At 72.5% G+C, this 57,671-nt stretch carries 35 protein-coding genes and 3 pseudogenes (1 of these 38 running past the window's edge); 16 read left to right on the top strand and 22 right to left on the bottom strand.

Annotated elements, in window-relative coordinates; genetic code table 11:
* From ACIRRH_RS39170 to ACIRRH_RS39130, 9 genes are all read right to left on the bottom strand, one after another.
* Window positions 1-830 carry the 5' portion of a pyridoxal phosphate-dependent aminotransferase gene (locus ACIRRH_RS39170; protein ID WP_403077375.1) on the bottom strand. It extends 277 nt beyond the left edge of the window, so the window shows 830 of its 1,107 coding nt (coding positions 1-830); its start codon is at window positions 828-830; its stop codon lies beyond the left edge, outside the window.
* Between the two features lie 45 nt (window positions 831-875).
* Complete coding sequence (locus tag ACIRRH_RS39165) at window positions 876-2,087, bottom strand: cytochrome P450 (RefSeq protein ID WP_403077372.1); 1,212 nt, start codon at window positions 2,085-2,087, stop codon at window positions 876-878.
* Window positions 2,084-2,299 carry an MbtH family protein gene (locus ACIRRH_RS39160; protein ID WP_403077369.1) on the bottom strand — a complete coding sequence of 72 codons (216 nt, stop codon included), beginning with the start codon at window positions 2,297-2,299 and terminating at the stop codon, window positions 2,084-2,086. The genes ACIRRH_RS39165 and ACIRRH_RS39160 overlap by 4 nt, the downstream gene beginning before the upstream one ends.
* Window positions 2,300-2,328: 29 nt before the next feature.
* On the bottom strand, window positions 2,329-9,717 hold the full coding sequence (locus ACIRRH_RS39155; protein WP_403077368.1) for an alpha/beta fold hydrolase: 7,389 nt from the start codon (window positions 9,715-9,717) through the stop codon (window positions 2,329-2,331).
* Between the two features lie 117 nt (window positions 9,718-9,834).
* On the bottom strand, window positions 9,835-14,016 hold the full coding sequence (locus ACIRRH_RS39150) for a type I polyketide synthase (protein ID WP_403077366.1): 4,182 nt from the start codon (window positions 14,014-14,016) through the stop codon (window positions 9,835-9,837).
* Window positions 14,009-20,461, bottom strand: a complete 6,453-nt coding sequence (locus ACIRRH_RS39145; protein WP_403077363.1) for an amino acid adenylation domain-containing protein — start codon at window positions 20,459-20,461, stop codon at window positions 14,009-14,011. Before ACIRRH_RS39145 ends, ACIRRH_RS39150 begins: the two co-directional genes overlap by 8 nt.
* Before the next feature lie 26 nt (window positions 20,462-20,487).
* Entirely contained in the window at window positions 20,488-21,633 is a 1,146-nt protein-coding gene (gene solA, locus ACIRRH_RS39140) for an N-methyl-L-tryptophan oxidase (RefSeq protein WP_403077360.1), read from the bottom strand.
* On the bottom strand, window positions 21,630-22,691 hold the full coding sequence (locus tag ACIRRH_RS39135) for an LLM class flavin-dependent oxidoreductase (RefSeq protein ID WP_403077357.1): 1,062 nt from the start codon (window positions 22,689-22,691) through the stop codon (window positions 21,630-21,632). Before ACIRRH_RS39135 ends, solA begins: the two co-directional genes overlap by 4 nt.
* Before the next feature lie 72 nt (window positions 22,692-22,763).
* On the bottom strand, window positions 22,764-23,003 hold the full coding sequence (locus ACIRRH_RS39130) for a phosphopantetheine-binding protein (RefSeq protein WP_403077355.1): 240 nt from the start codon (window positions 23,001-23,003) through the stop codon (window positions 22,764-22,766).
* 218 nt (window positions 23,004-23,221) lie between these two features.
* Here ACIRRH_RS39130 and ACIRRH_RS39125 point away from each other — a divergent pair, with 218 nt between their 5' ends.
* From ACIRRH_RS39125 to ACIRRH_RS39105, 5 genes are all read left to right on the top strand, one after another.
* Window positions 23,222-24,856 carry a (2,3-dihydroxybenzoyl)adenylate synthase gene (locus ACIRRH_RS39125; protein WP_403077353.1) on the top strand — a complete coding sequence of 545 codons (1,635 nt, stop codon included), beginning with the start codon at window positions 23,222-23,224 and terminating at the stop codon, window positions 24,854-24,856.
* A gap of 160 nt (window positions 24,857-25,016) precedes the next feature.
* Window positions 25,017-26,273 (top strand): DegT/DnrJ/EryC1/StrS family aminotransferase, encoded by a 1,257-nt coding sequence (locus ACIRRH_RS39120; protein WP_403077351.1) that lies wholly within the window; start codon window positions 25,017-25,019, stop codon window positions 26,271-26,273.
* Window positions 26,274-26,309: 36 nt separating this feature from the next.
* Window positions 26,310-26,528, top strand: a complete 219-nt coding sequence (locus ACIRRH_RS39115; RefSeq protein ID WP_403077348.1) for a 4-oxalocrotonate tautomerase family protein — start codon at window positions 26,310-26,312, stop codon at window positions 26,526-26,528.
* Window positions 26,525-27,220: a DUF5819 family protein gene (locus ACIRRH_RS39110; RefSeq protein WP_403077345.1), complete on the top strand. Its 696-nt coding sequence runs from the start codon at window positions 26,525-26,527 to the stop codon at window positions 27,218-27,220. The genes ACIRRH_RS39115 and ACIRRH_RS39110 overlap by 4 nt, the downstream gene beginning before the upstream one ends.
* A complete protein-coding gene (locus tag ACIRRH_RS39105; protein ID WP_403077343.1) occupies window positions 27,208-28,212 on the top strand; it encodes a hypothetical protein in 1,005 nt (334 codons plus the stop codon). The genes ACIRRH_RS39110 and ACIRRH_RS39105 overlap by 13 nt, the downstream gene beginning before the upstream one ends.
* Window positions 28,213-28,287: 75 nt before the next feature.
* On the opposite strand, the gene ACIRRH_RS39100 is transcribed toward ACIRRH_RS39105, so the two are convergent.
* The 9 genes from ACIRRH_RS39100 to nadA form a co-directional block, all read right to left on the bottom strand.
* Window positions 28,288-29,028: an SDR family NAD(P)-dependent oxidoreductase gene (locus ACIRRH_RS39100; protein WP_403077341.1), complete on the bottom strand. Its 741-nt coding sequence runs from the start codon at window positions 29,026-29,028 to the stop codon at window positions 28,288-28,290.
* A gap of 73 nt (window positions 29,029-29,101) precedes the next feature.
* The gene (locus tag ACIRRH_RS39095) at window positions 29,102-30,139 is read right to left on the bottom strand and encodes an HAD-IIIC family phosphatase (protein WP_403077338.1); all 1,038 of its coding nucleotides are present in this window, start codon (window positions 30,137-30,139) and stop codon (window positions 29,102-29,104) included.
* Window positions 30,136-31,272: an acyl-CoA dehydrogenase family protein gene (locus tag ACIRRH_RS39090; protein ID WP_403077336.1), complete on the bottom strand. Its 1,137-nt coding sequence runs from the start codon at window positions 31,270-31,272 to the stop codon at window positions 30,136-30,138. Before ACIRRH_RS39090 ends, ACIRRH_RS39095 begins: the two co-directional genes overlap by 4 nt.
* A gap of 20 nt (window positions 31,273-31,292) precedes the next feature.
* A complete protein-coding gene (locus ACIRRH_RS39085) occupies window positions 31,293-31,544 on the bottom strand; it encodes a phosphopantetheine-binding protein (protein WP_403077334.1) in 252 nt (83 codons plus the stop codon).
* Between the two features lie 47 nt (window positions 31,545-31,591).
* Window positions 31,592-32,530 carry a 3-hydroxyacyl-CoA dehydrogenase family protein gene (locus ACIRRH_RS39080; RefSeq protein ID WP_403077332.1) on the bottom strand — a complete coding sequence of 313 codons (939 nt, stop codon included), beginning with the start codon at window positions 32,528-32,530 and terminating at the stop codon, window positions 31,592-31,594.
* On the bottom strand, window positions 32,527-38,169 hold the full coding sequence (locus tag ACIRRH_RS39075; protein WP_403077330.1) for an SDR family NAD(P)-dependent oxidoreductase: 5,643 nt from the start codon (window positions 38,167-38,169) through the stop codon (window positions 32,527-32,529). The genes ACIRRH_RS39080 and ACIRRH_RS39075 overlap by 4 nt, the downstream gene beginning before the upstream one ends.
* Window positions 38,166-39,092: a carboxylating nicotinate-nucleotide diphosphorylase gene (nadC, locus tag ACIRRH_RS39070; RefSeq protein WP_403077327.1), complete on the bottom strand. Its 927-nt coding sequence runs from the start codon at window positions 39,090-39,092 to the stop codon at window positions 38,166-38,168. The genes ACIRRH_RS39075 and nadC overlap by 4 nt, the downstream gene beginning before the upstream one ends.
* Complete coding sequence (locus tag ACIRRH_RS39065) at window positions 39,089-40,711, bottom strand: L-aspartate oxidase (RefSeq protein WP_403077324.1); 1,623 nt, start codon at window positions 40,709-40,711, stop codon at window positions 39,089-39,091. Before ACIRRH_RS39065 ends, nadC begins: the two co-directional genes overlap by 4 nt.
* Window positions 40,708-41,754, bottom strand: a complete 1,047-nt coding sequence (gene nadA / locus ACIRRH_RS39060; protein WP_403077321.1) for a quinolinate synthase NadA — start codon at window positions 41,752-41,754, stop codon at window positions 40,708-40,710. The genes ACIRRH_RS39065 and nadA overlap by 4 nt, the downstream gene beginning before the upstream one ends.
* Before the next feature lie 261 nt (window positions 41,755-42,015).
* Between nadA and ACIRRH_RS39055 the strand changes: the two genes are divergently transcribed.
* A complete protein-coding gene (locus tag ACIRRH_RS39055) occupies window positions 42,016-42,291 on the top strand; it encodes an acyl carrier protein (protein ID WP_403077319.1) in 276 nt (91 codons plus the stop codon).
* Window positions 42,288-44,000 (top strand): (2,3-dihydroxybenzoyl)adenylate synthase, encoded by a 1,713-nt coding sequence (locus tag ACIRRH_RS39050; protein WP_403077317.1) that lies wholly within the window; start codon window positions 42,288-42,290, stop codon window positions 43,998-44,000. The genes ACIRRH_RS39055 and ACIRRH_RS39050 overlap by 4 nt, the downstream gene beginning before the upstream one ends.
* A gap of 164 nt (window positions 44,001-44,164) precedes the next feature.
* Here ACIRRH_RS39050 and ACIRRH_RS39045 read toward each other — a convergent pair.
* Window positions 44,165-44,584: pseudogene (locus tag ACIRRH_RS39045) on the bottom strand (4'-phosphopantetheinyl transferase family protein); the annotation flags it as partial.
* Window positions 44,585-44,794: 210 nt separating this feature from the next.
* Between ACIRRH_RS39045 and ACIRRH_RS39040 the strand changes: the two are divergent.
* Genes ACIRRH_RS39040 through ACIRRH_RS39030 form a run of 3 tightly spaced genes read left to right on the top strand, consistent with a single transcriptional unit; the run spans window position 44,795 to window position 46,928 of the window.
* Window positions 44,795-45,328 (top strand): TIGR00730 family Rossman fold protein, encoded by a 534-nt coding sequence (locus ACIRRH_RS39040; RefSeq protein ID WP_403077314.1) that lies wholly within the window; start codon window positions 44,795-44,797, stop codon window positions 45,326-45,328.
* A gap of 59 nt (window positions 45,329-45,387) precedes the next feature.
* Window positions 45,388-46,152: a thioesterase II family protein gene (locus ACIRRH_RS39035; RefSeq protein WP_403077312.1), complete on the top strand. Its 765-nt coding sequence runs from the start codon at window positions 45,388-45,390 to the stop codon at window positions 46,150-46,152.
* Window positions 46,153-46,172: 20 nt separating this feature from the next.
* The gene (locus tag ACIRRH_RS39030) at window positions 46,173-46,928 is read left to right on the top strand and encodes a FadR/GntR family transcriptional regulator (RefSeq protein WP_403077310.1); all 756 of its coding nucleotides are present in this window, start codon (window positions 46,173-46,175) and stop codon (window positions 46,926-46,928) included.
* On the opposite strand, the gene ACIRRH_RS39025 is transcribed toward ACIRRH_RS39030, so the two are convergent.
* The 3 genes and pseudogenes from ACIRRH_RS39025 to ACIRRH_RS39015 all read right to left on the bottom strand — a co-directional run bounded on the left by ACIRRH_RS39025 (window position 46,862) and on the right by ACIRRH_RS39015 (window position 50,559).
* Entirely contained in the window at window positions 46,862-47,650 is a 789-nt protein-coding gene (locus ACIRRH_RS39025; RefSeq protein WP_403077307.1) for a BTAD domain-containing putative transcriptional regulator, read from the bottom strand. The two genes, ACIRRH_RS39030 and ACIRRH_RS39025, sit on opposite strands and share 67 nt — an antisense overlap.
* Window positions 47,651-48,302: 652 nt before the next feature.
* Entirely contained in the window at window positions 48,303-49,247 is a 945-nt protein-coding gene (locus ACIRRH_RS39020; RefSeq protein ID WP_403077305.1) for a Fic family protein, read from the bottom strand.
* A 148-nt stretch (window positions 49,248-49,395) separates the two neighbouring features.
* Window positions 49,396-50,559: pseudogene (locus ACIRRH_RS39015) on the bottom strand (IS3 family transposase).
* Between the two features lie 41 nt (window positions 50,560-50,600).
* Between ACIRRH_RS39015 and ACIRRH_RS39010 the strand changes: the two are divergent.
* The 6 genes and pseudogenes from ACIRRH_RS39010 to ACIRRH_RS38985 all read left to right on the top strand — a co-directional run.
* Complete coding sequence (locus tag ACIRRH_RS39010) at window positions 50,601-50,933, top strand: hypothetical protein (protein ID WP_403077396.1); 333 nt, start codon at window positions 50,601-50,603, stop codon at window positions 50,931-50,933.
* Window positions 50,927-51,343, top strand: a complete 417-nt coding sequence (locus ACIRRH_RS39005; protein WP_403077302.1) for a hypothetical protein — start codon at window positions 50,927-50,929, stop codon at window positions 51,341-51,343. The genes ACIRRH_RS39010 and ACIRRH_RS39005 overlap by 7 nt, the downstream gene beginning before the upstream one ends.
* Window positions 51,340-52,080 carry a hypothetical protein gene (locus ACIRRH_RS39000; RefSeq protein WP_403077300.1) on the top strand — a complete coding sequence of 247 codons (741 nt, stop codon included), beginning with the start codon at window positions 51,340-51,342 and terminating at the stop codon, window positions 52,078-52,080. The genes ACIRRH_RS39005 and ACIRRH_RS39000 overlap by 4 nt, the downstream gene beginning before the upstream one ends.
* Window positions 52,077-55,610 carry a WD40 repeat domain-containing protein gene (locus tag ACIRRH_RS38995; RefSeq protein WP_403077297.1) on the top strand — a complete coding sequence of 1,178 codons (3,534 nt, stop codon included), beginning with the start codon at window positions 52,077-52,079 and terminating at the stop codon, window positions 55,608-55,610. The genes ACIRRH_RS39000 and ACIRRH_RS38995 overlap by 4 nt, the downstream gene beginning before the upstream one ends.
* A 34-nt stretch (window positions 55,611-55,644) precedes the next feature.
* A complete protein-coding gene (locus ACIRRH_RS38990) occupies window positions 55,645-56,700 on the top strand; it encodes a hypothetical protein (RefSeq protein ID WP_403077295.1) in 1,056 nt (351 codons plus the stop codon).
* A 195-nt stretch (window positions 56,701-56,895) separates the two neighbouring features.
* Window positions 56,896-57,575: pseudogene (locus tag ACIRRH_RS38985) on the top strand (IS5 family transposase); the annotation flags it as partial.
* Window positions 57,576-57,671: the final 96 nt, after the last annotated feature.

The raw sequence follows: 57,671 nt of genomic DNA, 5'->3' as shown, positions 1-57,671 counted from the left end.
ACGCGCTCGTGCATCGCGGACTCGGCGCGCAGCGAGGCGACCGCCGCGTCCTGGGCGAGCTGGCTCACCCCGAAGGGGACGGCGGCCTTGCGCAGCGCCGCGGCCACCGGCTCGTGCGCGACGGCGTAGCCGACCCGCATGCCCGCCAGTCCGTGCGCCTTGGAGAAGGTGCGGAGCACGCAGACGTTGGGGCGGTCGCGGTAGAGCTCGACGCCGTCCGGGAGGTCCGGGTCGTCGGCGAACTCGACGTACGCCTCGTCCAGGACCACCAGGACGTCGGCCGGCACCGCATCCAGGAACGCCTCCAGTTCGGCGCGGCCCACGCCGGTGCCGGTCGGGTTGTTGGGATTGCAGACGATGACCAGCCTGGTCAGCTCGGTCACGGCCCGGGCCATGGCCTGGAGGTCGTGCCGTTCGTCGCGGGTCAGCGGCACCTGGACGGGTACCGCGCCGACGAGCCGGGTCATCACCGGATACGCCTCGAAGGAGCGCCAGGCGAAGAGGACTTCGTCGCCCGGGCCAGCCGTGATCTGCAGCAGTTGCTGGGTGACGCCGACCGAGCCGGTGCCCACCGCGATGTGCGCGGCCGGGACGTCCAGCCGGGCGGCGAGTTCGGCGATGAGCTCGCGGCACCCCATGTCGGGGTAGCGGTTGGCGTCCCCGGCGGTAACCGCGAGCTGCTCCAGGACGCCGGGCAGCGGCGGGTAGGGGCTCTCGTTGGCAGCCAGTCGGTGGACCGGCGCCGTCCCGGCGGGGACCCGGGCCGGAGTGTAGCCGGGGACGGCGTCCAACGCCGGGCGCAGTCGGGGGCGGGTGGTGCTCGGCATCATGCCTCTTCCGTGGTCGGGGACGTCAGCGGGTGCGCGGGCGTGCGGTCAGGCTCCCGCTGGCGGGGTGAGGGCGACGGGCAGCCTGCTGACGCCAGTGAGGAAGTTGGACCGCGAGTACTCGACCTCGCCGGCCAGGCTGACCGAACCCACCTGGTCCCGGAGCTCCTCGAAGAGGATCTGCATCTCGATCCGGGCCAGCGCGCCGCCCAGGCAGAAGTGCGGCCCGAAGCCGTACGCCATGTGCTTGTTGGGGGTGCGCGCCAGGTCGAAGGCGTACGGGTCGTCGAACACCTCCTCGTCCCGGTTGGCCGCGCCGATCCACAGGGTGACGATGTCGCCCGCGGCGATCCGGGCTCCGCGGGCGGTAGTGTCGGCCGTCGCGACCCGCGCGATGTGCAGCGCGGGCGAGGTCCAGCGGACGATCTCCTCCACGGCGCTGTCGATGACCTCGGGCCGCTCCTTGAGCAGCTGCCACTGGTCCGGGTGCTCGATCAGCGCGAGCAGGCCACCAGCGCCGGAGAAACGGGTGGTCTCGTCGCCGCCGATGATCAGGTTGTAGCAGTTAAGGAAGACCTCGACCTCGCTCAGCGGCCGCCCGTCGATCGCCCCGGCCGCGAGCATGCTCACGGCGTCGTCCTGCGGGTTGGCCCGACGCTCGGGCACCAGCTTCGCGTAGTAGTTCATGATGTCGCTCTGCGCCCTGGCCGCCTCCATCGGCGTGCTCCGCGCGTCGAGCGCCGTCGAGGTGAGCTCCAGCATCCGGGCGCGGTCCTCGATCGGGACGGCGAGCAGTTCGCAGATCGCCTCCAGCGGGATGCGCGCCGCGATGTCTGCGACGAAGTCGCAGCCGCCGCGTTCGACGGCCTCGGCGACCAGCCGCCGCGCCACCACCCGGACGCTGTCGGCGATACGCCGCATCGAGCGGGCCGAGAACCCGCCCTGGAGGATGCGGCGCAGGTCGCGGTGGCGCGGCGGGTCGGTGACGGCCAGCATCTGCCCGCCGGCGGGGTCGCCGCCGGCGAGCAGGGTGCCCAGGATGTTGCCGCGGGCCGAGCTGAAGGTGGTGGTGTCCTTGAACACCTCCATGATGTCCGCGTAGCGGGACAGCACCCAGAACCCGGGGACGCCGGGCGAGGGTTCGTGCCAGCCGACCGGGCACTCGTTCTGCAGCCGCCGCCACAGCCGCGGCTGGTTCTCCACCGCGTAGACGCCGGGGTCCAGCAGGTCGACGCCGACGGACGTCCTCGCGTCGTTCACCGGGCGCCGTCCTCGCCGGCCGCCAGGCTCGTCGGGCGCAGGTCGGTCCAGTTCGCGGTGATGAAGTCGAGGCACTCCTGCCGGGTGCCCGCGCCCCGCAGGGTGTTCCAGCCCTGCGGGACGTCCAGCGCCTCGGGCCAGAGGCAGTGCTGGCCCTCGTCGTTGGCCAATACGCGGTAGATGCCGCCCGGGTCGTCGAACGGATTGGTCATGGTCGTCTCCTGTGGTGCTGCCGGGCTGGTCATCCGTTCGCCATCCGCTCCCCGACGGCCGCGCCGATCTCGGCCAGCGGCTTGGGGTGGATGATGCTGTTGTGGCCGTAGGGCATCGGGCGGTTGTCGATCCGGCCGGTGCTGAACCTCCGCCAGCTGCGGGTCACGGCCTGCGCGTCGCGGTCGTCGCCGTCCGCGTGGAAGAGCAGCAAGTCGCCGTCGTACGGCTGGAGTTGGCGGGCGCGCAGCTTGATGTTGTTGGTCGCGATGGCGACGAGCGAGGTGATGCTCTCCTCGGTGAGGCTGCCGAGCGGGCTGCCCTCGCTGCGCAGGATCCGCAGCGCCTGGGTGCGGGTGAGCTCCTCGTCGACGGGGCCCTCGTACCCGGCGTCGGCGAGCAGGGCGCCGAGCATCTCCTTCTCGACGTTCAGGTCGTCACCGAACTCCGGGTCGAGCTCCGGGTCGGCCGGCCAGGCGTCGATCATCGCCAGCACGCCGACCCGGTGGCCCTCGGCGGTCAGCCTGGTCGCCATGGCGTGGGCGATCACCCCGCCGAACGACCAGCCGAGGAAGTGGTACGGGCCGGTCGGCTGGATCTCGCGCACCTGCGCCAGGTAGTCGTCGACCATCTCGTCCAGCGTCGCGGGCAGCGGCTCCTCGCCATCCAGCCCTCGGGCCTGGATGCCGTAGACCGGGTGCCGGTCCGGCAGGCCGCCGAGCAGGCCGGCGTAGCACCAGCTGATGCCGCCGCCGGGGTGCAGGCAGAACAGCGGCTCGGCGTCGCCCTCGCGGCGCAGCGGCAGTACCACGGCCAGTGGGTCCTGGGCCGTCATCGGGTCGAGCTGCCGGGCCAGGCCGGCGATCGTCGGGTTCTCGAAGAGCGAGGCGATGGTCAGGTCCACGCCCAGTTCGGCGCGGAGCCGGCTGAGCAGCATGGCCGCGCGCAGCGAGTGCCCACCGATGTCGAAGAAGTTGTCGTGGACGCCGACCTCCGCCAGGCCCAGCAGGTCGCACCAGATCGCGGCGATGGCCTGCTCGGCCGCGCTGTGCGGGCGGTCGTCGGCCGCGGCGGCCGCGGCACCGGCGCCGCCCGCCTCGGCCAGACGCCGGCGGTCAACCTCTCCGCCCTCGGTGACGGGCAGCTCGGCCACCGTGGCGAACTCGCAGTCCGTACGGGTCCCGTAGCGGTCCGGCAGGCCGGGCAGGCCCCGGCCTGCCTCGGCGGACCCGGCGGTGCGGTAGCCGACCAGCCGGTGCAGCGGCGCGGCGGCAGTCAGCAGCCGGCCGGCCACCCACGGGGCGGTGTGGTCCAGGCCGATCAGCAGCTGCGGGATACCGTGCCGCAGGGCGACGTCGAGGGAGGCTACGGCCTGCTCGGGGGCGAGCACGCGGTAGCCGCGGGCCTCGGTCAGGGCCTTCAGGGCGTAGCCGCGGCTGAGGCCCAGCTCGTCCCACATGGTCCAGCCCAGGCTCTGGGCCCGGATGCCGTGCTCGGTGGACTGGTGGACCGCCAGCGCGTCCAAGAAGGCGTTGGCCGCGGCGTAACCGGCGACGTTGGCGCCGCCGAAGAAGCCGTTGACCGAGGAGTAGGACAGGAAGCGGGCCCCCGGCCGGTCCTTGACGAGGTGGTGCAGGACGGCGGCGCCGAGCACCTTGGCCCGGGTGACCTCGGCCCAGTCCGCCTCGCCCGCCTCGGTCACCGGCGCCTCGTGGAAGTGGCCGGCGAGATGGAGCACGGTGGCCGCCCGCGCCGCGAAGCGCTGTTCGGACTCCTGAACGGCGGCGCGCACGGCGGCCTCGTCGGTGACGTCGGCGGCCGCGTAGTGGACCTCGCCCAGGGCACGCAGCCGACGCAGCACGGCGATCCGCTCGGCGGCCGGCCCGCCGGCGGCGAGCGCCTCGCCCCAGGCCTCCTCGGCCGGCAGCGCGGTGCGGCCCAGCAGCAGCAGTCGCACTCCGTGGACGGACAGCAGGTGGGCCGCGGTCTCGGCGGCGAGGCCGCCCAAACCGCCGCTGACCACGACGAGTTCGCCGCGGCCGAAGCCGGTGGGCGCGGGAAGGGCGGCCCGCAGCCGCTCGATCCGGCGCACCCAGCGCTCCCCGCCGCGCAGCGCCTGCTCGGGCTCGGAGCCGGCGGCGTCGAGCAGCTCCAGGATGCGGGGCGCCAGCTCCGCGGGCTGCTGCGGCTCGACGTCCAGGTGGGTGGCGCGCAGCCAGTCGTACTCCTGGCCGACGGACTTCACCACGCCGGTCGCGGCGCCCCGCTCGGGCACCACTCGGTCGCCCTCGCGGACCCACTGACTGTGGCTGGCGACCACGGTCAAGGCCACCGGCCCGCCCTCGGGGTTGGCCTTGACCACGGCGCCGACCAGCTCCGCGAGAGCCAACGGCCCCTCGCGGTAGAGGGCGGCGAGCTCCGCCGGGTCCTTCGGCAGCTCCTGGTACGGGGCGCAGCCGGCGAGGTGGACGACGCGGTCGACGGCGCCGTGCGTCTCGGAGGCGAAGGCGGTGTTGGCGGTGAGGACGGTGCAGCGCTCACCGCGGTCGCGCAGCAGGCCGGCCAGGGCCTCTGCAAGCCCGTGGCCGTCGGCGACCAGCAGGGTGTGGCCGGCGACCGGCCCGACCGGCCGGGGCCCGGCCACGGCCCGCCGCCACAGCGGCCGGTGGAACCAGTTGGGCAGCGCCGTCTCGTCGTCCGCTCCGGCTCCGGTGCCCCGCAGCTCGGCCGCGAACTCGCCGGCCTCGAACTGCCTGCGCAGCAGGGTGCGCTGGATCTTGCCGATCTCGGTCTTGGGGATGCGCTCCCGGGTGACCGGCACGAGGTAGGAGGCGTTGGCACCGGCCTCGCGCACCAACTTGGCGCGGATCCGGGAGATCGCCTCGGCCTCGGCCACGCCCTCCTTGAGGCAGAAGAACAGGGCCAGTTCGTCGGTGGCGCTGTCGGCGGTGCGCACCGCGCAGGCCGCGGTGAAGGACCGTTCGACCTCGTCGAGCTCCTCGACGCACTCCTCCAGCTCGTGGCTGTGGAAGTTGTGGCCGTTGATGATGATGGCGTCCTTGGCGCGCCCGGTGATCGTCAGCTTGCCGTCGCGCAGCACGGCGAGGTCGCCGGTCTCGAACCAGCCGTCCGCGGTGAACGACTCGGCGTTCTGCTCGGGGTTCAGGTGGTAGCCGGAGGTGACCGCCGGACCCTGGACCTGGAGCCGGCCGGGCACCCCTTCGCGGACGACGGCGTCGTCAGCGTCGACGATCCGCATGGTGAACCCCGGGAAGGGCGCGCCGACGCAGACGAACTGGTCGTCGTCGTCGGAGCTCGCCAGGTCGAAGCGGTCGTCGACCTCGCCCGAGGAGGTCTCCGACATGCCCCAGGCCGGACGCATGGCGGCGGCGGGCAGCCCGAGCGGGGCCAGCGCCTCCAGGAAGCGCCGGGTGGCCCGGGGGACGATCGCCTCGCCGCCGTTGATGATCAGGCGCAGGGCGCTGAGGTCCCAGTCCTGCCCGGCAAGCAGGTCGGCCCGCTCGGCGATCAGGCCGAAGGCGAAGTTCGGCGCCCAAGTGGTGGTCACCCGGTGCTCGGCCATCTTGGCCGTCCAGCGCAGCGGATCGGCGAGCACCCACTGGGTGGGGGCCTGGATCTGCCGGCAGCCGACGAAGACGTCGCGGATGTGGGACATCACGATGCCGCCTACGTGGTCCAGCGGCATCCAGTTGAACGAGACGTCCCGCTCGGTCAGTTCGTAGACGTGCTGGGCGGCCGCTGTACGGGTCAGGACGTTGCGGTGGCGCAGCTCGACGGCCTTGGGGCGGCCGGTGCTGCCGGAGGTCAGCAGCAGCAGGACCAAGTCCTCACCCTGGGAATCGTGCCAGTCGGTGGCCTGCGGGGCGTCGCGCAGGTCGTCGAGCACGGCGATCCGGGGCTCCGACCAGCCGAGCCGCTCCCCCAGCCCGCGCACCGGGCTGGCAAGCGTACGGTCGGTGAGCAGCAGCGGCCCCGAGAGCAGCGTCCAGGCGCCGGCGAGCTTGTTGGTGGCGGCGGTGTCCTCCGCGTAGGTGGGCGACACGGCGAGCGGCACGGTGACGAACCCGCCCAGCACGCAGGCCCACAGGCTGGTCACGAAGTCGCGGTTGTCAACGAGTTGGAGGATCACCTTGTCGCCAGGGCGCGCGCCCAGCGCGCGGAGCCCGCCCAGCACCCGGGAGGCCTCGTCGCGGAGCTCGGCGTAGGACTGGTGGTCCTCCGCCCCCTCGGGCGAGACGTAGACGATGTCACCGGAGGCCGGGTCAGCGGCAACCCGGCGGAGCACCTCGGCCAGGTTCACGGCGCCCGGGTCCAGCGCGGGCCCGCCACTGCTGATCGCCAGCACGTCCGAGGGCCCGGCCGCCCCGGCACCGCCGGTCGCGGTGCCCTCGGCGCCCTCGGCGTGCTCGGGTGCGGTGTCGCGGGCGAGGGCCCGCGGATCGACGAAGTCGTCGGCGGCCAGGGCCGGATCGCGCTCCGCGACCACCACCACTGCGGGGACGCCCCGCTCGGCCAGCGCCTGCTCCCATGCGCCAGCCAACTCCTCGTCCAGGACTGGCAGTTCGCCCAGCGTGGCGGTGTCCACCCGACCGCCGGGGGTGCGCGGCAGGGCAGTGACGAACACCACCGCCGCCAGGACGGCTCCGGCGGGCAGCGCGGCACGCGCGGCCTGCCCGACGCGCTGCGCGGTCAGCTGACCACGGCGGACGACATGGGCGACCAGCTCGGTGTGCCCGGCGGTGGTGCGACGCTCGACGACCGCGGCCTCGGCGGCCGTCGGCTCGGCCAGGATCGCCGCCGTCACCTCGGCCAGGTCGACGGGCACGCCGGAGACCACGGCGGTGCCGGGGCGGCGGCCGAGGAGCTCCAGCTTCCCCTCGGCGATGATCCGGCCGGTGTCCTCGCCGACGGCCCAGGCCACCGGGCCGTTCCCGGCGGCGGGGCGGGCCAGACCGGGACCGCCGCCGTGCACCGCCGCGGGGACGCCGACCGGGACGGGGGCGCCGTGCGCGTCCAGCACCCGGACCGGGCGCAGCGGCGTGAACAGCACGGCCGCGTCCGCCGGGGCCGCCTCGGCGACACCGGCCGGGCCCGCCTGCGGGGTGGCGTACACCCAACGCGCCGCGGGCCCGAAGCGGTCGTGGCAGCGCCGGGCCAGCACGGGCGACGGCACCGAGGCCAGGCACAGCAGCGCCCGCGGGGAGACACCCGGCTCGTCCGCGGCGAGCAGGGCGGACAGTTCGGAGTCCGCGGCGATCACCACGGTGGCGTCCTCGGGGAGGTCGGCGCCGTCGGCGGCCAGCAGGCTCGCCCCGTGACAGACCGGCAGCAGCGCCTCCCACACCGCGCGCTCCTGGCCCCAGGCCGCGTGCCGGGCGACGGCGTCATCGGCGGTCAGCGCGGTCAGCGCGGACAGCCTGGCCAGCCGGTCGGCGAGGCCCGCGTGGTCGAGGACGAGCGGGCCGCCCGGCACGTCCAGCAGCAGGGCGGGGGCGGAGCCGGCGGGCTGCGCGGGCGCCTGCGTCGCGTCCGGGTCGGCGGGGTCCGAATCGGCGGCGTCCAGGTCCACCACGGCGAGCCCGTCGGCCCAGTCGCCGGCCGCGCCCCGGGTGAGCAGCAGGGCGAGCCCGGTGCGGCGGGCCGAGCGGCGCAGCAGCGCCGGGTCGTCGGAGGGGTTCAGCGGCACGCACACGCCGCCCGCCTCCAGGACGGCCAGGGTGCCCACCAGTTGGTCGACCGGCCCGGCGAGGTGCAGGCCGACCCGAGCGTCCGGGATGAGCCCGGCGCCGCGCAGCCGGGCGGCGAGCGTGCTCACCCGCGCGCCGAGTTCCGCGTAGGACAGGGTGGCGCCGGGGGCCCGTACGGCCGTGGCCCCGGGGCGGGCCGCCACCTGGGCGGCGAAGAGCCGCGGCACGGTGGCGTCGGCGTCGAACCCCGCGGCCGTGCCTGTGTCCGGCCCGGCCACCGCGTCCAAAATCCGGCGGTCGTCCGCGGTGAGCAGGGACAGCTCGCCGATGGTCCGGGACGGGTCCGCCAGCGCGCCCTCGAACACCTTGGTGAGGTGCGCCGCCATGCGCTCCATGGTGACCCGGTCGAACAGGTCGGTGCTGTAGACGAAGGAGCCGCGCAGCCGGTGCGGGTCGTCCCAGCAGTGCACCTCCAGGTCGAAGCGGGCGGTGCCCTCCTCGACGGCGATCCGCTCCGCGCGGACGCCGTCCAGCTCGAACCCGCCGAGCTCGTAGTTCTGGAGCGCGAAGGTGACCTGGAACAGCGGGTTGGCACCGATGCCGCGCTGCGGTGCGACGTCCTCCACGATCTTCTCGAACGGAATGTCGTCGTGCGCGTAGGCGCCCTGGCTCATCTCCCGCACGCGACCCAGGAGGCGGGTGAAGGACGGGTCGCCCGAGAGGTCCGCGCGCATCGGCAGGGTGTTGACGAACGAGCCGATGAGCGGCTGGGTCTGGGCGTCGTCGCGCCCGGCCATCGGGGTGCCGAGGATGAAGTCGTCCTGCCCGGTGTAGCGATGCAGCATCGCGGAGACGCCGGCGAACAGCGCCATGTACAGGGTGACGCCCTCCGCCCGGCACATCTCCTTCAGCCGCGCGGTGAGCTCTTCGTCGAAGGTGAAGTCGAAGCGGGCGCCGGCGAACGAGCGGGTCTCCGGGCGCGGCCGGTCGGTGGCCAACCGCAGCTCGGGCAGATCACCGCCCAGCCGCGCGCGCCAGTAGTCCAGGCCGTCCTCCAGCGCCGGCCCGCGCAGCTGCTCGGCCTGCCATTCCGCGTAGTCGCCGTACTGGATGGCCAGTTCGGGCAGCTGCGGGGCTTCGCCGGCCCGGCGGGCCCGGTAGGCCTCGCCGAGCTCCCGGAGAAAGATGCCCAGCGACCAGCCGTCCACCACGATGTGGTGCATCGACAGGACGAGCAGGTGGTCGGCGGGCGCGGTGCGCACCAGGGCGGCGCGCAGCAGCGGGCCGTTCTCCAGGTCGAAGGGGGCCTGGATCAGCCCTGTCAGCTGCTCGCGGACCGCGGGCAGCTCGTGCGGGGCCGTCCCGTCGGCTGCGGTGCCGGCGGCCTCGTGCACGGGGAGGGCGACCTCCACGGCGTCGGCGACGACCTGGCGCAGCTCGCCGTCGTGCGCGCGGAAGGTGGTGCGCAGCGCCTCGTGCCGCTGGACGACGTCGTTCAGGGCCGAGCGGAGCACGGCGGTGTCCAGGTCACCGGTGAGCCGGTGCACCATCGACACGTTGTAGAAGGCGCTGCGCGGGTTCAGGCGGTAGAAGAACCACAGCCCCTGCTGGGCGTAGGTAGCCGGGAACTCCAGGACGTCGGCCGCCTCATCGGTGGCCGTCCGCACGTCGGTGGCGGGCTCCTGCGTCTCGCTCGTCGAAGCTGACGGCATCGGTGTACTCCTTGGCGACTGGCACCCGGCTCTGGGCCGGTGGTTCAGGACTCGGACGGGACTTCAGTGGTGGGGCAGGACTTCTGCGGTGGGGGCGTAGGCGGTGGACACGACCGGTCAGCCGGTGCGCCGGCCCCGGCGGGCGCTGGGGGCAATCCGGGGGGCGGGGGCCGCCTGCGCGTCGCCGCGCAGCGCGTCGGCCTCGGCCGCCATCGCCGCGACGGTGAGCTTCTCCATGAGCTTCTTCACCCGCAGTTCGACGCCCAGTTCGTCGCGCAGTCCCTTGACGAGTTGCAGCGCGAGCAGGGACTCGCCGCCGAGGTCGAAGAAGTTGTCGTCGGCCCCGATGCCGTCGACCCGCAGGACCTCCTCCCAGTGCCGGGCGACGACGCGTTCGGTGTCGGTCGACGGGGCGCGGTAGGCGACGCCGAAGGCGGGCCTCGGCTGCCGGACGGCACCGGTCTCTTCCGGAGGCGTCGGCGCGAGCTGGGCGGCGGGCTGAGCGGCCGTCCCCGCGGGGCGGCGGCCGACGATCAGCGCGTGCGGGATCAGTGACCGCTCCGCCCGCTCGTCGCTGAGCACGGACACCTCGTCGAAGCCCTCCGAGTCCAGCAGCTCGCGCCACCGGTAGGCGGGCAGGATCGGCGAGTGCCGGCGCAGGTCGTCAGCGAACGCCCACCACTGTGGGAGCAGCCCCACCGACAGCTCGGAGGCCCACGGCATCCGTACGGTCTCCAGCGCGCACAGCCGGCCGCCGGGGACCAGCAGCCGCTGGACGCGGCGGGTGCACTCCCGCAGGTCGGCGGGGATGTGCAGCACGTTGAAGGCCAGCACCACGTCGAAGGCGCCGCCAAGCGCGTCGGGTTCCGCGGCCTGCCCGATGTCCAGCACGCCGAAGGACATGAAGTCGATCCCGCGCCGCGCGGCCTCGCGCTCGGCCTCCAGGACGAAGGACCGGCCCAGGTCGGTGACGTGGTACCGCACTCCGGGGATGCCCCGCAGCGCCTCGGCCACCGTCCAGGTCAGCCGGCCCCACCCGGCGCCCGCCTCCAGGATCCGGAACGGGCGGCCGCCCGCCGCGCGCGCCAGCTCGGCGACGTGCTCGGCCAGCAGCGTGCGGTAGAGCGCGAAGTCACCCTGGTCCATGTGGGTTTCGAGCACGCCGGCGGTGCGATCGGTACGGCCGTCGGGGGTCAGCACCGCGGTGCCGTCGGTCTCACCGCGCAGCACGTCGGCGCAGCCGGCCAGGCAGGCGTCGAGCAGCTCCAGGTCCTTGGCGAGCGATGGGTGCCGCTCGGTGACGGACCGGGTGAGCCGCTCCTGCTCCGCGGCGTCGGCGCCGCTGCCGGTGAACCGCAGCAGCTCGCCCTCGCGGGCCAGCACCCCGGACTCCTGGAGCATGTGCAGCAGGGCATCGAGCAGCTTGCGGTACGGCCCTGCGGGCCGGAGCCGGCCGATGAGCTCCGCGGGGGTGTAGCTGCGGCCGGCCGTGGTGTCCACGCCCGCCGTCCGCAGGAACGCGGTGGCCCGCAGGGCGGCGATCCGGTCGAAGTCCGCGCGCAGCTGCGCCGGCACCGTGGTCACCTCGGTGGACCGCCACAACTCCCGTTCGGCCTCGGCGAGCTCGCGCACCGCGCCGCGACCGGCGCCGGCCGCAGAGGCAGCCGGGCGGACCTCGTCCAGCCAGTACCGCTTGCGCTCGAAGGGGTAGCCGGGCAGCGGTACCCGGCGACCGCCTTGCTCGTCCCCACCCTCCGGTGCCAGCCGGGCGCCGAGCTGCCAGAGCCGGCCGAGTGCGGTGAGCAGCACCTGCTGGTCGGACTGGTCGGCGCGCGGGTGGCGCATGGTCTCCACGGTGGGCACGGCGTCGCCGAACTGCAGCTGGGCGCAGCGGGTGAGGATCCGGCCCGGCCCGACCTCCACCAGCACGGGCTCCTGGCCCGCGCGCAGTTCGGCGAGCCCCTCGGCGAAGCGGACGGTCTGCCGGGTGTGCCGCAGCCAGTAGTCGGGGCTGGTCGCCTCCTCGTCGGTGATCCAGGTGCCAGTGACGTTGGAGACGAAGGGGATGACCGGCGGGTGGAGGGTGACCTTGGCGAGCTCGGCCGCGTAGTCGTCCAGGATCGAGTCCAGCAGCCAGGAGTGCACGGCGCTGGGGAAGTGGACCCGCTGGTACTCGACGCCGTCGGCGTCCCAGCGTGCCTCCAGCGCCCGGAGGTCCTCCTCCGGCGCCGAGACGGTGCACAGGTCGGGGGCGTTGACGGTGGCCAGGGAGATACGGTCGGTGAGGTAGCCGTCGAGGTCCCGCTCGCCGAGCCGGACGCTCACCGCGACCCCGCCGGCCCGCTCCAGCAGCCACTGCCGCTTGGCGACCAGCGGCAGCATGTCGTCGAGGGACATCACCCCGGCCAGGCAGGCCGCGGTGTACTCGCCGGCCGAGTGCCCGATCAGCGACTGCGGCGTGGCGCCCCGGGAGATCAGCAGGGTGGCGAGGGCGTACTCGGTCGCGACCAGCCCGGGCAGCAGGCTGGACCGGGGGCCCTCCTCGCCGCGGTGCAGGGCGCCGCGCACGTCGAAGCCGAGGACGGGCTCCAGGATGGCGGCGCAGCGGTCCAGCGCCTCCCGGAAGACTGGCTCGGTCTTGTACAGGCCGCGGCCCATGCCCTCGTACTGCGCGCCGCCGCCCGGGAAGAGGAAGGCGACGGGCCGCTCGGCCGGGCCGTCGACGGGCGGTGCGGCGTGCCCGGGGGCGCCGAGCAGGGCCACCGCCTCGTCCCGGTCGCGGCAGACGGCGAAGCGGCGGTGCGGGAAGGTCCGGCGGCCGGAGCGCAGGGTGTGCGCCACGTCGTCGAGGGCGAGCTCCGGGGTGCGGGCGAGGTGGTCGCCGAGCAGGGTGCCGAGGCGGTCGGCGGCCTGGGCGGACTTGGCAGACCAGGGCAGCAGGACCCAGCCCGGCTCGCCGGTCTCGCGCGCCGGGAGGGCGGGCGGCTGCTCCAGGACGGCGTGGACGTTCGTCCCGCCGATGCCGAAGGAGCTCACCCCGGCCCGACGCGGCGTCGGGCCGGCCGGCCACTCGGTGAGCCGGTCGTTGACGTGGAACGGAGAGGAGGCGAAGTCGATGAGCGGGTTGGCGGCGGTGTAGTGCAGCGTGGGCGGGATGGTGCCGTGCTCCACCACCAGGGCGGCCTTGATCAGGCCCACCACGCCAGCCGCGGCGTCGGTGTGCCCGATGTTGGTCTTGACCGATCCGAGGGCGCAGTACCCGGTGCGCGTCGTGGTCTCCGTGAACGCCTGGGTGAGCGCGGTGAATTCGATCGGGTCACCGACCGGGGTGCCAGTGCCGTGGGCCTCGACGTAGCCGATGGTGTCTGCGTCGACCTCGGCGGCCGCGTGGGCGGCGAGGACGACCTCGGCCTGGCCGAGCGGGCTGGGCGCGGTGAAGCCGGCCCGGCGGCCGCCGTCGTTGTTGACGGCGGTGCCCTTGATGACGGCCCGGATGCGGTCGCCGTCGGCCACCGCGTCGGTCAGCCGCTTGAGCACGACCACCGCAGTGGCGTCGCCGGGCACCATACCCTCGGCCCGCGCGTCGAAGGCCCGGATGTGGCCGTCCGGCGAGAACGGGCCGTCGAGGGTGTAGCGGTAGCCCCGCCGGGCGGCCGGGTTGATCGAGGAGCCGCCGGCCAGCGCCGCGTCGCAACGGTATGACAGCAGGTCCTGGCAGGCGAGGTGGACGGCGGCCAGCGAGGTGGAGCAGGCGGTCTGGACGGTCAGCGCGGGCCCGGTCAGGTTGAGCGCGTAGGCGACCCGGGTGGCAAAGACGCCGGGGTCGTTGCCCATGGACGCCGACCAGGACCGCAGCGGCTCGGTCGACTCGTCGAAGCGGGGGCGCACGTGGGAGAGGTAGTACCGGCTCTGGCTGGCCCCGCCGTAGACGCCGATCACCCCGTCGAAGCGGTCGGGGTCGTGGCCGGACTGCTCCAGCGCGTGGTGGCAGACCTCCAGGAAGAGCCGCTGCTGCGGATCCATCATCTCGGCCTCCTCGGCGCGCAGGCCGAAGAAGTCCGCGTCGAAGAGGTCGGCGTCGTCCACCGCCGCCGCGGCCTTGACGAGGTACGGGTCGCCGAGCGCGACCGGGTCGCCGCCCGCGGCGAGGTACTCCGCGTCGCCGACCGGGCGGACGGACTCCTCGCCGGCCACCAGGTTGGCCCAGAACTGCACCACGTCGCGGGCCCCCGGGAAGCGGCCCTCCATGGCGACGATGGCGATGTCGAGGTCCCGCACCGTCTGCGAGTCGTCAGCCATTGCGCTGCGTTCCCTTCCTGTCGGCGGCCCGGCGGGCCATGGCCTTGTGCTGGAGTCCGGCGCGCTGCCGGGCGCGGTCGGCGGTGCCGCGCCGGGCCGCCGGTTCGCCGCTGCCCGACGCGGTGGCCAGGTGCGCGGCGAGCGCGGCCACGGTGGGGTGGGCGAACAGGTCGACGACCGGGACGGGGCGCCCGAGCTCGTCGACGAGCCGCTTCTGCAGGGCGATCAGGGTCAGCGAGTGGCCGCCGACGTCGAAAAAGTTGTCCTGGGCGCCCACCCGTTCCAGGCCGAGCACCGCGCACCACACCTCGGCGATCCGGCGCTCCAGCCCCTCGCCGGGGGCGACGTAGGAGGCCACGCCGGTCGCCCAGGACACCGGGCGCGCGGTCAGCGCGATCCGGTCGATCTTCCCGGACTGGGTGAGCGGCAGCGCGTCCAGCGTGACGACGATGGACGGGACCATGTAGTCGGGCAGCAAAGCGGCCAGCCAGGTCCGCAGGTCCTGCGGTCCGGTGACGCCGGGCGTGAGCGTCACGTACGCCACCAGCCGCTGGTCGCCCGGCCGCTCGGTGCGGACCACCACCGCCGCCTGGGCGATGTCCTCGCGGGCACTCAACGCAGCCTCGATCTCGCCGAGTTCCACCCGGAAGCCGCGGATCTTGACCTGGTCGTCGGCCCGGCCGAGGAAGTCCAGCTGGCCGTCAGGGCGCCACCGGGCGAGGTCCCCGGTGCGGTACATTCGGGTGCCGGGCGGGCCGAACGGGTCGGCCACGAAGCGGGCCGCGGTGAGGTCGGGGCGGCCCAGGTAGCCGCGGGCCGTGCCGGGGCCCGCCACGTACAGCTCGCCGGGCACGCCCGGCAGGACCAGCCGCAGCCGGCGGTCCAGCACGTACAGCCGGGTGTTCATCGAGGGCGGGCTGATCGGCAGCTCTCCGGTGGCGTCCAGCGGGGGGCTGATCGCGCAGGAGACGGTGATCTCGGTGGGGCCGTAGGAGTTGACCATCCGCCGGCCGCGCGACCAGCGCGCGACCAGGTCGGCCGGGGTGGCCTCGCCGGCCACGACGATCGTGGTGGCCGCCGGCAGGCCGCCGTCCACGGGCAGCATCGCCAGCACCGACGGCGGCAGCGTGACGTGGGTGATGTCGTGGGCGGTGGCGAGCTCGGTGAGCTCGGGGCCGGGCAGCAGGCGCCAGGCGGGGGCGAGCACGAGGGTGCCGCCGGTGAACAGCGCCATCGCGACGTCCCAGAAGGCCGCGTCGAAGCTCGCGGTGGCGAACTGCAGCACCCGGTTGTCCGGTCCGACGGCGCACCGCTCGATCTGGTTCGCGAGCAGGCTGGGGATGCCGGTGTGGCAGACCACCACGCCCTTGGGCCGCCCGGTGGACCCGGAGGTGTAGATGACGTACGCGGGGTGCGCGGGCCGCAGCGGGGCGAGGCGTTCGCCGTCGGTCAGATCGCCGGCGGGCAGCTCCGCGACGCGGGCCGCCGTCCCCGGGTCGTCCAGCAGGACGGGGGTGACCGATCCGGGCAGCACGTGGGCGGACTCGGCGGTGGCCAGCACCCGGGCCGGCCGCGCGTCCTCCAGCATGTAGCGAATCCGGTCGGCGGGGTAGTCCGGGTCCACCGGGAGGTAGGCCGCCCCCGCCTTGAAGACGGCGAGCATGCCGACCACCATCTCCAGCGAGCGCGGCACCGCCAGCGCGACCACCTGCTCCGGGCCAACGCCCTGGGCGACGAGGTGGCGGGCGAGCCGGTTGGCCCGGGCGTTCAGCTCGGCGTAGGTCAGCCGGGCGCCCTCGAAGACGGCGGCGGTCTTGTCCGAAACCATCGCCGCCTGGGCCTCGAAGAGCTGGGCGGCGGTGGCGTCGGCAAGCTCGCGGCGCGGCCCCTGCCAGCCCGTCAGCAGGTCCTCGCGCTCCCGGGGAGTGAGGATCTCCAGCAGGCCGATGGGCACGTCCGGGGCGTCGGCCGCCGCCTCCAGCATCAGCACGAGGCGGGCCAGCAGCCGCTCGGTGGTCGCCCGGTCGAAGAGGTCGCTGCTGTACTGAAGCGAGCAGTCGACGCCGCCGGGCGCCCGGTCGGCCCCGGTCTCCTCGCCGAAGATGAAGGACAGGTCGAAGCGCGAGCTGTCGGTGTCGTAGCTCTCCACCCGGGCGGTGAGGCCGGGCATGCCGGTGACCTCCCGGGCCGGTTCGCGCAGCGCCAGCATCACCTGGAACAGCGGGTGCCGGGCCAGCGACCGGGGCGGGTTGACGACCTCCACCAGCCGGTCGAAGGGCAGGTCCTGGTGCCCGTAGGCGGCCAGGTCGGTGGAGCGGACCCGGTCGAGCAGCTGGTGGAAGGTCGGCGAGCCGGAGGTGTCGGTGCGCAGCACCAGGGTGTTCACGAAGCAGCCGACGAGGTCGTCCAGCGCCTCGTCGCCGCGGCCCGCGACGGGGGTGCCGAGCGGGATGTCCTCCCCCGCGCCCAAGCGGGTGAGCAGGGCGGCGAGACCGGCCTGGAGCACCATGAAGAGGGTGGCTCCGCGCTCCCGGCCCAGGCGCAGCAGCCGGGCATGGAGCGCGGCGTCCATCCGGCCGCCGACGGTGCCGCCGCCGTAGCCGGCCGCGAGCGGGCGGGGGCGGTCGGCGGGCAGCGCGAGCTCCTCCGGCAGGCCGGCCAACTGCTCGCTCCAGTAGGCGAGTTGCTGGGCCATCCGGCTGTCCGGGGCGCGTTCGTCGCCCAGCACCCGGCGCTGCCAGAGGCCGTAGTCGGCGTACTGCACCGGCAGCGGGGCCGGCCAGGCCGGCGCGTGGCCCTCGCAGCGGGCGGCGTAGGCGGTGGCGAGGTCCGCGGTGAACGGCGTGACGGACCAGCCGTCCGCGACGATGTGGTGCAGCACCACCAGGAGCGTGTACTCCTCCGCTCCCGTACGGAACAGGTGTGCCCGCAGCGGGAGTTCGGTCTCCAGCGCGAAGCCCTGGGCGAGCGCCACGCGGATCCGCTCGGGCTGCTCCTCGGGCCGGCAGTCGACCAGGGTGGTCGCGATCGCGCAGTCGCCGGCGGGCCGGATCAGCTGGTGCGGGACGCCCGCGGTCTGCGGGAAGAGCGTGCGCAGGCTCTCGTGCCGGGCGAGCAGGTCGCCCAGCGCGCGGTCGAGCGCCAGCCGGTCGAGCGGGCCGGAGAGCCGGATCGCCAGCGGCACGTTGTAGGTGGCGGACAGGCCCTCGACCTGGTTAAGGAACCACAGCCGGCTCTGGGCGAAAGACAGTGGCACCCGCTCCGGGCGAGGCTCGGGCCGCAGCGCGGGCACGGCCGAGTCCGCGTCGTCGAGCAGACCGGCGATCCCGGTGACCGTCGGGTTCTCGAACAGTGCGCCGATGGCGAGTTCGATGCCCAGCTCAGCCCGGATCCGGCTGATCAGCTTGGCGGCGAACAGCGAGTGGCCGCCCAGGTCGAAGAAGTTGTCGCCGGCGCCGACGGCGGGCAGGCCGAGGACCTCGGCAACCAGCGCGCCGACGGCTACCTCCCGCGTGCTGCCCCCGGCCGCCGGGGCGGGGGCGACGGGTGCGGGCAGGGCCCGCTGGTCGAGCTTGCCGTTCGCGGTCAGCGGCAGCGCGTCGAGCAGCTCGACGGCGGCGGGGACCATGTGGGCGGGCAGGATCTTCGCGGCGTGCCGACGCAGCCCGGCGGGGTCCGGTCGGGCGCCGACCGCCGGTACGGCGTACGCCACCAGGCGCCGGTCGCCCGGCCGGTCCTCGCGGACGACCACCGCGGCCTGGCCGACGTCCGGGTGGCGTTCCAATGCGGCCTCGATCTCTCCGAGTTCGATCCGGAAGCCGCGGATCTTCACCTGGCTGTCGGCGCGCCCGAGGTAGCCGAGGCTCCCGTCGTCGAGCACGCAGGCCAGGTCGCCGGTGCGGTACATCCGGCTGCCGGGGGCGCCGAAGGGGTCGGCCACGAAGCGTTCGGCGGTCAGGGCGGGCCGGCCGAGGTAGCCCCGGGCCAGGCCAGGGCCGGCCACGTAGAGCTCGCCGGTGGCACCTTCCGGCACCGGCCGCAGCTCGTGGTCCAGCACGTACACGTCGAGGTCGGGGATCGGCTGGCCGATCACGCTGCCCCGGGCGGCGCGCGCCGTCTCACGGTCGAGGGCAGCGTAGGTGACGTGCACGGTGGTCTCGGTGATGCCGTACATGTTGACCAGGCACGGCGCGTCGTCGCCGTGGCGTGCGTACCAGTCCTCCAGGCGGTGCGGCTCCAGCGCCTCGCCGCCGAAGACGACGTAGCGCAGCGCCAGCCGCCCGCCGAGGTCGGGGCGTTCGCGCTCGGCGGCGACCAGTTGGTGGAAGGCCGAGGGGGTCTGGTTGAGGACGGTCACCCGCTCCCGGACGAGCAGCCGCAGGAAGTCGGCCGGGGAGCGGCTGGTGTCGTAGGGCACCACGACGAGCCGGCCGCCGTACAGCAGCGGCCCCCAGATCTCCCACACCGAGAAGTCGAAGGCGTAGGAGTGGAAGAGCGTCCACACGTCGTCGACGCCGAAGCCGAACCAGTGGTCGGTCTGCTGGAAGAGCCGCAACACGTTGTGGTGGGTGAGGGCCACGCCCTTGGGCCGGCCGGTGGAGCCGGAGGTGTAGATGACGTAGGCCAGGCTCTGCGGGTCGGCGGCGGCCGGGCGCTCGGCGGCGGTCAGCTCGGTGCCGGGCAGCGCGTCCAGTTCGGCGGCGACCGCCGGGTCGTCCAGCAGCAGCGGGTCCGCGCCGCCGCGGAGGCGCTCGGCACCGTCGGTGTCGCAGAGCACCAGGGCGGGGGCGGCGTCCTCCAGCGTGTACTTCAGCCGGTCGGCGGGGTACTGGGGGTCCAGCGGCAGATAGCCGGCGCCGGTCTTGAGGACGGCGAGCAGCGCGGTCACCAGGTCCGCGCCGCGCGGCAGGGCCAGGGCGGCCAGCCGGCCGGGGCCGAGGCCCCGGCGCAGCAGGAGCCGCGCGAGGCGGTTGGCGCGTTCGTCGAGCTCCCGGTAGCTGAGCCGGGTGCCGTCGCTGGTCAGCGCGGTACGGTCGGGCGTGCGGCCCGCCTGGGCCTCGAAGGCCTGGTGCAGGGTGGCGCCGCGCGGTGCGGGGGCGATGGCGGGGCGGGCGGCGGGGCGCGGGGCGGTGGCGGGCACCGGGATCCGGGCGAGCGGGGTGCCCGGGTCGGCCTCGGCCAGGGCAGTCAGGAAGCCGGTGAACCGCCGGTGGTGGGCGGCCAGTTCGGCCTCGCCGTAGCGGTCGGGGTTGCCCTCGAAGGCGACGGTGAGGCCGCCGGTCGCCGGGTCGTCGGCGACGACGACGGAGAGGTCGTCGATCGGCCCGGGGGTGACGGTGGCGACGGCGGCCCGGGCGCCGGCGAAGTCCAGCTCCCGGTTGTAGTACTTGATGTTGACCAGCGGTCCGGTGAGCTGCCGTCCGACCATGCTGAGCTCGCGCAGGATGGCCTCACTGCGGTAGCGCTGGTGGCGGCGCAGTTCGCGCAGCCGCTCGGCGGCGTGCTCCCGCAGGGCAGCGGTGGTGGTGCCCCGGGGCACCGACAGCCGTAGCGGCAACACGTTGACGACGACGCCGGGGGTCTTGGCGGCGACGCCCCAGCGGCCGGCCACCGGGACGCCCAGCGTGATGTCCTCGGCCTGCGTCATGCGGTGCAGGTAGCCGGCGAGCGCGGCGACCACGAGCGCGGCCCGGTCGGCCGGGTCGTCGGCCGCGTCGCCGGCGCCCCGGCCGGTCTGCGGCGCGGCGAGGACCGGGGCGGGGCCGGCGATGCGGGGGTCGACGGCGGGGCCGTCAAAGGGCCGGCGGGCGAGGGTGACGGCGTCCGAGGCGCCGGCCATCCGCTCGGCCCAGTAGGCGCGGTCGGTCTCGAACTGCTCGGAGGCCTGGTAGTCGGCCTCGGCGCCGGCCAGGTCGTCAAGGGTGCCGAACCAGCGCGGGCGGGGCTCGGTGCCGGCCGCCTCGGCGGTGTAGAGCTCGGCGGTGCGCGCCGCCAGCAGCTGGAAGCCGTAGCCGTCCAGGAGGGTGTGGTGGCAGCGCAGGTACCAGCGGAACCGGTCCGGTCCGAGCACCAGCAGGGCGTGCCGGAAGAGCGGTCCGCGCAGCAGGTCGACGGCGGTGGCGGCGTCCGCGCGCATCCACCGGTCGGCCGCGGCCGCCGGATCCGCCTCGGCACTCAGGTCCACCACGTCGAGCAGTGGCCCGGCGGGCGGTGCCGGCAGTTGCCAGGGCTGCCCGTCGTACACGGCGAACCGCACGGTGAGGGTGTCGGTTTCGGCCACCGCGTGCCGCAGCGCCCGCTCCAGGCGGGCTGCGTCGGCGGGTGCGGCGACCTCGACGTACTGGGCGGTGTTGTAGGCCGCGTTGGCAGGGTCGACCTGCTGGGCGAACCACACACCGAGCTGGGCCCCGGTGAGCGGTCGGCGCGCCTCTTCCCGATCGCGCATGCTTGAGACTTTCTCCCGGCGAAGACTTACAGGAATCGGTTGGGATCGGTGAACTCCAGCGGGCAGCCGGTCGGCCGGCCGAGGACGATGTCGGCCAGCGCCTCCCCGATGCCTGTGGAGTGCTTGAACCCGTGGAAGTTGCAGCCGCCGCCGACGACCATTCGCCGGTCGCCGTGCGGGCGACCGAGGAGGAACTGCTTGTCGGGGGTGCGGCTGAACATGCCGACCTCGGTGCGCGAGGGCGCGGCGCCCATGCCGGGCACCGCCTCGGCGAGCAGGCCCGCGACGGCGGTCCAGTCCTCCGGGGTGACGCCGCGGTCGCAGTCGTCGGCGGCGGTGACCCGGAAGGCGCTTCCGCCGTCCTCCAGGCCGAGCTTGACGTCCGGTCCGCCGCGCGAGCCGTGGCCCCAGATGGCGCCGCGGCCGCCGAGCTCCCGCATGAAGGGCGGCAGCCGGTCGAGGGTGAACGGCGCGGGGTCGCCGACCGGCCGGAACCAGGTCTGCGGGACGCGTACGGTCTCCAGCGGCAGGCCGGGCACCAGGGTGTCCAGCCAGGGGCCGGCCGTCACCACGACCTGGCCGACCCGGAAGTCCCGCACCGGGGTGCGGATGAGGGCCCCGTCCGCGGTCAGCTCGATCGCGGTGACCCGGGTGTCGGTGAAGACCCGGGCGCCGGCCACGGCCGCCGCGCCGACGGCGGCGCGGATCGCCTCCTCGGGCCGGATCAGCCCGGCCTCCGGCTCGCGGACGCCGATGTCGCCGTCTTGGAACGCCGCGTGCTGGGGCAGCCGGCGACGCAGCTGATCGGCACTCAGGGTCTCGACGGGCAGGTCGTGCTCGCGGGCGGCGCGCAGCGAGCCGCCCGCGATCTGTCCGTCGGCGGGGCCCATCAGGACGGCGCCCACCCGGTCGAAGAGGGCACGGCCGGAGGCGTTCTCCAGCTGCTGCCACAGCTCCCGGGAGCGCTTGGCCAGCGGCACCAGGCCGGGGTGCTCCAGGCAGGTGACGCGGAACATCCGGGTGCCGCCGTACGACGCGCCGAAGGGGTGGCCCAGGCCGTACCGCTCGAAGCCGAGCACCCGCACGCCGCGCGAGGCCAGCTGCCATAGGGTCGAGGACCCCCAGGCGCCCAGCCCCACCACCGCGACGTCCGCGTCGGGCGCGCGAGTCATGCCGTGTGCTCCGGGCCGGTGAAGGCGGGCATCACGTGCTCGGCGAAGAGCCGCATGGCGCGCTCGGCGTCCTGGTACGGCATGTGGCCGGGGTTGAACTGGAGGCTGAGCGTCGGATCGGCGCCGAACCAGTCGACGAGCACGGCGATCTGCTCGCGCACCTCGTCCGGGGTGCCGGCCAGCACCTTGTTGTCGGCGTGCGACTGCCGGAAGTCGTACTTCCTGACCTTCTCGACGAACTTCTCGTAGCCCTGGTACGCGTCGCTGCGGGTGCGGCCCCAGCTCGCCACCGCCTCGGCCATGTGCTCGACGTAGTTGACCTCGAAGGTCTCGGCGAGGTCGAGCGCCTGCGCGCGGTCCTCGGCGACGTAGCAGGTGTACTTGATCTGGATGCGCGGGCTGCCCGGGTGGCCGGCCTCCCGCCAGGCCTCGCGGTAGCCGGCCAGCATCGACTGGAGCTGCTCACGGGAGGTCACCGACGGCACCACCTGGAGGTGGTAGCCGGCGCGTCCGGCAGCGGCGCACGAGTCCGGGCTCATCGCGGAGGCGATGAAGATCGGCGGGTGCGGCTTCTGGACGGGCTCCGGGAGCATCGTGACCGGGCCGAACTGCTGGAAGGTGCCCTCCCAGACCATGTCCTGCTCGGACCACAGCCGCCGGCAGACCTCGACGCCCTCAGTGAAACGCGCCCGGCTCTCGTCGATGTCGATGCCGAAGGCCTCGAACTCCTGCGGCAGGAAGGCGCGGCCGAAGCCGACGTCGAGCCGCCCGTGCGAGAGGTTGTCCAGCATCGCAAGCTTGCCGGCCAGCTTCAGCGGGTGGGTGAAGGCGGGGATGACCGCTCCGGTGCCGATCCGGATCCGGCTGGTGCGCGCGGCGGCCGCGGTGAGGAAGGTGACCGGGTCGGGCATGTAGCCGCCGTACGGGGAGAAGTAGTGCTCCACGCACTGGGCGTGCTCGAAGCCGAGCTCCTCGGCCAGGACCACCAGCCGCAGGGCCTCGTCGAAGTAGTCGCTCGCGCTCTTCTTCGCCGGGTCGACAACGGGAAAGAAATTCACGCCGAATTGCACCGTGACTCCAATGGCTTGCTGAGGGGTGACGGACACCGAAATGGGGTGCCGACCCGGGCACTATTGTGAAATGAGTTCCCACCAGGCCTTGAGGGTGGGCGCCGCGGTGAATTCGGCAATTTCGGTCCGGAGGCCGTTCCGCTGCCAGCCCGAAACGATGCCCATGACGCCGATCGAGTCGAGTCCGAGGTCCTGGAGATTCACGTCGTCCGCCACCGCGGAGGTGCTGACACCGAGCCGGTCGGCGAGCGCGCGCTGCAGCTCCGACTTGCTCCCCGGAATTACGCCCTGGTTACTCAATTTGCCACACCGCACCGTTCGGATCCGCCTGATGACTCAACTGGAATCACCCTAGCCGCCACCCCTAAAACGCCTCTTAAATGGGACTATGGGCGCCTTGCGCCGCAACCTAAAACGCCGGATTTTGACCGTGCCCTGATCCTTGTGGCTCCGCTAGCATCGCCAAGATATCAGCCCCGGAAACCATCGATCACGATGGCTGGAGAAAAGGACTGGAAATGCTGGACGGATGCGTTCCCTGGCCTGAGGCCACCGCGGCGGCGTACCGGGAGGCCGGGTACTGGCGGGGGGAGACGCTCGGGCGGCTGCTGCGCGACTGGGCCGCCGCGTACCGCGACCGGACCGCCCTGGTCGGCGGCGACCGGCGCGTGACGTACATCGAGCTCGACGGCTGGGCGGACCGGCTGGCGGCGGGCTTCGCCGCGCGCGGCGTCCGGCCGGGCGACCGGGTCGTGGTCCAGCTCCCCAACACCCCGGAGTTCGTCGCCGTCTGCTTCGGCCTCTTCCGGCTCGGCGCGCTGCCCGTCTTCGCACTCCCGGCCCACCGGCAGCACGAGATCAGCCACCTCTGCACGCACTCCGGCGCCGTCGCCTACGTGGTGCCCGACGTCCACCAGGGCTTCGACCACCGCGAACTGGCCACGCAGATCCGCGCCACCGTCCCGACGGTGCGCGAGGTGTTCGTCCTCGGCGAGCCCGGCCCGCACAGCTCGCTGGCGGAGCTCTCGGCCACCGAGGCCCCGGCCCGGCCCGAGGATGCGCCGGCCGGCGCGGACCCGGCGGACGCCGCCTTCTTCCTGCTGTCCGGCGGCACGACCGCGCTGCCCAAGCTCATCCCGCGGACCCACGAGGACTACACGTACCAGATCCGCGCCGCCTCGGAGGTCTGCGAACTCGACGGCGACACCGTCTACCTCGCCGTCCTGCCCATCGAGTTCAACTTCACCTGGGGTTGCCCGGGCGTGCTTGGCACCCTGAGCGCGGGCGGCACGGTAGTGCTGGCCAGGACGCCGAACCCGGACGAGTGCTTCGCGCTCATCGAGCGGGAGCGGGTCACCATGACCTCCTGCGTGCCGACCATCGCTCACATGTGGCTGGACGCCGCCGAGTGGAGCGAGCGGGACCTCAGCAGCCTCTCCGTGCTGCAGATCGGCAGCGCCAAGCTCCACCCCGAGGTGGCCGCCCGGATCACCCCGACCCTCGGCTGCCGGCTCCAGCAGGTGTTCGGCATGGCCGAGGGCCTGCTCACCTTCACCCGCTACGACGACCCGCTCGACCGGGTTCTCACCACCCAGGGCCGGCCCATCTCCCCCGCCGACGAGATCCGCGTGGTGGACCCCGAGGACCGGCCGGTGGCCCCCGGCGAGACCGGCGAACTGCTCACCCGCGGCCCGTACACCCTGCGCGGCTACTACCGCGCCGAGGAGCACAACGCCCGGGCGTTCACCGAGGACGGCTTCTACCGCAGCGGTGACCTGGTGCGCTTCACCGAGGGCGGCGACATGGTCGTCCAGGGCCGGGTCAAGGACATCATCATCCGCGGCGGAGACAAGGTCTCGGCCACCGAGGTGGAGCGGCACGTCACCGCCGCGCACGACGGGATCCAGCAGGCGGCCGTGGTGGCGATGCCCGACGAGCTCATGGGCGAGCGGGTCTGCGCCTTCGTCGTCCCGGTCGGCGAAGCTCCCCGGCTGCCCGAGCTCAAGCGCCTGCTGCGCGCCCGCGGGCTGGCGGAGTACAAGCTGCCGGACCGCATCGAACTGATCGACGCCTTCCCGCTGACCGGCCTCGGCAAGGTCGACAAGAAGGCACTCGCCGTGGAACTCGCGCAGCGCCTGGCCGCCGCCGACTGACCGCGCGCGCCCCGGCCGGGAGGGGCCGCCACCGGTGCGGCGGCCCCTCCCGCCGGGGCGCGCCCGCGTGCCCCGCCCCACCGGCCCCACACGCGGGCACCCATCAGCCCACGTCCCGCACGACGCGGGACGCCGTTCCGTCACATGGGGGTACCTCCGTATGCAGCAACGCTACGTCGTGCCGGGAGGCCGTCGAGGCAGCATCATCGGCGATCGCGAACTGGACGTCCTGGGACAGCTCGTCGCCTCGGACGCCCCGCTCTCCGCCGGGGGGTGGCGGGAGGCGTTCGAACAGGCCTTCGCCCGCCACGTCGGCGCCCGGCACGCCCTGTCGGTGACGAGCGGGACGGTGGCCCTGGAGATCGCCATCCGGCTGCTCGACCTGGCCCCGGGCGACGAGGTCATCGTCACCCCACAGACCTTCCAGGCCAGCATCCAACCGCTGCTCGACCTGGACGTCACCGTCCGCTTCTGCGACATCGACCCGCTCACCCTGAACATGGACCCGGCCGCCCTGGAGCCGCTGATCACCGACCGGACCCGGGCCGTGATCCTGGTCCACTACGGCGGCTGCCCGGCCGACATGGACGCCATCATGAAGCTCGCCCGGCCGCGCGGCATCGTGGTGATCGAGGACAGCGCCCACGCGCTCGGCGCCACCTACCACGGCCGCCGGCCCGGCTCGCTGGCCGACATCGCGACCTTCAGCTTCCACTCCACCAAGAACATCACCAGCCTCGGCGAGGGCGGCATGGTCACCCTCGACCGCGACGACTGGGCGGAGCGGGTGAGCCGATACCGCAACAACTCGGTGGACGGCGTCTACGTCCAGCGCGGGACGGACGCCTCGCAGGCGCCCGCCGCACTGCCCTGGATGATGTTCTCCGACGAGATCTACGACCGCGCCTGCGCCGGCATCCGCAACGCCGGCACCAACGCCACCATGTCCGAGGCGGCGGCCGCGGTCGGCCTGGCCCAACTGGACCGGCTGGACGAGCTGGTGGAGCGCCGCCGGTCGATCGCCCGCCGGCTGGACGAGGTCGTCGCGGCCTTCCCCGGTGCCTGGCCGCTCCTCGCGCCGGAGGGCATCGGCCACGCCTACCACCTCTACACCTTCCTGGTGGAGGACCGGGAGACCCGCGACGCCCTGCTGCGCGAACTCGACGAGCGGGGCGTGGAGGTCCGGCTGCGCTACTTCCCGCTGCACCTGACGCCGGAGTGGCGCTTCCGCGGGCACGGCCCCGGCGAGTGCCCGGTCGCCGAACGGCTCTGGTTCGAGCAGCACATGAACCTGCCCTGCCACCCGGGCCTGACCGACACCCAGGTCGACCACCTCGTCGACGCCCTGACCGCCGCCCTCACCGCCGTCACGGGCGCGGCCGCGAACCTCCGCGGCGGCACGGCCGCCGCGGTCTGACCGACCGACTCCGACCGACTGACAGTAGGAGCAACCATGCCTTTCATCGAGGTCAAGATCTTCGAACAGCGCCTGACCGAGCAGACCGAGCGGGAACTGGTCGAACAGCTCACCCAGGCGACGGTGAACGTGTTCGGCGAGTCCATCCGGGACCAGACCTGGATCGTCCTCACCCCGGTCCCCGCCCACCGCTGGGGCATCGGCGGCGCCACCCACCCCCGGCCCGCCGCGCAGGAGCAGGAGCCCCGGTCATGACGGCACCACAGACTGAAGCCGCCCCCAAGGCCGAGATCGGCCGGTGGAGACTGCTGAGCATGGCGCTGCCGCCGCTACTCGGCTTGGCCTTCGTCGCCATGACGCTCATCGTCAACGCGCCGGTCTCCCCCGCCCGGACCCAGGCGTACAAGGCGGTCGCGCCGGTCGCCGACACCTACTTCCGGCAGAGCTGGATGCTCCTCGCGCCGTACTCGGTGGACTACAACGGCGAGGTCCTCTACCAGGTCGAGTACGAGAACGCGACCGGCACCCACACCACCGAACCGGCCTCGCTGTCCCGCAAGATGGCCGGCACCGCCCGCGAGATCCGGCTCGCCCCGAACCGAATGGGCGCGGTCGGCCTCTACCTGGGCGTCGAGCTCGGCAGCCTGCACGAGAAGCAGGCGGCCGTCGACGACGCCCGCAAGAAGGCGCTCTCCGACTTCTCCGGCCAGCAGTACGAGCTGGACGCCCTGTGGGCGGCGGCCAAGACCGACACCGCCACCGTGCTGTCGCCGCTGGTGAACGAGCTGCACCTGGACGGCAAGGTCACCCGGCTGCGCGCCTACTACACGTACACGCCCGTCAAGCGCTTCGACGTGCGCAACTCCCCGGAGGACCCCCGCTCCGAGGTGTTCACCGACCTCGGGTGGTTCGACTATCGGCCTGGAGCCCAGCCATGGACAGACTGAAGAACTCCGCCGCGAACGCGCTGCGCGGCGTCTCCAGCCACCCGAAGTACCTCGTCGGACTCTCGCTCTGCCGCATCCTGCTGGGCCTGAGCACCACGCTGTACTACGTCTCCAACATCCCCTACCGGGAGTTCCTCTGGGGGCCGGACAGCTACTCCGGCTACGCCGCCTTCAAGACCCTGACCGAGGACAACCACATATTCTCGCTGTACGCGCTCAGCGACAGCAGCACCTGGTTCAACCTGGTGTACTTCGTGGGCCTGACGGTCTCGCTCGCCTGGACGGTGCTCGGCGCGCGCAGCCTGACGGTGCTGCACGCGGTCTTCATGACCTCCGTCTACCACCGCAACTACACGATGTGGGAGGGCGGCGACGCGCTCACCGGCATCGTGCTGATCCTGCTGATGGGCGCCACGGTCAACGCCCACTTCAGCCCGCTGGCCGGGCGGGTCCGCGCGCGGCTGGAGCGGCGCGTCGACCGACCGCACCTGCGGACCTCGCTGCACAACACCGTGGCCGTGCTGATCGTCTTCCAGGCGTGCGTGGTCTACACCGTCTCCGCGCTGTGGAAGGTGGCCGCGCCGCAGTGGCAGGAGGGCACCGCGCTCTACTACATCAGCCACGTCTGGCAGTACACCTACAGCTCGGCCTTCCCCGAGCTGATGGACAGCCTGGTGCTGACGGCGGTCGTCACCTACTTCACCATCGCGGTGCAGCTGCTCGCCGTCCCGGCGGCGCTCACCTCGCGGCGGTGGTTCCGCGAGGCGGTCGTCCTGGGCATCGCTGGCATGCACCTCGGCATCATGGCCGGCATGGGCCTGATGACCTTCGGCTTCGCCATGATGGCCATCGACGCGGTGATCGTCCGCGACGCCGACTACCAGGCGCTGTTCCTGCGGGTACGGCTGCTGCGCGAACGCCTGGCGGCCCGGCGCGGCGACCGGACGGCGGCCTCCGAGGAGCCCGCGGCCGAGGAGCTGAGCGCGGCCTGAGGCCGCTCCCCCGGACAACGAAGAGCCCGACCGGTCGGCCGACCGGTCGGGCTCTCGCCGTGCGCCGCGGGTGGGTCAGACCATGCCGCCGGTCACCCGCAGGTTCTGGCCGCTGACGAAGCCGCCGTCCGGGCCGCACAGGAAGGCCACCACTCCGGCGATGTCCGCGGGCTCACCGATCCGGCCCAGCGGCGTCATCTTCACGGCCAGCGCCAGGCCCTCCTGGGTGATGTTGGCCCGCAGCAGCTCGGTGTCGGTGGCCCCCGGCGAGATCGCGTTGACGGTGATGCCGCGCGGCCCGAACTCCTGGGCCGCGACCCGGGTGTACTGCTCGACGGCCGCCTTGCTGCCGGCGTGCAGCGACACTCCGGGCACCGGCAGGAAGGTGTTGGCGGTCGAGAGGTTGATGATCCGGCCGCCGTCGTTCATCAGCCGCGATGCCTCCTGGAGGGCAAAGAAGACGGCCCGGGCGTTGACCGCCATCGACCCGTCGAACTCCTCCTCCGTCACGTCCTCGATGCGGGTCGCGGTGGCCGCGGCGGCGGCGTTGTTCACCAGGATGTCCAGGCCGCCCAGCAGCCCGTGCGCCTCCCGCACGGCCCGGCGCACCTCGGCGACCTCGGTGAGGTCCACCCGGATGGCGTGCGCGGTGCGGCCCGTGGCCTCGACCGCCGCCACGACCTCCTTGGCCTCCGCCTCACGCTCGCGGTAGGTGAAGGCCACGTCGGCGCCCTCGGCGGCGAGCCGCTCGACGACCCCGCGGCCGATGCCGCGCGAGCCCCCGGTGACCAGCGCCTTCTTCTGGGAAAGAGTCATCATGTGTTCCTCGGTGTGCGGAAGCGAATGTGACGAAGCGGGGGCCGGCCTGGTGGCCGGCCCCCTCGGCCGGTCATCCGGCTACCTGGACGTCGAGGTAGGCCGGGTCCGGCGGGATGGACGACAGGTCGGCGACGAAGCGCACCAGGCCGTCCTCGCGGGAGATATCCTCGAAGCCGTTGAACTTGAAGGAGACGTACATCATCCGGTTGCGGTCAGTCGGCACGAAGTCCGCGATCAGCCGGGCGCCCGCGTCCCGGGCCCGCCGCTTGACGTGGTTGATCAGCACGGTACCCACGCCGCGCGACATCACCCGGCAGGACATCAGCAGCAGCCGGAGGTGCCAGTCCTCCGCCCCCTGCTCCACCAGGGCCAGCCCGATGGTGCCGTACGGGCCGTAGCGGTCGGTCAGCGAGGCGGTCAGCAGCAGATGCCGGTCCGAGGTGCGGAAGACGTCCAATTCCTCGTACGAGTAGGTGACGCCGGTCGTGTTCAACTGGTTGGTGCGGACGGTCAGTTCCTCGGCGCGCTGGAGGTCCGACTCGCTCGCGGGGGCGATCGCGAACCGCATGCCCAGGCGGGCCAGGAACTCGTCTTGGGCACCGTCGAACTTCTCCTCGACGTCCTTGCGGACCTGGTCCGCGCGGTACATCTCGCGGCGGCGCCGGGAGTCCTCGGTGGCGAACCGCGGCATCAGCTCCGGCATGCCCGTCAGTCCGGGCAGCTCGGCCGCGTCCAGGCAGCGCACCTGCGGGAGTTCGAAGGAGACCTCGTCCCGCTCGAAGGGCTGGTCGTCGATGAACGCGATCGTGTCCAGGCCGATGTTCAGCGCCTCGGCCACGGACCGCACGGACGTCGACTTGGCGCCCCAGTTGATCTGCGGGTGCAGGAAGTACTCGGCCAGGCCGAGCTCCTCGAGCCGGGCCATGGCGGCCTCGTGGTCGTTGCGGCTGGCGATCGAGTGCAGGATGCCGCGCTCGTCCAGGGTACGGATGGCCTCGGCGACGCCGGGCCGCAGCGTGACCTGTCCGTCCTCCAGCAGCACGCCGTCCCAGACGGTGTGGTCCAGGTCCCACACCACACACTTCACGGTCTTGCCGGTCGCGCTCATACGGCACGCTCCCGCAGGGCGGCCTGCGCCAGGTAGTCCTGCTGCACTTGGGTGCTTCCCTCGATGATTTCCATGATCTTCGCGTCCCGGAGCATGCGCTGGGCCGGGTGGCCCTCGGCGCAGCCCGCGGCCCCGAAGATCTGTACGGTGTCGGCCGCCGCGCGGAACGCCTTGACGGAGGCGAAGTACTTGGCCATCCAGGTCGCGTTCACCGTCGCCGGGTCGCCCGCGTCCTTCAGCTGCCCGGCCCGCAGGCAGAGCAGCCGGGCCGCTGTCGTGTCGGTGACCATGTCGGCGATCATGCGGCGGACCAGTTGGTGCTCGCCCAGCGGCTTGCCGAACTGGACCCGCTCGTCGGCGTGCGCCATTGCGGCGTCGGCGCACGCGGCGAGCAGGCCGACGCACCCCCACGCCACGCTGTAGCGGCCGATGTCCAGCGCGCTGGTGGCCACCGCCGACAGGCCGAATCCGGGCCGCCCCACCAGGGCCTCGGCCTGCACCCGGCAGTCCTGAAGCCGTAGTTCGGCCAGCAGGGAGGCCCGGGTGCCGAGCATGCCGGCGACCGGCACGACCTCCAGCCCGGGGGCGTCGCGGCCGACCAGGAACGCGGTGATCCGGTCGTCCAATCGGGCGAACACCAGGTAGACGTCCGCCCGTTGTCCGAAGGTGGTCCACTTCTTGCCGCCGGTGAGGGTGTAGCCGCCGTCCGGCAGACGCTTCGCGGTGGTGCGCAGCCGCCCGGCGTCGCTGCCGGCCTCGGCCTCGGAGAGCCCGAAGGCGCCGACGCTCTCGCCACTGGCGAGGCGGGGCAGCCAGTGGGCGCGCTGCTGCTCGCTGCCCCAGCGGGTCACCGCGTGCACCACCATACTGTGCACGGTCAGCAGACTGCGCATCGACGAACAGCCGTGGCCAACCGCCTCGTTCAGCAGCCCGAACGAGACCGCGTCGAGCCCGGCGCCGCCGTACTCCGGGGGCACCAGTGCGCCGAGGTGGCCGCGCGCGGCGAAGCCGGCGACGGCCGATTCGGGCACGGCCTGGTTCTCGTCCCATGCGCCGGCGTACGGGGCGATCTCCTTCGCCACGTAGGACCGGGCTTCCGCGAACATGCTCTCCTGCCGCGCCGTCAACTGCATCGTGCGTTCCCCTGTACTCGTCAGGCGGTCGGCGTGGCCGCGGCCTTGCGCGCCACAAAAGCGGCGACGGCGTCCACGCTGCGGAAGTTGTCCATCTCCAGGTCCTCGTCGGCGACCGGGGTCGCCAGCTCGCTCTCGACGAACATCACCAGCTGCATGATGAACAGCGAGTTCACGAAGCCGGAGGCGAACAGGTCGTCGCTGTCGGCGAGTTCGCGGTTGCGGACGTACTTGCCGATGAATTCCCTGGTGGCGGACTTGATGGCGTCCATCGGGACCTCTCTGTGAAGGGTGCAGGGTGGGCAGCGGGCGGGCCGCGTCAGGCGGCGGGCCGCCCGCCGTAGTCGTAGAAGCCACGGCCGCTCTTGCGGCCGTGCAGACCGGCGTGGACCATCCGCTGGAGCAGCGGGCAGGGCCGGTACTTGCTGTCGCCGAAGCTCTCGTGCAGGCCCTCGATCGAGAGCAGGATGGTGTCCAGCCCAATCAGGTCGGCCGTCTCCAGCGGCCCCATCGGGTGGCCGAAGCAGGTCTTGAAGATCCGGTCGACGTCCTCGACGGTGCTGACGCCGTCCTGGAGCAGAAAGACCGCCTCGTTGATGGTCAGCATCAGGACGCGGTTGGACACGAAGCCGGGCGCGTCGTTGACGACGATGCCCTCCTTGCCCATCGCCGCGAGCAGCCGCCGCGTGGTGTCGGTGGTCGCCTCGGAGGTGTGGTGCCCCCGGATGACCTCGACGACCGGCTTCTGCGTGACCGGGTTCATGAAGTGAGTGCCAACGACCCGGTCCGGGCGCGACACCGCGCCGCCGACCTTGGTGATCGGGATGCAGGAGGTGTTGACCGCGAAGACCGCGTGCTCCGGGCAGAGCCGGTCGATCTCCTGGTACACCCGGCGCTTGGTCTCCCAGTCCTCGGTGACGTTCTCGATGACAAAGTCCACCTCGGTGAACCCGCTGTAGTCGGTGGCGAAGGTGATCCGCTCCAGCACCTCGGCCAGCGGGACCTGCGGCCCGCCAGCGCCCAGCAGCCGCTGGAAGCGGACCTTCTGCTCGATCGCCGAACGGGCCCCCGCCAGCGCCTCCTCAGAGATGTCGACCAGGATCACCCGCAGTCCGTGCTGGGCGAGCACCAGGGCCACCTCACGGCCCATCACTCCGGCGCCGGCCACACCGACCACCCGCAGCGCTTCCATGTTCTCCTCCATGCCGTTGTCGTTCCGTTCGCGCTCCGCGCTGGCCGCCCGCCCGGCGGCCGTCACCGGGCCTCCGCCTTCGCCCGGTCCACGACCGTGGCCAGCTCGGCGACCGTCAGCGCGTTGAAGATGGTGCCGACGGCCACGTCGACGCCCAGCTCCGCGCGCAGCCGCGCGGTGAGCTGGATGCCCAGCAGCGAGTGCCCGCCGAGCTCAAAGAAGCCGTCGTGCACGCCGACCCGGTCCAGGCCCAGCAGGTCCCGCCAGAGCGCGGCCAGCGCGGTCTCGGTCTCCCCGCGCGGGGCGGTGTACGGGGTCATCAGGTGCGGCCGGGGGTGGGCGGGGCCGACCGGAGCGCCGCCGGCGGCGGCCTGCTGCGGCTGCTCGCCCTCGGCGATCACCTGGGCCCGCACCGCGTCCAGGTCCTGGGTGCAGACGGCGATCTGAGGGCCCGGGCCCGCCGCAACGATCCGGTCGAAGGCCGCCACGCCCTCGCCCGGCCGGATGCCCTGCTCCAGCTGCTGCCGCAGGAAGGCCACGCCCGGCGCCTCGCGCTCCGGCTCGGCCTTGGCAAAGCGGTAGCCGACGATCTCCTCGGAGCTGCCGTCGCGCAGGCCCGCCAGCCGCTCGGTGAGGTCACCGGTCCGCTTCAGGACGAAGCCCTCGACGACGACCAGCACGCGGCCGTCCTCGTCGGTGATCGTCACGTCGGCGGAGAGGGTCTCCAGCGCCGGGTCGTCGGCCACGGCGTAGCGGTGGTGGCTGTAGACGCGTGCGGTGAGCGGGGCGTACTGGGTGATGCGGCCGTAGGAGATCGGGATGCGGAAGTCCTGCGCCGCGTGCACGCCGACGAAGGCGGTGGCGAGGTCCATAAGCGACGGGTGGAGGGCCAGCTCCGGGACTTCCTGGGCGTACGGCTCCGGCAGGGCCAGCAGGGCCAGGTACTCCCGGTCGCCGGCGTACATCCGCTCCAGGCAAAGCGAGCGGCCGGAGAAGCCCATCGGGCCCTCGTGCACCGGGTTCTCCACCGGGCGCAGGCCGTCCGGCCCGGTCATGGCCGCGACGTCCAGGCGCTCGCCGACCGGCCCCGCTCCCCGGTCGCCGGCGGTCGCCGTGCCGGCCGTCGCAGTGCCGGTGGAGTTGAGCTGCCAGGCGGCCTTGCCGTCGTACCGGCTGACCACCGAGAAGGCGTAGTCCTCGCCGGTGCGGGCGAGCACCACCCGGACCTCGCGGGGCCGGTCCTCGTCCACCACGATCGGGGCGAAGAAGGTGATGTCGGACAGCTCCCGCAGCTCCCGGCCGGAGTGCTCGGCGACCGCCGCCCGGACCAGTTCCAGGTGGCCGGTGCCGGGGACGACCGGGTGGCCCAGCATCCGGTGCTCATCGACCAGCCAGCTGCGGTCGGCGCTGAAGTCGGCCGCGTAGACCGCGTGCCGCTCGGTGGCGGTACGGCGGCGCTGGAGCAGCGGGTGGCCGAGCTCGGTGGCCTGCGCCTCGGCGCCCGCGTCGGCCGCCGCGGAGCCGCCGACGGTGCGCTCGGCCATGCCGACCTCGCGCCAAGCGTCCCAGTTGACCGCCGTGACTGGCAGGTCGCCGAGGGCGTCGTGGTGGTGCGCCACCGCGTCCAGGAAGGCGTTGGCCGCGCAGTAGTCCACCTGCCCGAGCCCGCCGGTGACGGACAGCAGGGAGGAGCACAGGACGACGAAGTCCAGGTCCGCCGCGACCTCGCGGCAGGCCGCCAGCAGCGCCAGCGTGCCCTCCACCTTCGGCGCCAGCACCTCGGCGGCCGCCTGCGGGTCCTTGAGCTGCATCAGGCCGCCGCCGGGCACGCCTGCGGCGTGCACGACGCCGTGCACGGCCCCGAAGAGCTCCACGGCCCGGCGCATCGCCGCGGCCACGGCCGGGCCGTCGGTGATGTCGGCGCGGACGACCTCGACCCGGCTGCCGAGCGCCTCCAGCTGCCGCACCCGCTCGATCCGCCGCACCACCGCGGCGTCCGCCCTGGAGTCTGCGGCCAGGGCGTCCCACTCCTCGCGGGGCGGCAGCCCGTGCCGGCCGATCAGCACCAGGTTGGCGCCGGCCGTCCGGGCCAGGTGGGCGGCCAGCTCCAGGGCCATGCCGCCGAGGCCGCCGGTGATCAGGTAGGTGCCGCCGCGGCGCAGCCAGGGGTTGGCCTGCTCCGTGCCGTCAACCGCGGAGGGGCCGTCGACCGGAGCGGGCAGGAACACCCGCCGCCAGCGGCTGGTGCCACGCAGCGCGAGCTGGGTGTCGGTGACCGGCTGGTGCAGCTGCGCCACCAGGGCGTCCAGCGCCCGGGCCGGGTCGCGGCGGCTCGCCGGGGCGGTGAGGCTGATGTCCACGCTGCGGCAGGCGACGCCCGCCGACTCGCGCGGCCAGACCTGGGTGGGGCCCAGCAGCAGGGCCTTGAGCGGCTGCGAGTCGCTGCCCTGCCACGGGTGCAGGTCGCTGGAGACGACCGTGACGGCCACCTCCTCGGCGGCGCCGGTCGCGCCGAGCGCCTGGGCCAGGAACAGCAGGCTGTCGAAGGTGCGCCGGCGGAGTTCGGTAGGGGCCGGGCGGTCGTCCGAGCCGGTCACGCTCCAGCAGTGCACGATGTGCCGCGGCAGCGTGCCGGCGCGGTCGAGCTCGCGCAGCAGCGCGGCATAGTCCTCGGCCCGGTCCGGCCGTACGGTGTGGCGGCCGTTGCCCAGCGCCTGCCACGCGTCGCCGGGCCAGACGGTCACCACCCGGTGTCCGCGCTCGGTCAGCCGGGTGACGACGTGGTCGCCGACCGCCCGGTCGTCCAGGAACACGAGCCAGTCGGCGGGATCGCCGGCGGCGCCGGCCCCAGCGAACAGCGGCGGCAGCGGTTCCCAGCCCGGCACCGAGAACCACTCGGCGAGGTTCTCCCGGCGGACCAGCTCGGGGGCGGCCGCCGTCGTGGCCTGCTCGGTCTCCCAGCGCGGGGTGACGCGGTGTTCGCGCAGGTCTAAGGGGGTGGTGGGGAGGGCGACCCGGGCCGGGCCGCCCTCGATGGCGGGCCACTGCACCGGCACCCCGGCGAGCCAGAGCTTGCCGAGCGTGCCGCGCAGGAACCCGGCCGCCGGCCGCCGGTCGAAGGACGGGGGCAGGGTGGCGAGCACCAGCTGGGCCGCGGTGTCCTCGGCGGGGCGGTTGCGCAGGGCGATACCGCCCAGCGTGGCACCCGGGCCGATTTCGAGCAGGACCCGCTCCGGCTCAGACCACAGCTTCCGGACGCCGTCGGCGAACCGGACCGGCTCGCGCAGGTGCCGCGCCCAGTAGTCGGGGTCGGTGGCCTGCTCGTCGGTGATCCAGTCACCGGTCACGTTGGATAGGTACGGGACGGACGGCGGCTTCAGCGCGAAGCCCGCCACCAGCTTGGTGAACTCCTCGACGACCGGCTCCATCATGACGGAGTGGAAGGCGCGCGAGGCGTTCAGCCGGCGGGTGGCCACGCCTTCGGCGGCCAGGTCAGCCTTGACTGCGGCGATCGCGTCCGGCTCGCCGGACAGCACGCACAGCTCCGGCCCGTTGACCGCGGCCAGCGAGAGCCGGTCGCCGAGCAGCGGGCGGACCTTCGACTCGGGCAGCGGCACCGCGAGCATCGCTCCGGGGGCGAGCCGGCCGATCAGTTCGGCCCGCGCAGCCACGAGGGTCAGCGCGTCCTCCAGGGTGAGCACGCCCGACAGGCAGGCCGCCACGTACTCGCCCAGGCTGTAGCCGATCAGGGCGTCCGGCCGGACCCCCCAGTGCTCCAGCAGCCTGGCCAGCGCGTACTCCACGACGAACAGGGCCGGCTGGGCCTGCTCGGTCTCGCTCAGCCCCGCCGCCGGGTCCGCCCCGCGGCCGAGCAGCCGGCGCAGGTCGGGGCCCTGCCCCGGCTCGTCAGCAGAGGCGGAGGCTGAGGCGTCGACGGGGGCGGGCCCGGGGTAGAGCGCGGCGTGCAGGTCGATGCCGGAGCGCTCCTTCAGCAGGGCCGCGCAGCGGTCCACCTCGGCGCGGAAGACCGGTTCGGTCTCGTAGAGTTGACGCCCCATCTGCGGGTACTGGTCGCCCAGGCCGGTCAGCAGGAGAGCGACCGGCGGGGCCTCGTTCGCGGCCTGCCCGGCGAAGAGGGCGTCGGCGGAGGCGCCGCGCAGCGCGGCGGCGGCCCCGTCCAGGTCGCGGGCGACGGCGATCCGCCGGTGCGGGAAGTGGCCGCGGCCGTGCTGGAGCGTGCGGGCGACGTCGGCGAGCCGCAGTGTGGGGTGGTCGGCAAGGTGGGCGGCCAGTTGCTCGGCGGCCTGCTCGGCGCCCTCCGGGGTGCGGGCGGACACCGGCAGCAGCTGCCAGCGGCCGTCAGGCTCGTCCGCCGCGTGGACGGCCGGCTCCGGTGCCTGTTCCAGGACGACGTGCGCGCCCGTGCCGCCCAATCCGAAGGAGCTGACCCCGGCCCGCAGCGGGCCGGATCCGGCCGTCCACGCGGTGAGTCGGTCGTTGACCCGGAACGGGGTGCGGGAGAAGCGGATCCGCGGGTTGGGCCGCTCGTAGTGCAGGGTCGGCGGCAGCATCCGGTGCTGGAGCGAGAGGACGGTCTTGATCAGACCGGCGATGCCGGCGGCGGCGTGGGTGTGCCCGATGTTCGTCTTGACGGAGCCGAGCGCGCAGTCTCCCTCGCGCCACCCGGCGGCGCGGAAGGCGCGGTCGAGCGCGTCGATCTCGATGCGGTCGCCGAGCGGCGTGCCGCTGCCGTGCGTCTCGACGTAGCCGATGGTGTGGGGGTGGACGCCGGAGCGCTCCAGCGCGGTGCGGACAACCTCGGACTGGCCCTGCACGCTGGGGGCGGTGAAGCCGACCCGGTCGGCGCCGTCGTTGCCGACAGCGGAGCCGAGGATCACGGCCCGGATCGGGTCGCCGTCGGCGATCGCGTCGGCCAGCCGACGCAGCACCACGACGCCCACGCCGTCGCCGATGACGGTGCCCTCGGCGGCGGCGTCGAAGGCGCGACAGTGCCCGTCGGAGGAGAGGATGCCGCCGCGCTGGAAGACGTAGCCCCGCTGGTGGCCCGAGCGGACGGTGGCACCGCCGGCCAGCGCGGTGTCGGACTCGCCCGTGAGCAGGCTCTGGCAGGCGAGGTGCACCGCGACCAGCGAGGTGGAGCAGGCGGTCTGCACGGTCACCGACGGGCCGGTCAGGCCGAGCTTGTACGAGACGCGGGTGGCCAGGTAGTCGCTGTCGTTGGCGACGTCGCGGGCGAACTCCGCGCCCCCGTCCCCGTCGGTGCGCACGTGCTGGAGATAGTCGCTGCGGTAGCCGCCGGCGAAGACGCCGACCTTGCCGTCGAGCCGGTCGGGGCGGCGTCCGCTGTCCTCGATGGCCTCCCAAGCGCACGTCAGCATCAGCCGGTGCTGCGGATCCATGATGTCCGCTTCCCGGGGGTTGACGCCGAAGAAGCCCGCGTCGAAGCCGAATTCGTCGTTCAGCACGGCCTGGGCCGGGACGAAGTCGGGGTCGGCGCGCAGCGCCTCCGGCACGCCCGCGGCCGTCAGCTGCCCGTCGTCGAAGAACGTGACGCTCTCGGTGCCGTCCCGCAGGTTGCGCCAGAACGCGCCCGGTCCGTCGGCGCCGGGGAACCGGCAGCCGATGCCAACCACCGCGATGCGGTTGTCGGGGGCGCCGGCGGTGGCCATCTCGCGTCGACTCATCGCTGCCCCTCTCCTCCTTCGGTGTGGGGGGCGAAATCCAGCCCCAGGTCCAGTGCGGGCGCCGAGTGGGTCAGCGCACCGACGGCGAGCAGGTCGACGCCGGTGCGGGCGTACGCGGCGGCGACGTCGAGGGTGAGCCCTCCGGAGGCCTCCAGGCGAGTGCGGGTGCCCGCGGCGTCGCGGCGTCGGACCGCCTCGGCACACTGCTCGACGGTGAAGTTGTCCAGCATCACCTCGTCGGCCCCGAGGGCCAGCACCTCGTCGAGCTCGGCGAGGGTGGTCACCTCGACCTCGCAGGGCAGGCCTGTGGCATGGGCGCGGGCGGCCTGCAGCGCGGCGCCCGCCGATCCGGCGGCGACGATGTGGTTGTCCTTGACGAGGATCGCGTCGCCGAGGCCGAGGCGGTGGTTCTCGCCGCCGCCTCGGCGCACCGCGTACTTCTCCAGCAGGCGCAGGCCCGGCAGGGTCTTGCGGCTGTCGCGGACCGTGCAGTGGGTACCCGCCAGCGCGTCGGTCCAGCGGGCCGTGAGGGTGGCGATGCCGGAGAGGTGGCACAGCAGGTTGAGCATGGTGCGCTCGGCGACGAGCAGTTCGCGGGTCGGGGCGGTCACGCGCATCGCGACGTCACCGGGGCCGAGCCGGTCGCCGTCCGCGCGGCACTCGGCGATCTCGAACCGCCCCCCGGTGACGAGGTCGAGCACGGCCAGCGCCACCGGCATGCCGGCCAGCACTCCCGGCTGCCGGGAGGCGACGACCGCCGCGGTGACGGCGTCGGCGGGCACGGTGGCGTCGGTGGTGGCGTCGGCGCCGTAGCGGAGATCCTCCTCCAGCGCGGTGACGACCACCCGGCGGGCGTCCTCGGCGTCGATGCCGGCGGCGCGCAGGCGCTCGTCGGTCGCGGGCGACCAGGCCTGGGCGATCATGCTGCTCCTCCCACGGGAACGGGGTGGTGGACGGCCGGTCGTCCGGTGGCCGCGTCCAGCCGTACGGTCGTCGAGCGGCCCCAAGCGATGTCGTCGCTGCCGGGGAAGTCGGTGCGCACGTGGCAGCCGCGGGTCTCGCGGCGCTCGGCCGCGGCACCGAGGAGGGCGTCGGCCACCAGCGCGAGCGCCGCGTCCTCGACCGCCGGGGCCGAGTCGAGCGGGCGCCGGTGGGCGGCGGCGATGGTGGCGGCGGCCTCTGCCAGGCCGTCCGCGGTACGGCCGATGGCCGCGTGACGGCTCATCGCCCGTTGTAGCACGGGGCGGTCCGCCACCGCCGCGACGGCCGGGCGGTCCGGCCAGAGCGCCGTGTCCCGGGCGATCGGGGTGCGCTCGCGGAGGTCGGCCGCGACCGCCCGTGCCGCCCGCTCCCCCACCACGAGCCCTTCCAGCAGGCTGTTTGAGGCGAGCCGGTTGGCGCCGTGCAGTCCGGTGCGGGCGACCTCGCCGGCCGCGTACAACCCGGGTACCTCGGTGCGGCCGTCGACGCTCGCCACCACACCTCCGCACGAGAAGTGGGCCGCGGGTGCGACCGGGATGGGCTCGCGCGCCGCGTCGACGCCGGCGGCGGCGCACATGGCGTGGACGGTCGGGAAGCGGCGCCGGAAGGCCTCCGGCCCGAGGTGGGTGGCGTCCAGCAGGACGTGGTCGCTGCCGGTCTCCGCCATCCGGCGGGTGATGGCGGCGGACACCACGTCGCGCGGGGCGAGGTCGGCGAGCGGGTGCACGCCGGTCATCACCCGCTCGCCCCGGGTGTCCAGCAGGACGCCGCCCTCGCCGCGGACGGCCTCGGTGACCAGGGGCCGGCGGCCGCGCGCACCGGGGCCGGTGAACAGCACCGTCGGGTGGAACTGGACGAATTCGAGGTCCGCCAGGCTCGCTCCGGCGCGCAGCGCCAGGGCGAGTCCGTCGCCGGTTGCGCCCTCCGCGTTGGACGTCGCCTGGTAGAGCTGTCCGAGGCCGCCGGTGGCCAGCAGCACGGCCGGGGCTGCGATCAGGCCCGGCACGGCCGCCGGGTCCAGCACCGCGAGGCCCGCCACCGCGCCGTCGGGCGTGCGCAGCACGTCCAGGGCGGTGTGCCCGGTCAGCACGATGACCCGGCGGTCGCGGGCGGCCGCCAGCAGGGCCCGCTCGACCTCGGCGCCGGTGGCGTCGCCCCCGGCGCGCAGGATGCGGAAGGCACTGTGGCCGCCCTCGCGGGTACGGGCGAGGGCGCCGTCGTCGCCGGTGTCGAACCGGGCGCCGGTCCGGCGCAGCCGCTCGACCGCGTCCGGACCGTGCGCGACGATCAGTTCGACCGCGCCGTCCTCGCAGAGTCCGGCGCCGGCCACGTGGGTGTCCTGCGCGTGCCGCTGGACGGTGTCCCCGGGCTCGTGCGCGGCAGGCAGAACCACGGCCACCCCACCCTGGGCGTGGCGGGTGTTGCCGTCCTCGGGGGCACCCTTGGTCACCACCAGGACCCGCAGCCCGAGTTCGACGGCGGTCAGGGCGGCGGTCAGGCCGGCGACGCCGGTCCCCACCACCACGAGGTCCGCGCGGGCCTCCCAGCGCGGGTCGGTCATTCGCCACCGCCCGGCCGGCCGATGGCGATCATCCGCTGGACGGACTCCCGGCCACGACCGGCGACCTCCGGGTCCACGTGCACCTCGTCCGCGCCCTCGCGCAGCGCGCGCAGCAGCGCGGCCGGCGTGATCATCTTCATGTAGCGGCAGGAGGCGCGCTCGTTGACGGCCCGGAAGTCGATCTCCGGCGCTGCCTTGCGCAGCTGGTGCAGCATCCCGATCTCGGTGGCCACCAGGACGGAACGCGCCCCGGTCTCGCGCGCCGCGTCGAGCATCCCGCCGGTGGAGAGGATCTTCACCCGCTCCTGGGGCACGATGCCCTCGCCCGCGAGGTACAGCGCGGAGGTGGCGCAGCCGCACTCGGGGTGGACGAAGAGCTCGGCGTCGGGGTTGGCGGCCGCCCGGTCGGCCAGCTCGGCACCGTTGATGCCGGCGTGCACGTGGCACTCACCGGCCCAGATGTGCATGTTCGTGCGGCCGGTCTCCCGCTTGACGTGGGCGCCGAGGAACTGGTCCGGGCAGAAGAGCACCTCGCGGTCGGCCGGGATCGACTCGACCACCTCGACCGCGTTGGAGGACGTGCAGCAGATATCGGTTTCCGCTTTCACCTCGGCGGTGGTGTTCACGTACGAGACCACCACCGCGCCCGGGTGCTCGGCTTTCCACGCCCGCAGCTCTTCGGCGGTGATGGAGTCAGCCAGCGAACAACCGGCCCGGGCGTCCGGAATGATGACCCGCTTCTCGGGGGCCAGCATTTTGGCCGTTTCCGCCATGAAGTGGACGCCGCAGAAGATGATGGTATCGGCGTCGCACTCGGCGGCGATCCGGCTCAGTCCGAGAGAGTCGCCCACGTGGTGTGCGATTTCCTGGATCTCCGGGAGCTGGTAGTTGTGCGCGAGAATCACCGCATTGTGCTGCTCAGCGAGCCGCAGTACCTCGTCGCGCCAGGCCTCGTCGGCCACCACCCCTCCGTACGGGGTCAGATCACCCTCCGGGTGCTCCCCTTCGGACGAGGCCACCACGGGAATCACTTCCGCCGTCATCTGTTCAAGCCCTTCCAACCGAAAGCCTGGCGAACGAATTCGTCTGAGGTGAACAACGTATTCCGGCGCCCTAAAACCGACCTTAAAGCTCGCCGTTCTGCCGGATATCCGACGCTAAAGAAGTACGAAAATCCCCCCAGACCCGAGGAATATCGCGCCGAATGGGGCGTTAGCATGACGGCATATCACGTGACTCACGGCTGCCGGCATTCGGTTTACCGTCAAAAGCCCACGCGGAGAAACCCTTCTCCAGGAGGTTCTGTGAACGCTACTCTCGATGAACTGCGCAGCATTCTCACGGAGCTGGGCGTGCCGGAGGACGAGCTGACGCCCGGCTGCCGGCTGCGCTCCGGCCTCGGCCTGGACTCCACCGAGACCGCCCAGCTGGAGCTGGAGATCGAGGAGCGCCTGCTCGCCCGAATCGACCTCTGGGACAAACACGACTACTCGCTGGCCGAACTGGCCGAGGTGGTCGACCGGGAGGCCGCGGACGGAAACGCGGACGGGGCCGGGGCCGCCGTGAAGGGCGAGCGATGAGCGACATCATCGTGCAAGTCCCCGAAGAGCGCGCCGAGGAGTACCGCCGCCTCGGCTGGTGGCAGCCCCGACTGGTCACCGACCTGGCGCTCGGCCCCTCGCGGGCCCACCCGGAGCGCTGCGCCGTCGTCGACGGCGAGCACCGGCTCACGTACGGCGAACTCGCCGCGGCCGTCGACGCGGCGGCGGCCCGGCTGCACCACCTCGGCATCGGCCGAGGCGACCACGTGCTGGTCCAGCTGACCAACAGTCTGGAGTACGTGGTCACCACGCTCGCCCTGATCCGGCTCGGCGCGCCTCCGGTGGTTGCCCTGCCGGCGCTGCGCGAGCATGAACTCGATCACGTGCTGAGCGTCACCCGGCCGGTCGCGCTGGCCGTGCCGCGCCGCTCGCGCCGCTTCGACCACCTGGCCATGGCCGAACGCCTGCGGGCGCGGCACCCGAGCATCCGCACCCTGCTGGTAGCCCGCGCGGAGCGGAGCACGGCGGGGGAGGACGTGCCGGTCCGGGAGGGCCTGGCCGACCTCACCGCGCTGACCCTCGGCGATGTGCTGCCCGGCGTCGATGCCCCGGACCACGGGCCGTCCCGCGCCGCCGGGGACACCCCGGAGCCGCCCACTCCGCAGGACAACGCGCTGTTCCTGCTCTCCAGCGGCACCACCGGCCCGCCGAAGGCGATCCCCCGCCCGCACGAGGCGTTCGGGCACGTGATCGGCTCCGCGGCCGAGGTGTCCGGGCTGACCGAGTCCTCCGTCTACCTGGCGGTGATGCCGGCGGCGCACAGCTTCGTCTTCGGCCACCCCGGGATCCTCGGCACCCTCTCGCGCGGCGGCCGGATCGTCCTCGACTCCCCCGACGACCCCCGGCGGACCCTGGCACTCATCGAGCGCGAAGGCGTCACGCACTGCGCCCTGGCCCCGGCCGTCCTGCTCCAGTGGCTGGCCGCCGCCGAGGAGGGCGATCACGACCTGACCAGCCTTCGGGTACTCCAGGTCGGCGGCGCCCGGCTGGACGCCACCACCGCCCGCCGGGTGCGCGAGCTGCTGGGCTGTCAGGTCCAGCAGGTGTACGGGATGAGCGAGGGCCTGCTCAACTTCACCCGGCTCGACGACCCGGACGCGGTGGTGGACGAGACCCAGGGCCGTCCCTCGGCCGCCGGCGACGAACTCCTCGTCGTCGACGAGTCCGGCCACGTGATGGGCCCGGGCGAGACCGGCGAACTCCTCACGCGGGGCCCCAGCGTGCTGGCCGGCTACTACGGCGAGGCCGAGGGCAACGCCCGCGCGTTCACCGCGGACGGCTACTATCGCACCGGCGACCTGGTGCGGCTGCACCCCAGCGGCAACCTGGTGGTCGCGGGCCGGGTGAAGGACGTCATCAATCGAGGCGGCGAGAAGATCCCCGCAGACGAGCTGGAGGCCGTCGTCCTGACCCACCCGGGCGTCCGCGCCGTCGCGGCGGTCTCCATGCCGCACCCGCTGTACGGCGAGGCGGTGTGCCTCTTCGTGGTGCCGGCCGAGGGCGGGGAGCCGACCCTGCGCGAGCTGCGGCGCCACCTGGAGGACAAGGGGCTGGCCCGCTACAAGCTGCCAGAGCGGCTCGTACCGGTGGCGGCCCTGCCGCTGGCCGGCGTCGGCAAGGTGAACAAGGTGGCGCTGCGCGCCGAGGCCGCCCGGCTGGTAGCGGCCGAGCGGGCCGCCCGCTCATGAGCCGCACCAACCCCGGACAGGCCCGCGAACTTCCCGTGCCGGACGGCGAAGCCGCGCGATCCGAGCACAGCGAGCACCGCGGCGTATCCGGGAGGCGCGTCAAGTCGGGCCAGCCGCATCTCTTCGACCAGCCATGGCCGGCCCTCCCAGTGCGTGAGCGTCGGCATGCCCTCCGGATCCTCCACACCCAGCCGGTTCATGGGGAACCTCAGTCCGTCACCGGTCGCCTTCAGTGCTGCCTCCTTGCACGTCCACACGGACAGCACCCGGCGCCGGCGCGCGGATTCCGCCAGCTCCGCGTAGGCGGGCGCCTCTGTAGGAGACAGCACCCTGGGCGCGAGCCGCGGCAGGTCGATGGTTCCGTCGTCGCTCTCCACGTCGATCCCCAGGGGTGTCTCCCGGGCCACAGCGAGGGCGATGTGCTCGCCCGAGTGGGACAGCGACAACTCGAAGGACTCGCCCACGACCACCCTGGGCTTGCCGTGCGGCCTTCCGCATCCATCACACTCCCGGATGACGGGTACGTCGCGGGGCGCGATGTCCGTGTAGCCGCCCACGGCCAGCCGGATCAGGGCGCAGCCCATGACGAACCTGGCCGCGTCACCGTCCCTGCGCAGCTGCGCGAGGCGATCCCGCTCCTGCTCACCGAGCAGGTCGCGGTGGTACGGACGCACGTCACCTACCGTCCCCCACCACACGTGGACGGTCCCCTCCAGCAGTTCCGCACTCATCTCGACGACGGCCCTCACGCGACCACCACTCCTTCGCACAACGGATCGGACAGGACGGCTTCCATGACTCTTTCGGTGTGTGTCTTCTGCAGCGCCTCGGACTCGGTCGAGGCCCGATACCTGAAGCTGGCGGAAGAGGTGGGCACGGCCATCGCCGCCTGCGGGTGGACACTGGTCTCCGGCGGCGAGCACGTCTCGATGATGGGCGCGGTGGCGGCTGCTGCCCGGGCAGCGGGCGGGCAGACGGTGGGGATCGTCTCGGACTCGCTGCTGCACCGCGCCGACCGTGACAGCGACCGACTGATCGTCGCCCAGGGCATCGGTGCCCGCAAGCAGCGGATGACCGAGGAGGCCGACGCCTTGCTCGCACTGCCGGGCGGCCTCGGCACCTGCGACGAGATCTTCACCGCGTGGACGGAACGCATGGTCGGAGTGCATGACAAGCCGCTCATCCTGCTCGACCCCGACGATCACTTCGGCGGCCTGCTCGACTGGGTCGCCGACGCCCGGGCGCGCGGCTTCGTACAGGCGAGCTCGCTGACAGCGGTGCGGCACGTGCGCACCGTCGCCGATGCCCTGGACGCCTGCGCCGGCTGACTTCCCGCCATCGCGTCCCGCCGAGCCGGCCCACCTACAGAAAGGTCCCAGAGAACACCATGGAAGCGACGAACCGCACGAGCCCGTGGCTGATCACCCCCCGGCCCGACACCAACGCCCGGCTGAGGCTCTTCTGCATCCCCTACGCGGGCGGTGGAGCGTCGATGTACCGCGCCTGGGCGCACCGGCTTCCGGCCGGGGTGGAGGTCAACGCCGTGCAGCTGCCTGGCCGCGAGGAGCGCTTCCGTGAGGAACCGGTGCGCAGGCTCGACGACGTGGTCGCCGAACTCGGCACCGTGCTGGCCGGGCACACCGACCGGCCCTACGCCCTCTTCGGACACAGCATGGGCAGCCTGCTGGCCTTCGAGACCGCGCGGTGGCTGCGCGCCGAGGGCTGCCCGGCGCCCGAGTTCGTCATCGTGTCGGGTCGCGGAGCAGCGCAGATACCGCCGCCGTGGCCGGTCATTCACCACCTTCCGGAGGAGGAGTTCGTTCAGCAGGTCATGAAGATGCACGGCACGCCCGCCTGGGTCTTCGAGGACGAGCAGCTGCGCGCGATGGTGGTGCGGACCCTGCGGGCCGACCTGGCGGTGGTGGACACCTACCGGTACCGCGACGAGGACCCGCTGCCGTGCCCGCTCACGGCCTTCACCAGCCCCGACGACCGACTCGCCCCGGTGGAGCACGTCCGCGCCTGGGCGGAGCAGACCACGGCGGACTTCAAGTATCACGAGATCGAGGGCGGGCACTTCTTCCTCCGGGACAATGCGGAGTCCTTCCTCTCCATGCTGAGTTGCGAGCTACAGACGGGGCTCTCGTCGTGACAGCGGTCCACCGCGCCCTCTTGGTCGACCAGGTGATCGAGCACATGCGGCAGCAGATCACCGCCGGTGCCTGGCCGGTCGGTCACCGCATTCCCACTGAAACGGTGCTGACCAACGAACTCCAGGTGGCCCGCAACACCGTTCGCGAGGCGGTCCGGGCACTCTCACACTCCGGGCTCCTCCAGGTCCGGCAGGGCAGCGGCACGTACGTACGGGCCACCAGCGAGCTGTCCGGCGCGCTGCGCCGCCTGCGCACGACCGATCTGCGCGACGTGCTCCAGGTGAGACGCGGGCTGGAGGTCGAGGCGGCGCGGCTCGCGGCCCACGTGGGGGACGAGAACGGCCTTCGCGCGTTGGAGGCCCGGCTCTCGGCGTGCGAGGCCGCGGCGCGCGCGGGCCGGTGGGAGAGCCAGGCACAGCAGGACACTGAGTTCCACACGGCACTTGTGGAATACACCGGGAACGGCGTCCTCGCCGGCCTGTACCGCGGTTTCTACGAGGCCGTGCTGGCCAGCGTGATCACGTGCGTGGATCCGTGCAGTGCGGAGCGTAGCCTCGCCTCCCACCGCAGGCTTCTCGAAGCGGTGCGCGCCGGCGACGCCGAGCGGGCGGCGGCCGAGGCAAGCACACATCTGTCCGCCCTGTTGCGACGGCACCACACGGAAAGACCCCGGGGCGGCGGGCTGAATGGGCATCACAGCGACGATGTTCAGGACACCGCCGCCAACGGCGCGGCTGAGGACTCCAGCCACGGTTCCCTGGACAGCACGGCGTGATGCAGATTCTGCAGCCGCGCGCTGGGCTCCATTCCCAACTCCTCGATCAGGATGCGCCGGATGCGGTTGTAGACATCCAGACATTCGGAGATGCGGCCGCTGCGGTAGAGAGCGATCATGAGGAAGAAGTGGAGGTTCTCCCAAATCGGCTTCTCCGCGATGAGCCGGTACAACTCACTGGTGAGCATCGAATGGCGCCCCAGGCCGATCTCGAGTTCGAGCCACTGTTCGTACGCCGAATTGCGCCGTTCATCCATCTGCAGGGCATAATCCCGCAGGGCCGGCACGTCCCGGAGGTCGGCCAGCGCCGGACCGCTCCATAGGGACAGGGCTTCGGAGAACGCACCCGCCGCTTCCTCCGCACGGCCGACTCCGACCGCGGAACGGGCCTTCGCCACCAACGAATCGAAGCCGTCGCGGTCCATCACATAACCACCCGAGCGGAACACATACCCGGCTGGCGTCGTCGCGAGCACGCTCGGGTCGATACCGGCACTGTGAAAGTGCTTGCGCAGCTTGGAGACATAGACCTGCAGGGCGGTGGATGCCGTACGCGGCGGCTCGTCTGACCACAGAACATGGATCAGGTGCGATGCGGTGACCGGGCGGCCGGAGGTGACGCACAGGGCCGCGAGAAGGGAGCGAAGCTTTAACGGGCGAGGCGTAACCTCCTCTCCCTTGTCGCACTTCACTTCAAGCGGGCCAAGAATTTGTATCTTCACCAATCAATCCCCCTGTCAGTCCTGAGAGCACGATAAGTAACCGCACCGTCACACACTGCTCCTCGCCCTGCGGGTGGCGCAGCAGGCTTGATCATTGACAGAGGGGGTGCGGATCGTCAAGAGTCGGTTACGGCCCGTAAACCGCACCTGGGCAATGGTTACCCCATGCAATTACCGCCCCCCGCGGGGTCCATCGGGACACCTGTCGGCGCATCCAGCACGCCTACACCGTGCGAGAACCCGCCGCCACGGCCGAGCGATGTCGATCATCAGAACGGACAAAAACGCGAAGACCTGGACAGGTACAATTTTGGCCAAGGGCCGCCGGGTATACGGTTCTGAATTTACTTGTGCTTTAGTGGACTGTAACCAGCGCTCAGGAGAAGCTCGTCGAGCAGGACCAGAGCTCTCTCACTCAAGTCGAAGCAATCTGGTAGGGTTGTACGCTGATTTGTTCGCGACGCAAGGCCAGGCTGGGGCACGAAGCCCTTGGAAGCACTGGTGAAGTCCCATTCAGGCCCGGGGAAGTTGATCGGGGACGAGGACCGTGCGCTGGTGTTCCAGACGATGGCCGACTACACCCCCGAGGATCTGCTGATGCGGATCACCGAGGATCGGGTTGGTTTGCCAGCCGGGTTGTGCTCGGCCACGTTTAGGGGTCGCGCAGCGGCCTGGGCTCGCGGACCCCTCGCGCGATCTCTTCTGGGAGGTCCGGGCCGGCGGTGTAGTAGCGACCCTGGGCCTCGCCTTTCGCGGCGAGCCAGCCGGCGCGGACGAGTTCGCGGATGTCGCGTTGAGCCTGCTGCTCGCTGAGCTCGGCGTCGGCCTGATAGGTGGCGCGGCGCAGGCGGTTGCCCATGGCCGCAGGGTAGAGGGCGTAGAGCATGCGGTCGGGCCAGCCGCGCCGCTCGATGGCTTCGTCGAGGGCGGTCCAGACCTCGCGGGTGGTGTTCACCTGGCGCTCGACGCTCTGGGCCTGCTGGTGGTGGGCGCGCAGGCAGAACCGGACCCAGAGCAGGGTGTCCCGCTCCGGTGTCCAGACGGGGCCGCCGACATCGGCGAGGACGTCGTCGTAGCGGTAGGTGTTGCGGGCCCGGCCAAGCCATTCATCGATGCTGGAGAACTCCGGCGCCATGATCCCCTCACGGGCCAGGACCAGGGTATGCAGGGCACGTGACATCCGCCCATTGCCGTCCGACCACGGGTGGATCGCCACCAGGTTCAGGTGCGCCATCGAGGCCCGCACGAGCCCTGGTGCGTCCAGGTCGCCTTCGTTCAGCCAGTTCACCAGCTCGCCGGTCAGTGCCAGCACCTGCTCGGCATCGGGAGCGGTGTAGGCCGCGATGATGGGGTCCTCGGCCGAGGTCACGTACACCGGCCCGCTGCGCCACCAACCGGGCCGCTTCACCAGGTGGTGCCCCTGCATCATGAAGTGCAACGCGTTCAGCAGGCCCTTGCTGTAGGCGAAGTCCTCGCCGGCCTCGGCCAGGCGCTGGATATACGTCATCGCCTGCCGATAGCCCTCGATCTCGACCGCAACGGTGTCGCTCGCCTCGATCGGCGCCTCGCCCACCATGATGTCCTCGACATCCGACACGCTCGCCGCGTAGCCCTCGATCGTGCTCGACCCGGCGATCGCCCGCGCCGTGAGGTTACGCCGCAGCTGCCCTTCCCACCGCCGTGGCGTGCGCAGGTGCAGGCGCCGGGAGCTTGCTCCGCTTTGACGGACACCGTTGGTGTGGTGGTCAGGCCGCCAGGACGGTCTCGTATTCGGCGGGACTGCGGTAGCCGAGGCTGCTGTGCAGCCTGCGTATGGTGTACCAGGTTTCGATCCATTCAAAGATCGCAGTCCGGGCTGCGGCCCGGCTGGGCCAGGGGCGGTCGCCGAGCAGCTCCCGTTTGAGGGTGGCGAAGAACGACTCGGCGAGTGCGTTGTCCCAGCACTGGCCGGTCCTGCCGACCGACAGCCGAACTCCGAACTCGGCTGCAAGATCGGCGAATTCACGACTGGTGTACTGGCAGCCGCGATCCGAGTGAAAGACCACCGGCCCGGTCGGGCGGCGGGTTCGGCAGGCGGCCCGCAGAGCGTCGGCCACCAGCTCGGTCCGCAGGTGGTCGGCTGTGGCCCAGCCGACGACGCGGCGGGAGAATGTCGATGACGGTGGCCAGGTAGAGCCGGCCCTCGTCGGTCGGAATGTAGGTGATGTCGCCGCACCAGCGCGCATCGAGAGCCGCCGGGTCGGGTGTGAAGTCGCGCAGGACCAGGTCCGGTCGTAGGGCGGCGCGAGGGTCGGGGACCGTGGTGCGCTGGCGCCGTCTTCGGTGCCGGCCCTCGAGGCCGGCCTGGCGCATCAGGCGCGCGGCCCTTCGCCGGCCGCACCGGGCGCCGTCGCGTGCAGGACAGCGTGCACGCGCGGAGCCCCGTAGGTGCCGCGGGAGGTCTCATGGACCTTGGTGATCTTCTCGGTCAGCTCCGCGTCACGCACGGCGCGCGGACCGGGTGCGGCGGTACGGCGGGCGTAGAAGGCGGCTCGGGAGACCTGGAGCAGTTCACACGCCCGCTTGACGTTGTGGCCTGCCTGCTTCTCCGCCTCGATGAACGGGTGCACCGTCACCGGGTCTCCGTCACGAAGAAAGCCGTGGCCCGGCGGAGGATGTCCACGTCCTCGCGCAGGCGGCGGCTCTCCCGCCGCAGCCTCGCCAGCCTCGCGCTCGTCGCTGGTCAGGCCGTCGCGCTCGCCGGCATCGACCTCGGCCTGCTTCACCCAGTCGCGCACCGCGGTCTCGGTCAGGTCGAAATCCTTGGCGACCTGACCGACCGAGCGGTCACCACGGCGACACGGTTCGACGATCTCGGCCTTGAACTCGGGCGTGAACGAGCGGCGAGGGCGTGGGTTCTTCTTCCCCATGCTCTCCATGATGGACATCATCCTTACCGGGGCCGAAGCCCCTGATCAGGGGTGTCCGCCGAAGCGAATCAAGCCCAGCGACCACCTACGCCGGTTACGAGGACTGTGTCGAGCGAAATCTCATCCCAGCCTTCGGCCGCTGCCGACTGCTGGACCTGCGCCCGAAACGGATCAACGACTGGGTTACCGCCCACGCAGGCGTGATTCCAACTGTCGTGAGCCACGCTGAACCGGGAGAACTCTCGAGTTCGCGACCCGATCTTCCGCCTGTTCATCTGTTACGCAGACAACCCGGGTTTGATGTGAGCATCATGGAGGGCCGCGACCCGTGCGGTGCGGAACGGGTACAGCAAGGGACAGTGGGACGATGCTGACGTGGTCCGAGGCCATGATGTGCGGAGCGGGCGGTGGCCTGATCGCTGAGGCGATCGTCACCTTTGGACGCCTGCGTGCCTGGCAGCAGGCACGGCACGCAGCACGGATCGTGGCAGGTGAACTGCCTCCGATCGGCGCGTTCGTCGACCCGCTGGCGGATTCGCTTGCGGCCCTGTTCCGTGTGGTGCTGGGCGGCATGGCGGGGTGGCTGCTCCACAGTGAGGTCACCGGTGTGTACGCGGCCGTGACCGTGGGTGCGTCCGCGCCCGCCCTGCTTGCCCAACTGGGCCGCTCCACCACCGCTGACAGCGCTGTCCTCGGTAGCCCGAGAGGCCGAGACCTGAGCACGCCCCCGGCGCAGCCAGAACCCCCGGGTCCTTCCGCAGTGCGTGAGGAGGCGTCCTCGTGAACACGGGTGCGGTCCTCGGGCGCTTCTGGAGGTCGTTCACTGGCGGACGACTGCAGCAACAACTCCCTCTGGCTGTGGAACGCGGACGCGAAGGTTACACCCTGTGGCAGCGTGTACGAGCGTCGATTCTCGGTTACCGTCTGCCCGCACGGCTCGCCCCGCACGAGGTGCCCCACGTCGGCGCAGTCCTCCCACCACAGCCCACTGGGAACAGCCAGTCCCGGACCCGGCAGCAGGGCACACGTCCTGCTGCCGGGTGGTTCGAACTGCCCATGCTGTCCCCGGCCGGCGCGCTGACCGCTGCGGGCGGCGACGTCGTGGTCCTCGAGACCTCCTCACCCGACGGAGGAACCGTGTTCCTGGTACGTGACCTCGGGAGTGCCGAGCCTGAGTACAGCCTGGAGTTGGTCCTGCGTGACGTCGACACGGACCGGCCGCTGGTGTCCACGATCCGCTACAGCAGGCCGGACGGCTGTGAGCAGATTCTGCTTGTACCGGTGGTCCGGGGCCGGGTCGGACCGACGGCCTCGTACGTCCGGCTCCCGGGCTTTCGCGTCGGTACGACGTGGGCGGCCACTGCTGCCCTGCCAGTGGGCCCGGGAGCCGGCTGGGATGCTGAGATCCTGTCCGGCTCGGTTCGCGCGGCACTCAACCAGGCAACCCGTGACGCCTGGCGACAGGTACGGGACCTGGTCGAGGGCGGCCTGCGCGGTGTCATCGACACGGAGCTGCGGTGACCGCGGTTCGTGACCCGGAGCCCGCAGGGGACCTGGCGGGCGCGACACGACCGGGTCAGCGTCGCCGGACGGGCGGGCTCTCCGACTCCTTCCCGGAGCGGGCCACGCTTGAGGCCGTACTGAAGGGCGCGACAAGCCCGCAAGGCGCATTGAAAGAACTGCTCGGCGAGCGACAGCTGTGGTGGAGGTGCTGCAGCGAGGCGGTTCGCACCGACCCTCCATGGCTGTTCGGCGAACACAGCGAAGAACTCGCCTCGTGGATCGACGCAACCGCGACAGACCGGCCGGCTGATCAGGTGACGCCGGCCGGCCATGTGTATCTGCTGAGCCGAGTCCTGAGCGCACCGGACGACAAGACGGAGAATCACGACGAAGCCCTGGCCCGACTGGCGGCTTTGTGGAGGCGCAGCGGACTACTCTGCGAGGCCGCGGCTCTCGGGCCCGCCCATCCCTCCGGTCAAGGGGTCACCGGCCTTCCGCTGGCTGTCGCGCGTCGGCTGGGGGCCGTCGTCGAGCGCATCGCGCGTCTGCGCTCGCATGTCTCTGGTGAGAAATCAGGGCCGGACGGGGCCGAGAACCAACTCGTTGTGGCCGCACTGCTGATGGCGGGTGTGAAGGCTCGCAGGCGACCGGTCGTCAGCATGCCGGTGGTGTTCGCGCAGTCCGCAGGAAGTTCCGGCCGGGGAGTCCCGGAGCAGGGTGTCACCGGTGTCCTGGAGCTGCGTGAATTCCCTGCGGGGCCGGCCGGGTTGTACCCCGATCCTCGGGCGATGGCGGGAACGCGCAGTCCGAACGGTCAGTTCGCCGCTTCGGTAGGCCACGCGTGGAGCGTGGCGGGACCCGGGCGCGAGGACCGTTGCGTGCTGTGGCGCATCGTGGTGTCCGACGATCCTCTTCCTCCGCGGCAGATCGAGGGTCCCTCACTCGGTGCGGCCTTCGCACTGTGCCTGCGTGAGCTGCTAAGCCACCCGCGGTCGAGGCGGCCCAGCCGGGCCTGGGCCCGCAGCGTCGTCTACGGGCTGCGTCCGCGGACCGCGATCACGGGCGCGCTTGACGGCGGTGAGCTGCTGCTCAAGGTCAGCAGCATGGAAGCGAAACTTCTGGCCGCGCGGCGTAAGGGGCTGCGCCTTGTTGCGCCCGAGCCGAACCGGCTGGACGTCGCCAACGCCTCCGAACCCGGCGATGTGCGGTTCGCCAGGACGCTGAGGCAGGCCGACCGGTACGCCCGGAGGTTCCGCACCGGCCGGCTGATCACGGCCCTGTCCCTAGTTGCCGCGGCGGCGGTTTCCGGTCTGGTGGCGCAGCAGCAGGGCGCCGAGGCCAGGAGTCGGCTTGCGGCAGCTCATCGTCTCGCCGAGGTGTCGCAGAGCCTGGTCTCCAGCGATGCCGGGCTCGCCGGGCTGTTCGCCGTGCAGGCGTACCGTCAGCATGCCGACCCGTTGACCCGCCAGGCACTCTTTCGAGCGGTCACCGCCAGCCCGCACCTGGTGAGCAGCGTGCAGGCCAGTGGGCCGATCTCTGCGCTGTCCAGTTCCGCGGACGGGCGTGTGGTCCTGGCCGGGTCCCAGGGCGGTGACGTGGAACAGTGGGCACTCACCGGTACGACAGCCAGCCGGGGCCGGCCGCTGGGCCGGCTCCCCGGAACCGTCACTATGGTGGCCTCCAGCTCCGACGGTGGCGTCGTCGCCGCGATCGACCACGACACCGTCAGCGTCTGGGAGGCAGGGGAACCGGTCCCGGCTCCACTTGTTACGGCCGGACAACAGCCGACAGCCGTGGGGATCTCCCCCTCCGGCCGCTTCGTCGCCGTGGCGACGACGACCCGCTCCTGGGGCGTCCCGCCCGCGATGTGGGTCCTGGACAGGGCTGCAGGAAGCACCGGCCGCCTCGACCTTCAGGACATGTCCATCTCGCCGAACGCCCTGGCCTTCCCCAGCGAGACGCGACTCGTGCTCTTCGACGGCGGCGGCTACGGTAGTTGGCAAGAGCTCGCCCTACCGGGCCCGACCCGGACAGCCGGGAGCGGGATGGGTTTCGGCACCCACAACTCTGCTTCTGCACTCGCCCCCGACGGCAGCCACTTCACCTACAGCAACACCGCCTCCCCTTTGCCGATCTGGCCCGCCATCGGCTCGCCAGACATCGACAAGCCCCCCCGAGCGGCCACGACACAGGAAGGCCGCCCTGCGGCCTTGGCGCTCAGCAGCGGCGGCTCCTGGGCCGCCGCCGCCGTCGGTACCACCGTGTACGTGTCTCGGACCAACGCGTCGGACGAGAAACCGTCCCAGCCTGTTGCACTTCCCGGCGCAGGAGTGGTCTCTCCTCACGCCCTCACGTTTCTCGGCACGAGCGGCAGCAGGCTACTCTCCGCTTCTGGCGACAGGTTGAGCCTGTGGGATCTTGCCCAGTACTCCCGGATCGCCACGGACACGGAGGCCAGAATCCCGTTCTCCTGCAACGCGTGCGCGGCACCGCGCGTCGCCGCGGCTCCGGACGGCCGCTCCGCGGCGGTCCTGGACGGCAGCGGACTGGTTCTCGACGCACGGAACCTCGACCTTCCAGGAACCATTCGCAAGTCGACGGATCAACCCCTGCTGGACGACCGCCACACGTACAGCGCGGTGGTGTGGCGGAGCGACGGGTCGCAGGTCATCGCGGCGGCGTCGGACGGCAGCGCCCGGATCCTCGACCCGCACAACGGGTTCCGGGTCACCGGTAACTGGCCGCCCCTGCCGAACCCGCTCGGGCTCCCAGACAGTCCGGCCGTGCTCCGGTTCCTGCCGGGCGACCGCGAGGTGGCCCAGCTGGACGGCTCCGGCACGATCCGCGTCAGGGACCCGGCTACCGGGACGGTGCTGCGCCAGATCACCGGCCCACGCGACATGGCCCCGACCCGCGATGGCACCCGGGCGCTTCACCAAGGGGAAGCGGATTTGGACAGCCGGGCCACACATGCGGCCGTGATCCTCTACCGCCTCGCACACGAGACCGAGCTCAGGGTCTTCGACGTCTCCACAGGGGGCTATCGGGTGATCGACGCGGCAGGCGCCACGGGCCTTGCCTACGTGGGGGATCAGCTGTTCGTCCAACGAGAGGGTGGCGACCTGGAGATCTGGACGGCGGACGGAAGCCGTCGTCTCGGCACTGCCAAAGGCACGCCCGGAACGGCCGTCGGACCCGTCGTCGGCGGTAAGTTCATCGCTGAGAAGCCGGCCAACGAGAACGCTGTCCGACTGATCGACCGCCCGTCCGGCGACCTCCTCGGCACATTGCCGCTCCCCGCTGGCATCAAACCCAAATCCACCGGCTTGTCCTTCTCGGCCGATGACAGCCGTCTGGTCACGGCAACTGAGCTCCTGCATACGAACGATGCCATCGATCGCGATCTGGGCCGTCTGGTCAGCTGGCAGCTCGACCCGAACGACTGGATCCGAGGCGCCTGCGAAGCCGCTGGCAGAGACCTCACTCCCAGCCTCTGGAGGCAGTACCTCGGCACCGACGCCCCGTCGAACCTGCAGTGCACACCATGACACCGCGCTCCGGGAGCGGCGGGACGAAGGACCGGTGACAACCATCAGCACACACTCAGGCACTCGTCACAACCTGGGAACGTCGCGCGCCCGCCGCCGTTGTGCCGCCGCCGTTCTCGCCCTAACGACGGCGCTGCCCGTGGCTGCAGGCTGTCAAGAAGCGGTCGAACCTACCACCGTCCGCCCCGGTCCCACCGCATTCACCGCCTCCTCGAGCCCCGGTCCCACCGGCGATGTCACCCTGCTGCCCGGCAACGCCTCGGCCAACGCCATGATCCTCGCCAACGACGGCTCGCTCTGGGTCTCTGAGCGGCAAGTCGGCGGCATCGCGAAGGTCGACCCGACGGGGAACGTCACCCAGTACAAGGTCCCCGAACAGTCGGACTACCCAAATGACATCGTGCAGGGTCCCGACGGAACGATCTGGTTCATCTCCTCCTCTCGGATCGGATTCCTCGACCCGTCCGGAGAAGTCATGAGCGGCCGATCGGGCTACCCGCAGGGGCTCTGCGTAGGGCCTGACGGGGCGATCTGGTACACCACGTCCAGCGGGCAGGCGCCCGCCATCGGCCGTGCGGATTCTGCAAGGATGTCCACCGTCGTCGTCCTGCCCCATGGGAAGTTCACCTTCCCGGACCGCGGCATCGCCACAGGACCGGATCACGCCGTGTGGTTCACCCAGATCGGCACACAGCCCGAGCCCGACGGCATCGGACGCGTCGCTGCCGATGGCACGTACACGAGTTGGCCGCTGCCGTCGCGGACGTCCCCGCAGAACATCACTGCCGGTCCTGACGGGGCGCTCTGGTTCACTCACAAAGGCGGCATCGGGCGTATCACGGTCAACGGCGACGTCTCGGACTTCCCCGTCCCACAGGCCAATCCGTCCCATCTCATCTCAGGCCCCGAAGACGCGCTCTGGTTCACGACGGACACCAGGGTCGGGCGCCTCACGCCAACGGGGAACCTCACCCTGTGGCCCGTACCGGGCGCGCAGGACCTGAGCGCCATCGCCGCCATCCCGAGCGGCGGTTTCTGGCTCGCGGACCGCCAAGCTGACGTGATCCGCCGCTTTGTCCCCTCTCGTTGACCAGCTCCGGGTCCCCCGCCCGTCATCCATCCGCAGGCGGGTGCGGGCAGCGCACCCGCCGCGGCAAGCGGGAGTCAGCCCCCGCAGTGCACAGCGACCTTCTCTACCCGCCGACTGCGGCGCCCTAAAAGGTCCAAGCTGTTGCGGGCGTGACTTCGGGTCCTGGTGCTCGTTGGTCGGCGCGTGGGGAAGAGGGTGTCTCGTCCGTGGATCGTGTCGGACGAACTGTGGGGACTGATCGAGCCGTTGCTGCCACCGGAGCCGCCGAAGCTCAAGCCGGGGCGTCCTCGGGTGCCGGACCGGCAGGCGCTGTGCGGGATCCTGTTCGTGCTGCACACCGGCATCCAATGGGAGTACCTGCCGCAGGAGCTCGGCTTCGGCTCGGGCATGACCTGCTGGCGGCGCCTGGCCGCCTGGAATGAGGCCGGCGTGTGGGACCGGCTCCATCTGGTCCTGCTGAAAAAGCTCCGCTCCGCCCGGCAGCTCGACTGGTCCGGGGCGGTGATCGACTCCACCCGTGTCCGGGCCGCTCGGCGTGGCCCGAAAGCGGACCGAGCCCGGTGGACCGCGCGCGACCGGGCAGCAAGCACCACGTCCTTGTCGACGGCCAGGGGATCCCGCTCGCAGTGTCGCTGACCGGCGGCAACCGCAACGACGTCACACAGCTGCTGCCCCTGCTCGCGAAGGTACCCGCCGTGGCCGGCCTGGTCGGTCGGCCACAGCGCAGACCGGACGTCCTGCTCGCCGACCGGGGCTATGACCACGACAAGTACCGGCGCCTGGTGTGGAAGCAGGGCATCAAGCCGATGATCGCCCGCCGCGGAGTACCCCACGGCTCCAACCTGGGTGCCTACCGTTGGGTCGTCGAGCGCACCATGTGCGCCACGAGGCGCTCTGTTTGTATCCCCGGTTCAGCCGGGAGGAACTCGGAGGGAGGTTCCTGGGCCGAATGACTCACCTGGATCCGAAAG

The organism is Kitasatospora sp. NPDC101235 (genome assembly GCF_044767505.1).
GTDB lineage: Bacteria > Actinomycetota > Actinomycetes > Streptomycetales > Streptomycetaceae > Kitasatospora.
Note: the sequence above shows the minus strand (reverse complement) of the source record. Positions and strands in the feature narration are given on the sequence as shown.

Excerpts from the sequence above, each read along its gene's own strand:
- nadA (WP_403077321.1), bottom strand. The coding sequence starts at position 41,754 with ATGACGGCGGAAGTGATTCCCGTGGTGGCCTCGTCCGAAGGGGAGCAC.
- ACIRRH_RS39065 (WP_403077324.1), bottom strand. The coding sequence starts at position 40,711 with ATGACCGACCCGCGCTGGGAGGCCCGCGCGGACCTCGTGGTGGTGGGG.
- ACIRRH_RS39125 (WP_403077353.1), top strand. The coding sequence starts at position 23,222 with ATGCTGGACGGATGCGTTCCCTGGCCTGAGGCCACCGCGGCGGCGTAC.
- ACIRRH_RS39100 (WP_403077341.1), bottom strand. The coding sequence starts at position 29,028 with ATGACTCTTTCCCAGAAGAAGGCGCTGGTCACCGGGGGCTCGCGCGGC.
- ACIRRH_RS39075 (WP_403077330.1), bottom strand. The coding sequence starts at position 38,169 with ATGAGTCGACGCGAGATGGCCACCGCCGGCGCCCCCGACAACCGCATC.
- nadC (WP_403077327.1), bottom strand. The coding sequence starts at position 39,092 with ATGATCGCCCAGGCCTGGTCGCCCGCGACCGACGAGCGCCTGCGCGCC.
- ACIRRH_RS39160 (WP_403077369.1), bottom strand. The coding sequence starts at position 2,299 with ATGACCAATCCGTTCGACGACCCGGGCGGCATCTACCGCGTATTGGCC.
- ACIRRH_RS39120 (WP_403077351.1), top strand. The coding sequence starts at position 25,017 with ATGCAGCAACGCTACGTCGTGCCGGGAGGCCGTCGAGGCAGCATCATC.
- ACIRRH_RS39005 (WP_403077302.1), top strand. The coding sequence starts at position 50,927 with ATGCTGACGTGGTCCGAGGCCATGATGTGCGGAGCGGGCGGTGGCCTG.
- ACIRRH_RS39110 (WP_403077345.1), top strand. The coding sequence starts at position 26,525 with ATGACGGCACCACAGACTGAAGCCGCCCCCAAGGCCGAGATCGGCCGG.
- ACIRRH_RS39050 (WP_403077317.1), top strand. The coding sequence starts at position 42,288 with ATGAGCGACATCATCGTGCAAGTCCCCGAAGAGCGCGCCGAGGAGTAC.
- ACIRRH_RS39095 (WP_403077338.1), bottom strand. The coding sequence starts at position 30,139 with ATGAGCGCGACCGGCAAGACCGTGAAGTGTGTGGTGTGGGACCTGGAC.
- ACIRRH_RS39090 (WP_403077336.1), bottom strand. The coding sequence starts at position 31,272 with ATGCAGTTGACGGCGCGGCAGGAGAGCATGTTCGCGGAAGCCCGGTCC.
- ACIRRH_RS39155 (WP_403077368.1), bottom strand. The coding sequence starts at position 9,717 with ATGCCGTCAGCTTCGACGAGCGAGACGCAGGAGCCCGCCACCGACGTG.
- ACIRRH_RS39040 (WP_403077314.1), top strand. The coding sequence starts at position 44,795 with ATGACTCTTTCGGTGTGTGTCTTCTGCAGCGCCTCGGACTCGGTCGAG.
- ACIRRH_RS39085 (WP_403077334.1), bottom strand. The coding sequence starts at position 31,544 with ATGGACGCCATCAAGTCCGCCACCAGGGAATTCATCGGCAAGTACGTC.
- ACIRRH_RS39105 (WP_403077343.1), top strand. The coding sequence starts at position 27,208 with ATGGACAGACTGAAGAACTCCGCCGCGAACGCGCTGCGCGGCGTCTCC.
- ACIRRH_RS39150 (WP_403077366.1), bottom strand. The coding sequence starts at position 14,016 with ATGGCTGACGACTCGCAGACGGTGCGGGACCTCGACATCGCCATCGTC.
- ACIRRH_RS39145 (WP_403077363.1), bottom strand. The coding sequence starts at position 20,461 with ATGCGCGATCGGGAAGAGGCGCGCCGACCGCTCACCGGGGCCCAGCTC.
- solA (WP_403077360.1), bottom strand. The coding sequence starts at position 21,633 with ATGACTCGCGCGCCCGACGCGGACGTCGCGGTGGTGGGGCTGGGCGCC.
- ACIRRH_RS39115 (WP_403077348.1), top strand. The coding sequence starts at position 26,310 with ATGCCTTTCATCGAGGTCAAGATCTTCGAACAGCGCCTGACCGAGCAG.
- ACIRRH_RS39035 (WP_403077312.1), top strand. The coding sequence starts at position 45,388 with ATGGAAGCGACGAACCGCACGAGCCCGTGGCTGATCACCCCCCGGCCC.